General features: G+C 64.3%; 57 protein-coding genes and 5 pseudogenes (1 of these 62 only partly in view). 17 read left to right on the top strand and 45 right to left on the bottom strand.

Annotated elements, in window-relative coordinates; all coding sequences use genetic code 11:
- Positions 1-464, bottom strand: partial view of a GNAT family N-acetyltransferase gene (locus AC0IX7_RS00565; protein ID WP_471810035.1) — the 5' portion only. It extends 121 nt beyond the left edge of the window; 464 of the gene's 585 nt are visible here — the first part of the coding sequence; its start codon is at positions 462-464; its stop codon lies beyond the left edge, outside the window.
- A gap of 530 nt (positions 465-994) precedes the next feature.
- Between AC0IX7_RS00565 and AC0IX7_RS00570 the strand changes: the two genes are divergently transcribed.
- A complete protein-coding gene (locus tag AC0IX7_RS00570; RefSeq protein ID WP_471810036.1) occupies positions 995-1492 on the top strand; it encodes an AI-2E family transporter in 498 nt (165 codons plus the stop codon).
- 111 nt (positions 1493-1603) lie between these two features.
- A complete protein-coding gene (locus tag AC0IX7_RS00575; protein ID WP_471810037.1) occupies positions 1604-1945 on the top strand; it encodes an AI-2E family transporter in 342 nt (113 codons plus the stop codon).
- A gap of 351 nt (positions 1946-2296) precedes the next feature.
- Here the strand turns inward: AC0IX7_RS00575 and AC0IX7_RS00580 are convergent, their stop codons facing one another.
- Both AC0IX7_RS00580 and AC0IX7_RS00585 read right to left on the bottom strand, forming a co-directional pair.
- Positions 2297-2947 (bottom strand): recombinase family protein, encoded by a 651-nt coding sequence (locus tag AC0IX7_RS00580; protein ID WP_056484377.1) that lies wholly within the window; start codon positions 2945-2947, stop codon positions 2297-2299.
- Between the two features lie 239 nt (positions 2948-3186).
- Positions 3187-3630 (bottom strand): hypothetical protein, encoded by a 444-nt coding sequence (locus tag AC0IX7_RS00585; RefSeq protein ID WP_452656996.1) that lies wholly within the window; start codon positions 3628-3630, stop codon positions 3187-3189.
- 91 nt (positions 3631-3721) lie between these two features.
- Between AC0IX7_RS00585 and AC0IX7_RS00590 the strand changes: the two genes are divergently transcribed.
- Positions 3722-4039 (top strand): hypothetical protein, encoded by a 318-nt coding sequence (locus AC0IX7_RS00590; RefSeq protein WP_452656997.1) that lies wholly within the window; start codon positions 3722-3724, stop codon positions 4037-4039.
- Positions 4040-4046: 7 nt separating this feature from the next.
- On the opposite strand, the gene AC0IX7_RS00595 is transcribed toward AC0IX7_RS00590, so the two are convergent.
- Entirely contained in the window at positions 4047-4244 is a 198-nt protein-coding gene (locus tag AC0IX7_RS00595; protein WP_452656998.1) for a hypothetical protein, read from the bottom strand.
- Between the two features lie 506 nt (positions 4245-4750).
- Between AC0IX7_RS00595 and AC0IX7_RS00600 the strand changes: the two genes are divergently transcribed.
- Positions 4751-4984, top strand: a complete 234-nt coding sequence (locus tag AC0IX7_RS00600; RefSeq protein ID WP_471810038.1) for a hypothetical protein — start codon at positions 4751-4753, stop codon at positions 4982-4984.
- A 19-nt stretch (positions 4985-5003) separates the two neighbouring features.
- Here the strand turns inward: AC0IX7_RS00600 and AC0IX7_RS00605 are convergent, their stop codons facing one another.
- Positions 5004-5513 (bottom strand): DUF4411 family protein, encoded by a 510-nt coding sequence (locus AC0IX7_RS00605; RefSeq protein WP_353445245.1) that lies wholly within the window; start codon positions 5511-5513, stop codon positions 5004-5006.
- Between the two features lie 263 nt (positions 5514-5776).
- On the opposite strand from AC0IX7_RS00605, the gene AC0IX7_RS00610 reads away from it, so the two are divergent.
- On the top strand, positions 5777-5920 hold the full coding sequence (locus AC0IX7_RS00610; RefSeq protein WP_471810039.1) for a hypothetical protein: 144 nt from the start codon (positions 5777-5779) through the stop codon (positions 5918-5920).
- Here AC0IX7_RS00610 and AC0IX7_RS00615 read toward each other — a convergent pair.
- From AC0IX7_RS00615 to AC0IX7_RS00675, 13 genes and pseudogenes are all read right to left on the bottom strand, one after another.
- Positions 5917-6081, bottom strand: coding sequence for an ImmA/IrrE family metallo-endopeptidase (locus tag AC0IX7_RS00615; protein WP_471810040.1), 165 nt, complete (start codon positions 6079-6081; stop codon positions 5917-5919). The two genes, AC0IX7_RS00610 and AC0IX7_RS00615, sit on opposite strands and share 4 nt — an antisense overlap.
- Positions 6060-6698, bottom strand: coding sequence for a helix-turn-helix domain-containing protein (locus AC0IX7_RS00620; protein WP_471810041.1), 639 nt, complete (start codon positions 6696-6698; stop codon positions 6060-6062). The genes AC0IX7_RS00615 and AC0IX7_RS00620 overlap by 22 nt, the downstream gene beginning before the upstream one ends.
- A 128-nt stretch (positions 6699-6826) precedes the next feature.
- Positions 6827-7772, bottom strand: a protein-coding gene (locus AC0IX7_RS00625) for an IS630 family transposase (protein WP_471810042.1) whose coding sequence is annotated in 2 segments (ribosomal slippage) — positions 6827-7436 and positions 7435-7772 — 948 coding nt in all. Because the reading frame shifts where the segments join, the coding sequence is not laid out codon by codon here.
- 368 nt (positions 7773-8140) lie between these two features.
- Positions 8141-8836, bottom strand: coding sequence for a YoaK family protein (locus tag AC0IX7_RS00630; protein WP_132898228.1), 696 nt, complete (start codon positions 8834-8836; stop codon positions 8141-8143).
- 45 nt (positions 8837-8881) lie between these two features.
- A pseudogene (locus AC0IX7_RS00635) lies at positions 8882-10227 on the bottom strand (alginate export family protein).
- Positions 10220-10648 (bottom strand): DoxX family protein, encoded by a 429-nt coding sequence (locus AC0IX7_RS00640; protein ID WP_132898230.1) that lies wholly within the window; start codon positions 10646-10648, stop codon positions 10220-10222. The pseudogene AC0IX7_RS00635 and the gene AC0IX7_RS00640 overlap by 8 nt, the downstream one beginning before the upstream one ends.
- A pseudogene (locus AC0IX7_RS00645) lies at positions 10645-11543 on the bottom strand (VOC family protein). Before AC0IX7_RS00645 ends, AC0IX7_RS00640 begins: the two are co-directional and overlap by 4 nt.
- 327 nt (positions 11544-11870) lie before the next feature.
- A pseudogene (locus AC0IX7_RS00650) lies at positions 11871-13403 on the bottom strand (amidohydrolase); the annotation flags it as partial.
- A 77-nt stretch (positions 13404-13480) separates the two neighbouring features.
- The gene (locus AC0IX7_RS00655) at positions 13481-13732 is read right to left on the bottom strand and encodes a XapX domain-containing protein (RefSeq protein WP_132898232.1); all 252 of its coding nucleotides are present in this window, start codon (positions 13730-13732) and stop codon (positions 13481-13483) included.
- A gap of 4 nt (positions 13733-13736) precedes the next feature.
- A complete protein-coding gene (locus AC0IX7_RS00660) occupies positions 13737-14408 on the bottom strand; it encodes a hydrolase (RefSeq protein WP_132898233.1) in 672 nt (223 codons plus the stop codon).
- 26 nt (positions 14409-14434) lie between these two features.
- A complete protein-coding gene (locus tag AC0IX7_RS00665; protein ID WP_471810043.1) occupies positions 14435-15019 on the bottom strand; it encodes a helix-turn-helix domain-containing protein in 585 nt (194 codons plus the stop codon).
- Positions 15020-15135: 116 nt separating this feature from the next.
- Positions 15136-15738, bottom strand: a complete 603-nt coding sequence (locus AC0IX7_RS00670) for a response regulator transcription factor (protein ID WP_132898234.1) — start codon at positions 15736-15738, stop codon at positions 15136-15138.
- 103 nt (positions 15739-15841) lie between these two features.
- Positions 15842-16444 (bottom strand): M17 family peptidase N-terminal domain-containing protein, encoded by a 603-nt coding sequence (locus AC0IX7_RS00675; RefSeq protein WP_471810044.1) that lies wholly within the window; start codon positions 16442-16444, stop codon positions 15842-15844.
- Between the two features lie 217 nt (positions 16445-16661).
- Here AC0IX7_RS00675 and AC0IX7_RS00680 point away from each other — a divergent pair, with 217 nt between their 5' ends.
- Genes AC0IX7_RS00680 through AC0IX7_RS00690 form a run of 3 tightly spaced genes read left to right on the top strand, consistent with a single transcriptional unit; the run spans position 16662 to position 19669 of the window.
- The gene (locus tag AC0IX7_RS00680) at positions 16662-17624 is read left to right on the top strand and encodes a ligand-binding sensor domain-containing protein (protein ID WP_471810045.1); all 963 of its coding nucleotides are present in this window, start codon (positions 16662-16664) and stop codon (positions 17622-17624) included.
- Positions 17625-17638: 14 nt separating this feature from the next.
- On the top strand, positions 17639-18586 hold the full coding sequence (locus AC0IX7_RS00685) for a hypothetical protein (RefSeq protein ID WP_471810046.1): 948 nt from the start codon (positions 17639-17641) through the stop codon (positions 18584-18586).
- Between the two features lie 60 nt (positions 18587-18646).
- Complete coding sequence (locus tag AC0IX7_RS00690; RefSeq protein WP_471810047.1) at positions 18647-19669, top strand: ATP-binding protein; 1023 nt, start codon at positions 18647-18649, stop codon at positions 19667-19669.
- A gap of 46 nt (positions 19670-19715) precedes the next feature.
- Here the strand turns inward: AC0IX7_RS00690 and AC0IX7_RS00695 are convergent, their stop codons facing one another.
- Together AC0IX7_RS00695 and AC0IX7_RS00700 are read right to left on the bottom strand one after the other, a co-directional pair.
- Positions 19716-20558, bottom strand: a complete 843-nt coding sequence (locus AC0IX7_RS00695) for an alpha/beta fold hydrolase (RefSeq protein ID WP_165911506.1) — start codon at positions 20556-20558, stop codon at positions 19716-19718.
- A 226-nt stretch (positions 20559-20784) separates the two neighbouring features.
- Positions 20785-21507 carry an alpha/beta hydrolase gene (locus AC0IX7_RS00700; RefSeq protein ID WP_471810048.1) on the bottom strand — a complete coding sequence of 241 codons (723 nt, stop codon included), beginning with the start codon at positions 21505-21507 and terminating at the stop codon, positions 20785-20787.
- Positions 21508-21692: 185 nt separating this feature from the next.
- On the opposite strand from AC0IX7_RS00700, the gene AC0IX7_RS00705 reads away from it, so the two are divergent.
- The gene (locus AC0IX7_RS00705) at positions 21693-22289 is read left to right on the top strand and encodes a TMEM175 family protein (RefSeq protein ID WP_277984179.1); all 597 of its coding nucleotides are present in this window, start codon (positions 21693-21695) and stop codon (positions 22287-22289) included.
- 9 nt (positions 22290-22298) lie between these two features.
- On the opposite strand, the gene AC0IX7_RS00710 is transcribed toward AC0IX7_RS00705, so the two are convergent.
- Positions 22299-23210 carry a LysR family transcriptional regulator gene (locus AC0IX7_RS00710; protein ID WP_277984178.1) on the bottom strand — a complete coding sequence of 304 codons (912 nt, stop codon included), beginning with the start codon at positions 23208-23210 and terminating at the stop codon, positions 22299-22301.
- Positions 23211-23323: 113 nt separating this feature from the next.
- On the opposite strand from AC0IX7_RS00710, the gene AC0IX7_RS00715 reads away from it, so the two are divergent.
- Positions 23324-24100: an SDR family NAD(P)-dependent oxidoreductase gene (locus AC0IX7_RS00715; RefSeq protein ID WP_132898237.1), complete on the top strand. Its 777-nt coding sequence runs from the start codon at positions 23324-23326 to the stop codon at positions 24098-24100.
- Positions 24101-24240: 140 nt separating this feature from the next.
- Here the strand turns inward: AC0IX7_RS00715 and AC0IX7_RS00720 are convergent, their stop codons facing one another.
- The 12 genes from AC0IX7_RS00720 to hmuQ all read right to left on the bottom strand — a co-directional run bounded on the left by AC0IX7_RS00720 (position 24241) and on the right by hmuQ (position 36635).
- Positions 24241-25788 carry a GMC family oxidoreductase gene (locus AC0IX7_RS00720; RefSeq protein ID WP_333922100.1) on the bottom strand — a complete coding sequence of 516 codons (1548 nt, stop codon included), beginning with the start codon at positions 25786-25788 and terminating at the stop codon, positions 24241-24243.
- On the bottom strand, positions 25785-26759 hold the full coding sequence (locus AC0IX7_RS00725) for an alpha/beta hydrolase (RefSeq protein WP_333922101.1): 975 nt from the start codon (positions 26757-26759) through the stop codon (positions 25785-25787). Before AC0IX7_RS00725 ends, AC0IX7_RS00720 begins: the two co-directional genes overlap by 4 nt.
- A gap of 58 nt (positions 26760-26817) precedes the next feature.
- Positions 26818-27126, bottom strand: coding sequence for an alpha/beta fold hydrolase (locus AC0IX7_RS00730; RefSeq protein WP_471810049.1), 309 nt, complete (start codon positions 27124-27126; stop codon positions 26818-26820).
- Complete coding sequence (locus AC0IX7_RS00735) at positions 27111-28622, bottom strand: FAD-dependent oxidoreductase (RefSeq protein ID WP_132898238.1); 1512 nt, start codon at positions 28620-28622, stop codon at positions 27111-27113. Before AC0IX7_RS00735 ends, AC0IX7_RS00730 begins: the two co-directional genes overlap by 16 nt.
- A 347-nt stretch (positions 28623-28969) precedes the next feature.
- Positions 28970-29845, bottom strand: coding sequence for an SDR family oxidoreductase (locus AC0IX7_RS00740; protein ID WP_056476130.1), 876 nt, complete (start codon positions 29843-29845; stop codon positions 28970-28972).
- Positions 29846-29935: 90 nt separating this feature from the next.
- Entirely contained in the window at positions 29936-30817 is an 882-nt protein-coding gene (locus AC0IX7_RS00745; protein WP_277984196.1) for an MBL fold metallo-hydrolase, read from the bottom strand.
- A gap of 137 nt (positions 30818-30954) precedes the next feature.
- Positions 30955-31305: a response regulator gene (locus AC0IX7_RS00750; RefSeq protein ID WP_093401120.1), complete on the bottom strand. Its 351-nt coding sequence runs from the start codon at positions 31303-31305 to the stop codon at positions 30955-30957.
- Between the two features lie 91 nt (positions 31306-31396).
- Positions 31397-32887, bottom strand: a complete 1491-nt coding sequence (locus AC0IX7_RS00755; RefSeq protein WP_471810050.1) for an HWE histidine kinase domain-containing protein — start codon at positions 32885-32887, stop codon at positions 31397-31399.
- 118 nt (positions 32888-33005) lie between these two features.
- Entirely contained in the window at positions 33006-33440 is a 435-nt protein-coding gene (locus AC0IX7_RS00760) for a response regulator (protein WP_471810051.1), read from the bottom strand.
- Between the two features lie 29 nt (positions 33441-33469).
- Positions 33470-34471, bottom strand: coding sequence for a histidine kinase dimerization/phosphoacceptor domain -containing protein (locus AC0IX7_RS00765; protein WP_471810052.1), 1002 nt, complete (start codon positions 34469-34471; stop codon positions 33470-33472).
- A gap of 383 nt (positions 34472-34854) precedes the next feature.
- A complete protein-coding gene (locus tag AC0IX7_RS00770; protein ID WP_243693489.1) occupies positions 34855-36321 on the bottom strand; it encodes an 8'-apo-carotenoid 13,14-cleaving dioxygenase in 1467 nt (488 codons plus the stop codon).
- Positions 36318-36635, bottom strand: a complete 318-nt coding sequence (hmuQ, locus tag AC0IX7_RS00775; RefSeq protein WP_132898242.1) for a heme-degrading protein HmuQ — start codon at positions 36633-36635, stop codon at positions 36318-36320. The genes AC0IX7_RS00770 and hmuQ overlap by 4 nt, the downstream gene beginning before the upstream one ends.
- A gap of 330 nt (positions 36636-36965) precedes the next feature.
- Here hmuQ and AC0IX7_RS00780 point away from each other — a divergent pair, with 330 nt between their 5' ends.
- Positions 36966-37502 carry a J domain-containing protein gene (locus AC0IX7_RS00780; protein WP_132898243.1) on the top strand — a complete coding sequence of 179 codons (537 nt, stop codon included), beginning with the start codon at positions 36966-36968 and terminating at the stop codon, positions 37500-37502.
- Positions 37503-37846: 344 nt separating this feature from the next.
- Here the strand turns inward: AC0IX7_RS00780 and AC0IX7_RS00785 are convergent, their stop codons facing one another.
- Both AC0IX7_RS00785 and AC0IX7_RS00790 read right to left on the bottom strand, forming a co-directional pair.
- Positions 37847-38635 (bottom strand): LysR family transcriptional regulator, encoded by a 789-nt coding sequence (locus AC0IX7_RS00785; RefSeq protein WP_471810053.1) that lies wholly within the window; start codon positions 38633-38635, stop codon positions 37847-37849.
- An 84-nt stretch (positions 38636-38719) separates the two neighbouring features.
- Positions 38720-39055 carry a cyclophilin-like fold protein gene (locus tag AC0IX7_RS00790; protein ID WP_471810054.1) on the bottom strand — a complete coding sequence of 112 codons (336 nt, stop codon included), beginning with the start codon at positions 39053-39055 and terminating at the stop codon, positions 38720-38722.
- A 193-nt stretch (positions 39056-39248) separates the two neighbouring features.
- Between AC0IX7_RS00790 and AC0IX7_RS00795 the strand changes: the two genes are divergently transcribed.
- A complete protein-coding gene (locus AC0IX7_RS00795; RefSeq protein ID WP_261362621.1) occupies positions 39249-39383 on the top strand; it encodes a hypothetical protein in 135 nt (44 codons plus the stop codon).
- Positions 39384-39601: 218 nt separating this feature from the next.
- Positions 39602-40798, top strand: a complete 1197-nt coding sequence (locus AC0IX7_RS00800) for an MFS transporter (protein ID WP_471810055.1) — start codon at positions 39602-39604, stop codon at positions 40796-40798.
- An 86-nt stretch (positions 40799-40884) separates the two neighbouring features.
- Here AC0IX7_RS00800 and paoC (AC0IX7_RS00805) read toward each other — a convergent pair.
- The 8 genes and pseudogenes from paoC (AC0IX7_RS00805) to AC0IX7_RS00840 all read right to left on the bottom strand — a co-directional run bounded on the left by paoC (AC0IX7_RS00805) (position 40885) and on the right by AC0IX7_RS00840 (position 50778).
- A pseudogene (gene paoC, locus AC0IX7_RS00805) lies at positions 40885-43090 on the bottom strand (aldehyde oxidoreductase molybdenum-binding subunit PaoC).
- Positions 43087-43695, bottom strand: coding sequence for a cysteine hydrolase family protein (locus AC0IX7_RS00810; RefSeq protein ID WP_132898274.1), 609 nt, complete (start codon positions 43693-43695; stop codon positions 43087-43089). The pseudogene paoC (AC0IX7_RS00805) and the gene AC0IX7_RS00810 overlap by 4 nt, the downstream one beginning before the upstream one ends.
- A 50-nt stretch (positions 43696-43745) precedes the next feature.
- Complete coding sequence (paoC, locus tag AC0IX7_RS00815; RefSeq protein WP_132898246.1) at positions 43746-45953, bottom strand: aldehyde oxidoreductase molybdenum-binding subunit PaoC; 2208 nt, start codon at positions 45951-45953, stop codon at positions 43746-43748.
- Positions 45954-45957: 4 nt separating this feature from the next.
- Positions 45958-46907, bottom strand: a pseudogene (locus tag AC0IX7_RS00820) (FAD binding domain-containing protein).
- Positions 46904-47542 (bottom strand): aldehyde dehydrogenase iron-sulfur subunit PaoA, encoded by a 639-nt coding sequence (gene paoA / locus AC0IX7_RS00825; RefSeq protein WP_132898248.1) that lies wholly within the window; start codon positions 47540-47542, stop codon positions 46904-46906. Before paoA ends, AC0IX7_RS00820 begins: the two are co-directional and overlap by 4 nt.
- Positions 47526-48644 carry an XdhC family protein gene (locus AC0IX7_RS00830; protein WP_056024456.1) on the bottom strand — a complete coding sequence of 373 codons (1119 nt, stop codon included), beginning with the start codon at positions 48642-48644 and terminating at the stop codon, positions 47526-47528. The genes paoA and AC0IX7_RS00830 overlap by 17 nt, the downstream gene beginning before the upstream one ends.
- The gene (locus AC0IX7_RS00835; protein WP_252574838.1) at positions 48641-49873 is read right to left on the bottom strand and encodes an MFS transporter; all 1233 of its coding nucleotides are present in this window, start codon (positions 49871-49873) and stop codon (positions 48641-48643) included. Before AC0IX7_RS00835 ends, AC0IX7_RS00830 begins: the two co-directional genes overlap by 4 nt.
- Positions 49874-50082: 209 nt before the next feature.
- Complete coding sequence (locus AC0IX7_RS00840) at positions 50083-50778, bottom strand: RibD family protein (RefSeq protein ID WP_056024461.1); 696 nt, start codon at positions 50776-50778, stop codon at positions 50083-50085.
- Between the two features lie 179 nt (positions 50779-50957).
- Here AC0IX7_RS00840 and AC0IX7_RS00845 point away from each other — a divergent pair, with 179 nt between their 5' ends.
- Together AC0IX7_RS00845 and AC0IX7_RS00850 are read left to right on the top strand one after the other, a co-directional pair.
- The gene (locus AC0IX7_RS00845) at positions 50958-51740 is read left to right on the top strand and encodes a glucose 1-dehydrogenase (protein ID WP_132898250.1); all 783 of its coding nucleotides are present in this window, start codon (positions 50958-50960) and stop codon (positions 51738-51740) included.
- 124 nt (positions 51741-51864) lie between these two features.
- The gene (locus tag AC0IX7_RS00850) at positions 51865-52350 is read left to right on the top strand and encodes a PaaI family thioesterase (protein ID WP_056024468.1); all 486 of its coding nucleotides are present in this window, start codon (positions 51865-51867) and stop codon (positions 52348-52350) included.
- Here AC0IX7_RS00850 and AC0IX7_RS00855 read toward each other — a convergent pair.
- Entirely contained in the window at positions 52347-52721 is a 375-nt protein-coding gene (locus AC0IX7_RS00855) for a family 43 glycosylhydrolase (protein ID WP_471810056.1), read from the bottom strand. The genes AC0IX7_RS00850 and AC0IX7_RS00855 overlap by 4 nt on opposite strands.
- A complete protein-coding gene (locus AC0IX7_RS00860; RefSeq protein ID WP_471810057.1) occupies positions 52715-53407 on the bottom strand; it encodes a family 43 glycosylhydrolase in 693 nt (230 codons plus the stop codon). Before AC0IX7_RS00860 ends, AC0IX7_RS00855 begins: the two co-directional genes overlap by 7 nt.
- A 308-nt stretch (positions 53408-53715) precedes the next feature.
- On the opposite strand from AC0IX7_RS00860, the gene AC0IX7_RS00865 reads away from it, so the two are divergent.
- Together AC0IX7_RS00865 and AC0IX7_RS00870 are read left to right on the top strand one after the other, a co-directional pair.
- The gene (locus AC0IX7_RS00865; protein ID WP_056504455.1) at positions 53716-54462 is read left to right on the top strand and encodes an SDR family oxidoreductase; all 747 of its coding nucleotides are present in this window, start codon (positions 53716-53718) and stop codon (positions 54460-54462) included.
- A 137-nt stretch (positions 54463-54599) separates the two neighbouring features.
- A complete protein-coding gene (locus AC0IX7_RS00870) occupies positions 54600-54911 on the top strand; it encodes a cupin domain-containing protein (protein WP_333922115.1) in 312 nt (103 codons plus the stop codon).
- Positions 54912-55317: the final 406 nt, after the last annotated feature.

Raw genomic sequence — 55317 nt, forward strand, 5'->3', positions numbered from 1 at the left:
TCGACCGATTCCAGCGTTTTGATGCCCTTGGACCGGGCGAACCGCACGACATGCTCGACAAGCGTCCAGCTGATCCCGCCGCGCTTGAAGTCCGACCGGATCGCGACCGCGACCTCGGCATTGGTCAACGTCTCGTCAGCAGCGAGCATGGCGGTTGCGATGACCAGACCGGTGCCGCTCTCGATGGCCAGGAAGTTTTCGGTGCGCGTATGATCGACCGTTACCAACGCCTTCAGCTGATCGTGCCCGACCTTCTGGACCGCGCTCAGAAAGCGGAACCGCAGATCCTCCTTATCAACATGGGTGAAGAACTCGGCGAGGGCCGCTTCGTCCGCCGGCGCCGCAGGGCGCACGTGGAAATGGTAGCCGGCGCGCGAGATCAGGTCAGCGCTCCAATCCGCGTCGTGCAGCGGTAGCGCCGGTGCCCCGGGGCTGTCCGGGCGAGTGGTGACGAGTTCGATCACGGTGGATCCCTTGCGATGAGTGCGGGTGGGCGATCGGCATTACGACCAGCCCCTGTCGACTCTTCTAGACCGTCGCAGACGGCCGTCGCAGGCTCGGGAAACACGTAAGCGCCCCCGCATTATCCGAGTGCCAACACTCCTCACGGTGCGCGATCCCATCGGCCGCGCACGTATTTCCCGATCCTAGGCCGTCAGCCGCCCGGCGCTACATCAAGCCTGAAGGTGAAGCCGGTTCAACAGTTTCGCCCATCCTTACAAGAGACCATGATGCCCCACGATCGCGCGCTTCAGGAGGCTGTTCTTGCCGAGCTGGCATGGGAGCCAAGCATCGATGCCGCACATATCGGCGTTACCGCCGATGCCGACGTGGTCGCATGACGGTGGGCGCCGTGCAGGACACGCGTCACACGCATCGCCGCCAGCGGCCCAACCTGACGCTGGCGCATTTGGCGCTCGGCGTTGTCGCCGTTGCCGTGACCGTTGTGTTCCTATGGTCGGTGTGGGCGTTCCTCGGTGCGATCCTCTGGAGCGTGGTCGCCGCGATCATGTTCTGGCCTTTGAACAACCGTATTCTCTCGCGTTTTCCCAAACGCCGAAATCTCGCCGCCATCCTCACGCTGCTCGTGGTCGTCGCAATGGGCGTAGTGCCGGGTGTCGCGCTGTCGATGTTCCTGCTCGACCAGGCAGGCACGATCTATACGCAGATCCAGTCTGGTCAGCTCGACATTGCCGCGACCTTCGAACGTATCCAAGCGACCCTGCCGGGCTGGATGGCAGGGTTGATGCGGCGGACCGGTATCACCGACCTCGATTCCCTTCGTGAACAACTGTCGATCGGTATCACGGCGCGGTTGCAAATCTTGGCGTCGCACGCGCTGACCATCGGCCAAAGTGCGGCGAGCTTCCTCCTGGTCGCTTGCCGCGATGCTCTACCTGACCTTCTTCCTGCTCCGCGACGGGCGGTCGATGACGACCAGCATTGGCAACGTCGTGCCGCTCAAACCGGACGATCGTCGATTGCTCGCTGATCGTTTCGTGACCGTAGTACGCGCCACGGTTAAAGGTGGCGTCCTAGTCGGGGCGGCACAGGGCTCGGTCGGCGGTGCCATCATGGCCCTACTCGGCGTACCTAACGCTCTTTGTGGGCGGTCGTCATGGCGCTCTCGTCCCTGCTGCCTGCCGTGGGGACAGGTATTGTCTGGGTACCGGTGGCGATCTATCTCTTTGCGACTGCTGACATGTGGCACGGGCTGATTATGACCGCGTCTGGCCTTCTCGTGATCGGGTCGGTGGACAATGTGCTGCGTCCGATCTTGATCGGCCGGGAGACAAACATCCCGGACTTCGTAGTTCTGGTCACAACCCTTGGTGGGTTGGCGGCGTTCGGGTTTAACGGCCTGCTGATCGGACCCGTTGCCGCAGCGATCTTCATCACTGTGTGGAGTCTAATCGGGTCTGCGAATAGCCCCTCCTATCAATGAGCACAGTACCATCGCGTCGCCTGAGATTGTCGGCGCCAGTGGGCTACTGACGGACGCGTAGTTACCTGTCGGAAAACACATGATTGTCGGCAGGCGGCAGGTCAGGTGACCGGGGCTTCCCCAACCTACGAGTGGCACATGCGACAAACCCTGTCGCTTTGTCCGATTGTGCGGAAACCAAAATCTAGAGGTTTTCCGTCACCTACCAAAAGACAGGACGTAACGCCCCGGCGTCAATCCGGGTATACCCTGAGTGGGCATAGGCTTTGGTACACAAAACCCGTTCAAACAGGGTCGGTAGCAGAGAAATCGGACACCTCATTATGAGGGTCTAGAGTCTGCCTGAACACATTAGGGGTGCGCGTCTGACATTGCTGCGTTGGCCTCCGCCTGTCGACGGCGATCACGAGCAATCTTGGCGAGCAGCGTTCGACTGCACCCAGTCGCATCCATTATATCGCGCCAGCTTCGGCCATCGCGAAGAAGGCTCGAGATCGCAGCGTTGCGGGTCTTGTTCTCGGGACGCCCCTTATAAAGGCCCGCTGCCTTGGCTTTTGCGGTGCCTTCGGCTTGTCGACGACGGCGATCCTCATAGTCCTTACGGGCAACCGCGGCGAGTACGTCCAACATCATGGCGTTGACCGCTGCGAACATTCGGCCGGTGAACTCATCCGTCGGTGCCGTCAGGATCCACGACGTCGGCAGGTCGAGTGCAACAACCCGGACCTGCTTGGCGTCGATTAGATTTCGCAGTTTGATCCAGTCTGGGGAGGTGAGGCGGGAAAGCCGATCAACCTGCTCGACTAGGAGCACGTCTCCCGGCTCGCAGTCCGAAAGCAGGCGGAACAGCTCTGGTCGGTGAAGCTTGGCTCCACTTTCGTTTTCGACATAGCGGGCTGCAATCCGAAGCCCGTGCTCGGTCGCAAACACGTCGAGGGCGCTCTTGGCGCGCGACGCATCCTGTTCGGAGGTAGAAGCGCGAAGATAGGCTCGGATAAACATCCCGTAGTCTGCTATATGTGGTACTTATTAGTCTAGTCCTTTTTACGCCATCAGGACGTGATTAAAGTACCAGCTATTGAGAGGTCTGCGAAAGGCATACCCTAAAAGCACTGTACTGCCGACGGACGTTTCGCACCGGCTTGGATCTCGGGCAGGGGGGCGCGGTATCCCGTTAAAGTTCGTGCTATCAATGACACCGTTTCTGCAAGGCTGGTCGTGCGACGGCGTCAGCTAGGTGATCATGCCGTCCGAGGCATGTCGGTTATCGACGCCGTCACTGCCCTGACGTCCTGGATGTCCGATGCCTTCATAACTGCCGCCATCAGATCGACGTCCGTCAGATCGCGGTGATCGATCCACCATTTGGCGTCAGTGACCCGAAGGCATGCGTTACAGTCGGCGTCGCTGTTTGAGTTGGTTAGCGCTGCGAGCCGCTTGGTCCTGATCGTCGACGCCCATCCGATTTGCCGATCGGTCCCCGCTAGCGGCGGAAGAACAAGGTGTGAGACAGCGGCGCTGCTCAACGCTGCCGCAGCGACCTCCTCAGCCCGCTTTTCCGCAACGAAGCAGTCTCGACAGGTAGTCGTCTTCAGCCACTTGGCCTTACGTTCCTGCTGGCTTTCAAAGCCGGTAAGATGATGAGCCTGCTCATGACCGCAGGCATGAATGATCCGCTGTTCCATGGCATGGATGATGCCCGTTCGTGGTTTGTGCGCAACGCCAATGAGTCAGGTTGAATCAGAATCGCGTCCAGTGGCTGACGACTGAACGGGAATGTCCAGCCAACTAAGCTGGCGCAACGCCGTCAGCGTTCACCAGATTCGGGCCAACCAGTGTGCCGATGAGCCGGACGCGCTTTTCTACCAGATCTACGGGGGTACGATGCAATTCCAGCTCGTAGCGGCCACCGACATCGCGGCGAAGATAGAAGGCTCCGCCATCGCGGACCAACGTGCCTATCTCGTTGATCCGCGTACCAATCGCTATCATCGCTATGTCGTCGCTCCGTTGATGATCATGCAAAATTGCGGGCGATCCTTGGGGCAGCCGATGCTCCTTGGTAGTCCCATGATCCTGCTAATTCATTCCTGACCGGTTTCTAAAAACTGATATTCCGCCGCGCCATTTCAACGAATGCCATATCCCCGATTGGTGAGCGGGGCTCGGCTTTAAAGATGTCAGCCAAATCGAGCAGATCCTCGTTGGAAAGGTCCGCGATCGAGGCTTCGATCTCGGCAAGGCGCCGCACGGCGTGATCGCCGCGATCGGCGACCCGCTTCATTCTTGTCTTGAGCATGCCGCCTTTTATCATAAACGTCGCGGGGGCGGCAGGGGCATTTACGGCCGGTTGGCTGAGGTAATTCGGTCAAAAATGCCTGGTATCTGCAGGCGGAAGAAGCTTCTTTGACGGAGAACCGCACCGCGTTCTGGCAGCAGATCCCAAAGCTGCAGGAACGCACAGCTTCAAAGAGCGAACGGCGCCATCGCGGTGCATGCGGACCGCCGGCATTTGCGGTAAAACTGGTGGATAGCGGCCAGTCCGCTTATGGACGAGGACCGAAAGAAATCGGACATTCGTTCAGGCGGCGGAGCATGGGGTACTGTGGTGCCGCTGCGGGGGCGGATGGGCGGATCGCCTCGTCCCCCTTTGCCGACGGCACCGTCGTCATTCGACCGGGATGCGCTCCAGCCTGGAGCCGGGAAGGTGTCCATTTCGCGCGATGGCGGTGGCAGGCCGCGGCGCATCTAGATGCCGGGGTGACCGCGGGTTGCCGTTCCACAGGGTTCGGGCATAGCCCCGGCATGACCGCCAAAGAACTGCAGAGCCTGCCCGCCGGCACGAGGATCACGTACGTCGAGGTCCTTGGCGCCACCGAGGACCGCCACCCTGCCAAGGTCGTCGATCACGCCGCCGGCTGGACTGGCGTCCTGATCTATTTCACGAGCAAGGATCAGCAGAAGATCCGGTGGAGCACGGCCACGAACCAGCCGATCGGCACGAAAGGTTACCTCGGGAAAGTGTGTCTCGATCGGTAATCAGTAGCCTAGTAGCGAATTACCCGAGCAGCTTGTCGATGGCGTCCCAGTCGGTCGAAAAATCGAGCGCTTCAATGAACTCCACGGGATGCATCCACGTCACTCCGCAGTCGTTGCATACATCGGGAATGTGCCGGCGAGCGCCCGTCCGCGACGACTTGGAAACCTCGGCGGTGACGACACAACGATCGGCGTGGCCAAGCGCTGCGGCGATCAAGAACGGATCCTGGCCGACGGTGATGAGATCTGCTTCGCTAAGAGGATATCCGTATCGCGCCAGCACGACCTGAACCTTCGCGGGATCGCTATCCTCGGCAAGCAGAAGCGCCCGCTTGTTAGCGGCGTCCTTCATCCAGGCTGCCAGCGCGTCGGTGCCAGTCTCAACCTCAGCGTAGATTTCCGCCGGGAGCTTCAAGGCGTTCGCCGTCCCGTGGTGTCGCAACCATTTCCAAAATTCGGGGACACGGTTGAGGCCGTACCACGTGTTGTGCGCGGTGATCAGTGCGTTGGCATCGAGCAGATACTGCATCAGGCGAGAGCCCGCCGCGGTTCAGCAAGGAGCGGGTATACGTTCATCGGTTTGACCCCCAGCATCCGGGCTGCCCGAGTAGGCGTAAGAGATCCATCCGCCATACCCTGCCTAGCGACAGCTAGCAGCGCTGCGCCCAGCCTGTGCCGTCGCACGATGTACCAGTTGGGCCCGCCATCGGAGCCGCGGTTGATTTCTTTTTGGCGGGCTTTGCTGGCGAGCCAGTCGGACCGGAACTGGTCGCGATAGAGGATCCACTCGTCATGCTCGATCCGCTCGGCACGAAACAGCTGGTACGCGATCATAGTCCTGCTGACTTTCGCACGATCGGCCAACGCTTCGATCTGCCGCCTGTCAGCCGGGCTTCCGCTAAGCGTCAGGGCGTTGATTTCGGCGCCAGTGACTAGCGTGGCGGCAGCCGTATCGTTGCACAGGCGTTCGACTGCCCCTGCGGTGCTCCCCCGCTGACGCCACCCTGTCCGAGGAGGACATGCGCCATCTCGTGCAGCAGCGTGAAGGACCATGCAGACTTAGCATCCTGGTCATTCACGACGATGAACGGTGCCATAGCATCCGCGATCGCGAATCCGCGGAACGTGTTGACGTCGATCGCCGTCGTGTGATTCCCACAGTCACCGGCCAGCAGTACAAACACCCCTTGGCCTCGATCAGGCCACGAAGGTATCCGAACGCTTCATCTACTGACCGGCGTGCCCGAAAAACCGCCCGATCAAAGCCGATCGCCTTGACCAGCGCAGCGGACAGGGTTGCTGCATCCTTCGTTTGCCATTCCGCCCCAACGAGCGCGACCGGTTCCGCGTAGTCGTCGTCCTCAAGTGCCTCGCGGACCAGAGCCTGGCGAGCCTTCACATCGCGAAGCAGGGTAGCGAGCAGCACGTTGGAAGGGTCGCCTTGATCTGGCAACGTACGGAAATCTTGCCCGAGCTCCGCGGCGACGGGCGGCTCGGCCATGTAGAACGTCAACAGCGGTCGGTGATACTGCTGAGCCATCTTTCGCAGGGTTGCAGGACTTGGGGACCCATCACCTGCTTCGAAAGCTGCCAGCCGATCGGCGCCAGTCACGCCCCGTGCCGCGTTCAGGGAAATCTTGCGCGCAGCCGTCTCCACATCGAGACCGGCGGTCTCTCGTGCCCATATCAGGATCGCTGGGTTCAGCTGTGCCACATCGTCACCATGCACCGAGACCGGTTAATGTGTCATCGCGAAAATCGCCCCGCCCCGGAAAGCGACCCCGATTAAACCTTCATGACAAACCTTTCGCAAACCTCAGGCGAACCTAGAGCGGTTTTCGATCAGTCTGCATCATATCCGCATGCAGCGAAGTAGTTGGCGCATTCCTGTGGCGAGTATAGGTCCAAGATGCGGCCGATAGCGTTCCATTGGCCATGGATGGTGCGCTCGGCAGCCTTACGCAGGTGCGCCTTGAGCTTGGAGAAGGCCTGTTCGATCGGGTTGAAGTCGGGGCTGTACGGCGGGAGGAACAGGAGCGTCGCGCCGACACTCTCGATGGCCGCGCGCACGGCCGGCGTCTTGTGGCTCGACAGGTTGTCCATGATGACGACGTCACCGCGATCAAGTTCGTGCTCGAGGACACGGGTCACATGGGTGAGGAACGCATCGGCGTTCATCGGCCTGTCGAGCACCCATGGCGCGACCATGCCGGTGCGGCGCAGGCCGGCTGTTAAGGTGGTGGTCTTCCAGTGGCCGAAGGGAATGCCAGCCTGCAATCGCTGGCCTCGTCGACATCGTCCATGGCGGCGGGCCATGTTGGTCGAGGCCCAGGTTTCGTCGATGAAGACTAGCGTGTCGGGATCGAGGTCGAGCTGTCCGTCGAACCATTCCTCGCGACGCTTCAGGACGTCGGGCCGGTCCTGCTCGCTCGCATGGCCGGTCTTTTTTGCGCGTGATCCCGTGCCGGGCGAAAAAGCGCCAGAGCGTGGCGATGCTGGTCGTCACGCCACGCTCGGCCAACATCTCCCGCAACTCCGCCAGCGTCGGATCGGGCTGCTGTTCGATCGCCTCCAGGATGAACGCGGCATGGTCTTCGATCTTCGCCGTACGACGGTCGCCGCCCCTGATCTTGCCCGCTGGCGTGCCATGGGCGAGCACCAGTTGCCGCCAGCGGATCGCGCTGGCCGCGCTGACGCCGAACCGCTCCGCCGCCTGTCGACACGATAGCCCACCTTCCACAGCCGCAACGACGCGGTCTCGCAGATCACGCGATAAAGCTCGACCCATTCGCGCCAGCCTCCTTCGCCGGCGCGGATCGTGAATCAGAAAACGGCCGCCCGGTGAATCCCCAACGATTCAATCCGGCTGAAAACCGCTCTAACGAGGGCATCGGAGAGTGCCCTGTAATGACGGCAGTCGAAACGTTTTATCGCGAGTTTGCATATATGAACGAACGGCCGAAGTTGGGGGCGGAAATCGTCGTTCGAATGTCGTTTGTTGGGTCATCAAGACCAATGTGATCTGGGGGCGTGATGATTAAACCTCGTCGTCATTTGCATTCGTGATGCGCGTGCGGGATTGGCACTGCTCGAAAGCGTCCAGCAGCGAAGCGCCTATCACACCATTTGCAAAACGCTGCTTCGACATAACGTTTATCAGGTCGAAGATACTGCTTCCAGACGATAGGCGAAGGCCAGCGTTCCGAACAACACGACGGTTCCGGCGAGGGCGAGCGGCGCGTAGAGACCGACATGCACTAGCAGTCCCGCGCCCAGCGCCGCGCCGGCAAAGATCGCGATGACGGCGCCCACGCGTCGCCTCCAGTTCGTGCTCGTTCCACCGGCGGCTCGTGAGTCTGCGCTAAGCCCCGTCAGCGTCAAGGTGAGGACCGTCGTCGTGAGATCCGCCACCTTGAGTTGTCGGATGGTGGCGTTGCGATATCCCATCGCGATCCCCGTCAGGCCGATGATAAGGTAGAGCCGTGCCTCAGGCGATTGTGCAGCTACGTCGAACCCCAGCGCCAATATCGCGGCGGCCCAGAGCAGCGCGGTTTCCACGATGGCGGATGTCAAGAGCCAGCGTCGTTCCGATCCCCCTGCATGGGCCTTTCCGGTCCGTCCGCCGACGAGTGCGCCGATCATGAAGCTAGCCAGCGCGGCCACGAAGGGCAGCATCTTGAACCCCGGCGCGCCCGATGCCGCGAAGCCCAGGAACACGACGTTCCCGGTCATGTTGGCCGTGAAGACCTTGCCGAGACCAAGCACGCTGGCCGCGTCGACGAGGCCCGTCGTGACGGAAAGCAGGAGTAGCAACGGCACGCGGGGGTCGGTGGGTGTAGCGGTGGTGGCCATGTCGATCTCCAGGATCCGTGTTCGTGCGAGGAAGAGGCGGTGTGGTCAGAACCGGAAATTGCTCTCGAGGCCGAGCATGACGATCGTCCGGCCGGAGCCCGTGTCGTAGATGAACCGCCCAGCGTCGAAGGCGGATAGCGATGTCGAGAGTTCGAGTTCGGGCGTCGCCTGCCAGGCCAAGGTCGCCTCGATCTCCTTGCCGATGAAGCGTGCCTTGGACGTGCCCGGCGCGCGCAGGAGATTGCCGGGAACGTCGTAGACACCGTCGGCACGCGCGTATCGCCAATAGGCCATGCCGCTGATGCTGGCGGAAACGCCTGGCGTTGCGGTCATCGCCACACGCGGGTTCACGCTGACGATGTTCGACGGCCCCACCGGCGACAGCTCGCCGAAATATTTGCCTTTTGGAAACAGGGCATTGAACGTGCCGAGCGTGCGGTCGCCGCGGCGGCGGTCACCGCTGACGATGTTGAACCGCATGACGGCATCCGGTGCAAATGGGGCGTTGGGGAAGGATCTTCCGACTTCTGTACCGAGCGTCCATGCACCGATCCTGTTGCCGCCAAAGCGGCCGAACTGCGCGACGCCCTCGATATTCCATTGCCAGTCGCCGGCGGTTCCGAACGATCGCGCGCCGACGCTGTGACGCAGTTCGCGCCCGGTGCGTCCGCCGAACGCGGCGCGGGCATTGCGGTAACCGAGATAATAGATGTCGAGACCGGGAAGCGTGGCATAGGCGCCCCAGAGCGACTTGCTGCGCGAGCGCGTGTCGTCGAACGATTTCGGACCCAGCTGTACCGGACGCACCGCCAGCACGCTGACGGTTGCCGCCCCGATCTGGACGATGCCGCGCGCGCCGTCGAAAGCCAGCGGTACGTTCGGGCCGTAGCGTGTGCCGACGAGGCGTTCGGTGCCGAGCGAGAGCATCTGCCGGCCGGCGCGCAACGTCACCGCGCCAATGTCGACATCCGCAAACCCTTGGAGCACGTCCACACGCGTCTGATCGACGGGGCTGGCGGAGGGCGCGACGCCTGCCGCATAGGCGATGATCGGCTGGACGAACGCGCGCGCTTTTCCGACATGCAGGTCGGCGTACGGGACGACGCGGGCCCAGAGGTAACTGTCGTCGGGCGCATCCGCATCGCCCCACAAATTATCGTGGTACGTCTCGTTGCGCAGACGGAATTCGACTCCGGTGACGAGATAGGCGTCCGCCGTGATCGGGATGTATTTGAACGGGCCCGTCCAATGGTCCTTCCGCTCTGCCGGATCGCGAAGGCTCGTCCAATCCTCGTCGTAGCGCGTGACGGTCAGCGTCGGGGCTGCCACGCCTCGGTCTGCGCGGCCGCCGGGTTCGTCGACGCCAATCCCAGCAGCAGGAGCCTACGCACGTCTCGCTTCCATCTCCGCGACCATGGCCGCGAGGACGAATCCGCCGATCAGGCCGAGATGTTCGAAGAAGGCGTTCGTGGCCATGAAACGCTCCTGGCCGGCGGGCATCGCCCAGAATGCATTGGCCGTGATGGCGGCGAACAGCGTGAAGACGCCGAGCATGCCTGCGCCGAGCCAGACGAACCGACCGGACAGGATCAGCAGCGGGCCGACGATCTCGATCGCGACGGTCAGCGCCGCCCACAGGGCGGGCGGGGACATGCCGAAGTGCGCCTGCTCGGCGACCGCGGCAGTCCAGTCGCTCGCCTTGACGATTCCGCCGAGCAAATACGCCCCGACGAGCGCAAGGCGGGCAAGGAAGCCCGTCCAGCTCCAGTCGAGAATGGCTCCGACGAAGCGCGGTGCACGAGCGGCGGTCATCGGACCATCGGCGAATGGATTTCGGCGATATAGCCGCCGGGGAAGCGAACGATCGCGGACTGCCGGTCGCTCTCGGCATGCGGCTCGACCAGCGTTTCGACGCCGACCGCTTTCGCCTTGGCCAGCGTGGCTTGCAGGTTGCCCACCTCATAGCCGGTCACGTCGCGGCCATAGGGCCAGGGAGCTGGTTGTCGGATACCATCACGGTCGTCTTGCCGTAGCCGGATGCGACGCGGATACGCCGATAGTGCGTGCCCGGCCGGCCGATCTCACTGCCATCCGCCGCCTTGTCGTCGGCAACGACCTTGCCGTGCGCGAAACCGGTCCAGCTCTTCACGAAGGCGTCCGCGGCGTCGGGCGTGAGGTAGACGCGGTTCTCGGGGATGGTCGCCAGCGCGGGATAGTTCGGCTTGGCGGTGTGCCAGTAGATCTGCATGCCGACTCCGCCCGGCCATTGGACGACGGCATCGCGGCCGATCGGATCGGGGAACGTCGTTATGGTGCGGGTCGCGCCGTGCTTGACTGCCGACGCGACGGCCGCGTCGATGTCGGTAACGAGATAGCCGTTGCGCTCGCTGCCGAACAGGAACGGGATCGGCGTGGTGAAGCCGAATACCGAAATCGATCCGGCGGGCATAAGCACGAGTTGCGAGAAGGTCTTGCTGGTCGTCGGCGTGACCTGGAACGCGCCCTTCTTCGTGGCTGTCCCGCCGAACGTGGCGGTCAGGCTGGCGACGAAGCGGTCGAAATCCTCCGGCGCGACGTAGACATGGGTCGTGTCGTATTGTGGCCCCACCGCATAGTCGGCGGTCGCCGGAGCGTCGCGGGCAAAGCCGGGCGCGGAGGGCGACAGGCCGAGCAAGGCTATTGCGATAAGCAGGTTTGTACGGTTCATTCTCAGTCTCCCCATCATGTCAGACCGCCCAGCAGCCGCAGCCGAACGAACCCCAGAAGCTCTGGACGTCGGCCACGGGGACCTCGCGGCCGAGAGCGGCGGCATGGTCGTGTCCGTGAACCGAACAGCCGCTTGCGCAGCCGCACGCGGCGGCGAGTTTCGCCAAGGCTTCGGGCGTGCGGTGGTAGCCGCCGAACGTCGCGACCGGCGACCAGTCGGGCATCGGTTTGGGTAGCGACGGCGCGAGCGGGCGTAGTCGCCTTCGCCGAACACCACCTTGCCGCCGAGCAGCGTCAGGACGGACCGCAGGTGCGGGACGTCGGTCTCGGGAACGGTCAGGTAATCGCCCGACAGCACGGCGAGATCGGCGAGTTGCCCGACCTTGATCCGGCCCTTCTTGCCGACCTCGTTCGAGAACCAGGTGTTCTCGTGCGTCCACATCGCCAGCGCCTTCACGGCTGACGCGGTTGGCACCGGGGTAGAGACCCAGCCCCCGACGGTCCTGCCGGTCACGAGCCAGTTGAGCGACACCCACGGATTGTAGCTGGCCACCCGCGTCGCGTCGGTACCGGCGCCGACATGGATCCCGGCGGCGAGCATCTTGGCGATCGGCGGCGTCCGCTCGGCGGCCTTGGTGCCGTAACGTTCGACGAAATACTCGCCCTGATACGCCATGCGGTGCTGGATCGCGATGCCACCGCCGAGCGCTGCGATCCGATCGATGTTGCGGTCGGTGATCGTCTCTGCATGGTCGAAGAACCAGTTGATCCCGTCGAACGGAATGTCTTTCGCGACCTTCTCGTACACGTCGAGCGCGCGGCCGATCGTCTGGTCGTAGGTCGCGTGCAGGCGCCACGGCCATTTATATTCGGCGAGCAGCCGGATGACGGGTTCGAGATCGCCTTCCATGCTCGGCGGCATGTCGGGGCGCTCGACGCGGAAGTCCTCGAAGTCGGCAGCTGAATAGACGAGCATCTCGCCGGCGCCGTTGTGGCGGTATGTGTCGTCGCCCTGGCCCGGCTTGACCTGCTTCACCCAGCCCTGGAAGTCGGCGAGTTCCTCCTTCGGCTTCTGCGTGAAGAGATTGTAGCTGATGCGCAGCGTCAGCTGGTCGTCGGCATGTAGCTTTTCGATGATCTCATAGTCGTCGGGATAGTTTTGAAAGCCGCCGCCGGCATCGATCACGCCGGTGACGCCGAGCGAATTCATCTCGCGCATGAAGTGTCGGGTGGAATTGAGCTGATATTCAGGCGGCAACTTCGGTCCCTTGGCGAGCGTCGAATAGAGGATCGTCGCATTGGGATGCGCAAGCAGCAGCCCGGTCGGGTTGCCCGCCGCATCGCGGACGATCTCACCGCCGGGCGGGTTGGGCGTGTCCTTGCCGTAACCGACGACGCGCAAGGCTGCGGCGTTCAGCAGTGCGCGATCGTAAAGATGGAGGATGAACACCGGCGTGTCGGGTGCCACCGCGTTGAGTTCGGCGATCGTCGGCAGGCGCTTCTCAGCGAACTGGTGTTCGGTAAAGCCGCCGACGACGCGCACCCATTGCGGCGCAGGGGTGTTGTCGACCTGTCTCTTGAGCATCGCCATCGCGTCGGCGAGGCTCGGCACGCCGTCCCATCGCAGTTCGAGGTTATAGTTCAGCCCGCCGCGGATGATGTGCATGTGGCTGTCGATCAACCCGGGAATGACGCGTCGCCCACCCGCGTCGATCACGGTCGCGTCCGGAGCCGCCGCGCGCACGTCCTGCTCGGAGCCGACCACGAGGAACTTGCCGTCGCGGATCGCGATCGCCCGCGCCTCGGGGTTCTCGCGGTCGAGCGTCGTCACCTTCGCATTTACGAGGATCAGGTCGGACATGGTCGGTCTCCGGTTGCCGGCTAGCAGCGGGGCAAGCGTCGCCGCTGCCCCGCCGAGGATGGTCGTGCGGCGGTCAATCACGCCGCATCGTCGTGGTGATGGCCGGGCAGCATCCCGAACACGTGATCGGTGCAGGCCGCCCGGATCGCGGCGGCCTTGTCACGGCTCGCCCACAGGCTCTTCGCGAGCGGCACTGCCTGCTCGCCGAGCAATATGCCGGCGAGCCCGATCAGCGCGATCGTCGGCGGGGCCGGCGACCGGACCTTCAGCAGCGCATAGATCACGCCGACGAACAGGCCGGCGGCGAGCGAGATCAGGTACGGCCGCACCGGATCAGTGCCCGCCTTCGGACGCGCCGAACATCGTCTTGGCGTAGGTGATGCCGAGCCCGTAGGCGCCGGCGAATTTCCGCGCGACGCCGGTGACCGCGTCGTAGGTTTCGGTCCGCGCCCAGTCGCGCTGTAACTCGAGCAGATACTGGACCGATGTCATCGGCACCGCGCCCAGCTGGATCATCCGCTGGACCGCGCGCTCATGCGCCTCGACCGAAACGTCGCCGCATGCGTCGCTGATGAAATACGCCTCGAAGCCCTGGTCGATCGCCGACGCAACCGGGCCGACGATGCACACGCCGGTCCACAGCCCTGCGAACACGATCCGCGTCTTTCCGATCCGGTTGATCTCGTCGATCACCGCGGCGTCTTCCCAGGTGTTCATTGAGGTGCGGTCGAGCAGCGGCTCGCCGGGGAACGCGTCGGTGATCTCGCTGAACATCGGCCCGGAGAAGCTGTCGACCGCGACAGTCGTCAGGATCGTCGGCACGTCGAACACCGCCGCGGCATGGCTGATGAGGGCGGCATTGTTGCGCAGCAATTCGGTCGCGATCGACTTGGTCGCGAACGCCATCTGCGACTGGAAGTCGATCAGCACGAGCGTGTGATCGGTCGGCGAGATCAGCGATGCGCCGGGCGTGGCGGTTGCAGTGATGGCGGCGGTGATGGTCATGATAGTCTCCCGTTGGAAAAGGTCGGTCAGCGCGCCTGCCAGGTGCGGCGCCAGATCAGCGGCGTCGCACCGACCACACGGCGGAACAGCCGGGTCAGGTGCGCCTGGTCGGTGAGCCCGCAGGCGTAGGCGATGTGGCTGAGCGTATCGTCGGTCTGCAGCATCAGCGTCTGCGCGCGGCGGACGCGCTGGCGGATCAGGAAGGCGTGCGGCGTCTCGCCCGTCGTCACCTTGAAGGCGCGGCAGAAATGCCCGGTGCTGAGCCGCGCGACCTCGGCGAGTGCGTCGACCCCGATCGTCGCGCCCAGATACGTATCGATATATTGGACGACGTTGCGCACTTGCCACGCGGCGAGCCCGCCCTTGACCGGCTTGGCCTTCGCGGTCGGGCCGCCAGCGGGTGCGCCATCGTCGGCGAACCCATTCCCGACATCGTCGGCGAACCCATTCCCGACATCGTCGGCGAACATCGCCGCGAGCCGCTCCAGATAATGCCGTGCGACCTGCGGATCGTGATCGAGCGTGCTGACCGCATTCGCGACCAGGCTGGCGGCCACCGTCGGCACGAACCCGCGCGGCAGTGCGGTCGCGGGAGGAAGGGTATGCAGCATCGCCAGGGTCTCCGTCGCAGTCTGTACGAAGGAGCATAGGGGATGCGGATCAATCGCCTGCGCCCCGGCCGGGGTGGCGCTCGCCCCCTCTTTAGAGGCGGGGATGTCGTCCCGGATCAGAGCGTGATGATCCCGCGCTTGGCGGCGATCGTCACCGCGTGCGTGCGGTCCGACGCGCCGAGTTTCGCGAAGATCAGCTTCATATGGCCCTTCACCGTCTCTTCCGAGACGGCGAGCTTGGCGGCGATCTGCTTGTTCGAATTGCCCGACGCGGCCAGCGAAAGCACGCCGATCTCGCGCTCGGTCAGCGCATCCTCGATGACGTGGAAGGCGATGCTCGATGCCACCTGCGCGTTCAGATGCTTGCCTCCCGCGTGCACCGAGCGGATCGTGTCGAGCAGTTCCTTGCGCAGCGTGTTCTTCAGCAGGTATCCGGACGCCCCCGCGCGCAACGCCCGCAACGCCTGCGCATCGCCCGAATAGGTGGTCAGCACGACGATCCGCGCGTGCGGCCAGTTGCTCCGCATCGCCGCAATCGTGTCGACGCCGCCGATCCCCGGCATCTGCAGATCCATGAGAACGATATCGGGGAGACGCGTCGGGTAGAGCGCGAGCGCCTGTTCGCCGGACTCGGCCTCCGCGACCACCGCCAGGTCCTCCTGCGTTTCGATTACGGCCTTCACGCCTTCGCGAAGGAAGGGATGATCGTCGACGATCATGATCCGGATCCGGGGGAGGGCGGCAATTCGGGCTCTCGGGCTGGCTGAAAGGAGAGTGGCAACCCTGCGCCGTGACTGGCGGATATGGCAAGCGGCCGCTGCGTCACTGCACGGCGAGCCGGTCGAAGCTGGCGCGAAAGACCTCGACCACCGTCTCGAACCGCCCCGCGCCGACGCAGAACACCCAGCGCGATAGCGTCGGGGTTGGAACGTCGGACAGTGCGTCTAACAGCCCGGCGAGCATCGCGTCGGGCGTACCGGCCAGCCCGCCCGGATCGAGGCCGCTGTCGAGCAGGCTCGGCGCGAACGCCGCCGAGGTCGCCTCGATCCGGATCGTTTCGCACGCCGCGGTCGCCACCGCCTGTCGCATCGTCGCGGGCGTCCATACCGCAGGATCGCCGAGCCCGATCGCGAGCACGGTGTTCGCCTGGATCGGTGGCGCCGGTGCCGACAAGGTCAGCACGTCGCCCATGTCGGCGCGAAAAATGCCGTCGGCGCGCAACCGCGTGATCGCGCCGCCGAGGGCCGCATCGAGATTGCCCAGTCCGCCGCCGGGCCGCGCCCGACCGGTCTCGTGCGTGAAGACGCCCGCGCTCGCGACCATCACCTCGACGCTCACTGCGTCGCGCGGCGCGACATCAATGCGGACACCCCGCCACACGCCGATCGTCGCCGCGTCGTCGGTCCGACCGTCCATCGGCGGCATCCTGTTCTCCCGTCGATCCGGTGCGGACCTATGTCATTGATATCACTAGCTTGGCACAGGATCGTGGACAGGACTGACCCAATTTGGACAATCGTGACATTTGCGCCCACGCGTCCCGGCCAGTAGCACGGCCAAATATCGTATGACCTGACGCAAGGCGATCCGGCCTTGCATTTGTTCGTTCCGCGAGCGCAACGTCGATCATCATCAGCTCTGCTTGGGTATCGTCCGCTTGATCGCGCAAAACAGCTTTCTACGCTTCGAGCGCGGCAGAGCGCTTGTCCGCGACCTGTCGCGCGTCCTGTTCGGTATCCTGTGCTGCTTCCTGAGTGTCAGCAGCGCGTCCGCACGCGATCCGGCACGGAGTATCGCTCAGATGCGCCATTCGCGCTGGACGCTAGGCGATGGTGCCCCGGGCAACATCCGCGCGATCGTTCAGGGACGCGATGGCTATCTGTGGCTCGGGACCGCAACGGGGCTCTATCGGTTCGACGGCGTGGTCTTCGAACGCTTCGTGCCCGTCGATCAGGATCGCTATCGCTCGCCGCAGGTCACCGCACTGCTTGCCGCGCGCAACGGCGACATCTGGGTAGGGTACGACTTTGGCGGCATCTCCGTCGTTCGCGGCGGCGTGTTGAAGGATGCGAACCCCTGGGCACCGAACGGCGGCGTGAACAGCATCGTCGAGGGGCAGGACGGCGCAATCTGGGTTGCGGGCGATTCGATGGGGAAGCTGGTTCTCAGTCGGCTGTTGGCGGGCAAATGGACGGCGTTCGGCGCCGGGCGCGGTGTCCCCGACAGCGAGACGGGCGATATCCTGAGTACGCCGGGAGGCATCTACCTGTCGCTCATGCCGCGGATGCTTCGCCTCAAACCGGGGAGCAATCGCTTCGAGGAGACCGGCATTGCGATCAAGGGGCCGACTTCGCTCGCGCAGGACCGGAACGGGGTGGTTTGGCGGCGCACCGGGACGCAGATCATGCCGATCGATCGCACCGCGCGCGCGTATCGGACCGGCACGGCCACCACGCCCTATGTCGTCGAGCGCATGATATTCGACCATGACGGCAATCTTTGGATCGCAGGTCAGGATTCGGGGTTGGGCCGACTGTCCGCGGCGGCGTTTCAACCCCTTCGGCATCCGACCGGATCGAGTTGTTCACCGAGAAACAGGGCCTGACCGCCGCCTTGACGATGGCGCTTCTGGACGATCGCGAGGGCAATATCTGGGTCGGGACGGAATCGGGGCTCGACCGGTTCTCGCCTAGCAACATCGCTCAGCCTGCGCAGACCGAGGCGATCGTATCCGGCTTCGTTGGCAGCGTGTCCTCGCGCAATCTGTTCGTCGCCGGCCTCTCGGGCGTTTACCGCATCGGCCGATCCGGGGTCCCCGCACTCGTCTTTGCGCAACCCGACATCGGCGTGTTGTGTGGCGACGATCGCCGACTGCTTGTCATCGGCATGTCAGGCAAATACCTGCTCGATCTCAATCCCGCGGGTAGTGTCGCCAAGGTGACGCCGGTTCTCGGGCCGCTGTCGATCACCTGCACGATGGATGACGCGGGCGCCTTCTGGGCCGGCTTCGAACAGCTGTACCGCCTGGTCGGACGCCGGTTGCAGCCGGTCGCCAAGCCAGGCGGTACTCCCGCCGGATCGATCCACCGCGTACGGTCGGATGGGGCGGGGGGCGTCCTGTTCGGACGGATCGGGCAAGGGGTGTCCCGCCTGCACGACGGTATCGAAACGCTGCTGTGGCGCAGCAAGGATCAGGTGACCGGCAGGACCGCGACCTGGGTGCCGACCGATCGCGGACTGGTCATCGTCGGTGATCAGGGGCTCGCACGGTATGACGGAAAGCGTCTCCAGTCGCTACGCGACCGGAGCTATCCGTTTCTCGCCGGACTGACCGGACTGCTCCAGACGGCGGACGGATCGACCTGGACGATCGGCGCGGACGGTATCGTCCGGATGCCAACGTCGGCTGTGGAGGCCGCGTTCGCGGACCCGGGATTCCGATCCCGTACGAGCGGTTCGGGTATCAGGAAGATTTCCGCGCGCGCTCGAACATGGTCGAGGCGAACGATGTCGCGCAGGATGCCGCGGGGCGGTTGTGGTTCGCGACCAACAAGGGGCTGGCGATGATCGACCCACGGCATCTGTCGCGAAACCGGTTGCCGCCGACCGTGCAGATCCGTTCGCTCGATGCCGGTGGCGCGGCGCAACCCCGGCGATCAGGCGATCGCATTTCCCGCCGGTACCGATCATGTCCGGATCGCCTACACCGCGCTCAGCCTCACCAACGCGACCGCCAACCGCTTCCGCTACCGGATCGAGGGGATCGATCGCGACTGGATCGACGCCGGCACCACGCGCGACGCGCTGTATACCAACCTCGGTCCCGGCACATACCGGTTCCAGGTCATCGCCGCCAACAACGACGGCGTCTGGAACCGCGAGGGCGCCACGCTGGCGTTCACGATCGCGCCGCGGTTCTACCAGACATATGCGTTCATGGCGGTGTGCATCGTGGGTGCGCTGATCCTGATCTGGCTGCTCTATCGCCGCCGCGTCCGCGGGATCGCCGACCGTACGCGTGGCCGCTTCGAGGTCCAGCTGGCGGAGCGCGAACGGATCGCCCGCGAACTCCACGATACGTTGCTGCAAGGCTTCCAGGGGCTGATGCTGCGCTTTCAGTCGGTGGTCGAACTGCTGCCACCCGGCGACCGTGCGCGCACCAGCCTCGAAACCGCGCTGGAGAGCGCCGATGACGTGCTGCTCGACGGCCGCGACCGGGTTCGGTCGCTACGCGAGACGATGGAGCCGGTCGCTTTGCCCGCGTTGCTCGCCGCGATCGCCGAGGATGTCGTGCCGTTGCCGCTTACCTGGAACTTAGCGGTGGAGGGCACCCAGTACCCGGTCTGCGCGCCCGTCGCGGACGAGATCGCGCAGATCGTCCGCGAAGCGCTCGCCAACGCGGTGCGGCATGCGGGTGCGAACCGGCTGGTCGTCGTGATCCGCTCAACCTCCGACAAGCTCGTCGTCAGCGTGTCGGACGACGGTATCGGCCTTCCGCCCGACGTCCGTGAGGCGGGGCATCGACCCGGCCATTATGGCCTGATCGGCATGCGCGAACGCGCCGTCGCGCTAGGCGGGACCCTGGCGATGCACGCCGAAACCGGCACCGAGATCAAAGTGACGATCCCGGCGCGCGTCGCCTATCGCTGAGCGAGAGAGCGACGACCGCCACCCTCTCGCCAGAGTCATCCTGCGATCACCCTTTCACAAATGCGAGCAGGTCCGGATTGATGACGTCGGCATGCGTCGTCAGCATACCGTGCGGATACCCCTTGTAGATCTTTAGCGTGGCGCTCTTCAGCAGCTTGGCCTGCAGCGCCGCCGCGTTTTCATACGGCACGATCTGGTCGTCGTCGCCCTGCAGGACGAGCGTCGGCACGGTGATCGCCTTCAGGTCCGCAGTCTGATCGGTCTCGGAGAACGCCTTGATCCCGTCGTAATGCGCGAGCGCGCCGCCCATCATGCCCTGGCGCCACCAATTGTCGACGACCCCCTGCGAGAGCATTTCGGTCGGGCGGTTGAAGCCGTAGAACGGCCCCGAGGCGAGATCGAGGTAGAATTGCGCGCGGTTGTCGGCGAGCGCCTTGCGCAGGCCATCGAACACCGACATCGGCAGGCCGCCCGGATTGCTCGCGGTCTTGAGCATCATTGGCGGCACCGCGCTGACCAGTACCATTTTGGCGACGCGACCCTGTGGCTGGCCGAACTTGGCGACATAGCGTGCGACTTCCCCGCCGCCGGTCGAGTGGCCGATATGGACCGCATTCCTGAGGTCGAGATGCTCGGCGACCGCAGAGGCATCGGCGGCGTAGTGATCCATGTCGTTGCCGGTATCGGCCTGCGACGAGCGGCCATGCCCGCGGCGATCATGCGCGACAACGCGGTAGCCCTCGGCGAGGAAGTACAGCATCTGCGTGTCCCAGTCGTCCGACGACAGCGGCCAGCCATGATGGAACACGATCGGCTGGGCGGCCTTTGGACCCCAGTCCTTGTAGAAGATGTCGACGCCGTCCTTGGTCTTGATGAATCCGCTGCTCATTCTCGGTACTCCGTCTGGGTGGGGAAGGGGAGGCGAATGCCGTCGCTGGCAGCAAGCTGGCCGCCGCCGCGGTGGTTGCGGCGCCGATGACGACGGCTCGCCGGGAGATTTCGCGCATCATGTCTGGCATCGGAATGTCCTGATTGTTTGCGGGTGTGACACTGACGCTATTGCGCGGCGGCGGCCTCTTCGATGAGCGCGGCGACCGCCTGCGGATTGGACGTCATCACGACATGCGAGGCGCCGGCGACGACGACCGTCTTTCTCGACCCCGCGCGCTTCGCCATGAACGCCTGTACGGGGGCGGAATGTTCAGGTCGGCGCTGCCGTAGATGAACCAGGACGGGATCGTTTTCCACGACGGCGTCACCGCCTTCTCGTTGAGCGCGGCCTCGGCAACCGGGCGCTGCGTCGCGGCCATCAGTGCGGCCTGCGCGGCCGGCACGTCGGCGGCGAACTGGTGCGCGAACTTGTCGCGCTGGATGTAGAGATCCCTGGTCCCGTCGGGCAGCACGACCGGTGGCGCCAGCGCGGCGCCCAGCGTGGCACCGGGAAACTTGCCGGTCAGCGCGATCGCGCTCTCGCCGGTATCCGGCGCGAACGCCGCGACATAGACCAGCGCCTTGACGTTGCCCGCGTGTGCCGCCGCTTCGGTGATGACGGGCCCACCATAGGAATGCCCGACCAGCACCACCGGCGTCGTCACCGCAGTGACCACGCCCGCGACCGACGCGGCATCGCTCGCCACGCCGCGCAACGGGTTCGACGCGGCGATCACGGTATAGCCGTCCGCGCGCAGCCGCTCGATCACCCCGTTCCACGACCCGGACTCCGCGAACGCGCCGTGGACGAGCACGATCGTCGGCCGCGGCGTCTGCTGGGCGTCCGCGCTGGCCAGAGGGGCGAGCATCGTCGTGACCGTCGCAAGGCAAGCGATCCAGATTTTCATGTGCTTAGCTCCCAAAAGGCAGGCGTCCGCTCGTCAATGCGCGCCGATCCCGCACCATTATTGTCGAACCGAAACGAAATTTGCGGATAACCGACATATTCCGTCGCGGGCGACCACCGCCGCCGGGACTTCCGGAAATTGCGCGGCTACGCTTCCCCGACAATCACCAGCGGCACGGAGCGAGTATGAGCGGACGTCGAATGGGGCCGGGGCGGCTGGAGGCGTTCACCGACGGCGTCGTCGCGATCATCATCACGATCATGGTGCTGGAACTGAAGGTCCCCGAAACCGGCGATCTCTACGGTCTGGTGGGTGCCGCGCCGGTTCTGCTCGCCTATCTGCTGAGCTTCGTGAACGTCGGGCTCTACTGGAACAATCACCACCACATGTTCCACGCGGTCGATCGGATCGACGGGCGGGTGTTGTGGGCGAACCTTTTCCTGCTGTTCTGGCTCAGCCTGGTGCCGTTCGTGATCCGCTGGCTCGACGAAAGCCAGTTCGCGGCGGGTGCGACTGCCGCCTACGGGATCGTCCTCGGGCTTGCCGCGATCGGCTATACGCTGACCGAGCGCGCGATCATCGCCTGCAACGGAAAGACCTCCGCGGTCGCCCGCGCGATCGGCTCGGACTGGAAGGGCTGGGGCAGCATTGCGCTCTATACGCTGGCGGTGCCGCTGGCGTTCGTCAGCCGCTGGATCGCGATCGGGCTGTACGTATCCGTTATCGCGCTGTGGCTGATTCCGGACCGCCGTATCATCCGCGTGCTCGACGCCGCCGACTGACGCGCACGCTCAGCCGCCTGAGCCCTGTACGAACGCGCGCAGGCGCGGAACCGCGAAATCGAGGAAGGCGCGCACCCGGCGTGGCAGTTCGCGCGCGCCGACCGACAGCGCGTGGACGCTTTCGGTGTCGCCGGCGGAGGGACCGGGGAGCACTTCGACTAGGCGACCCTCAGCCAGTTCGTCGCGGACATGGAAATCGGCGAGCCGCGCCAAACCGACGCCGGCAACCGCCATGCGCCGGACCGTCTCGCCGTTGTTGGCGATCAGCGATCCCCTGACGGCGCGCTCGACGATCCGTCCCCCGTCCGCGATCGGCCACGACGTGATCGTCCGGCGGAAGTTGAAGCCCAAACAGTCGTGGTCGGCAAGATCCGCGAAATCGACCGGAACGCCGCGGCGTGCGAGATAGTCCGGCGATGCGACGATGACGCGGCGTGCGGTCCCGAGCTTGTGCGCGGTCAATGACGAGTCAGGCAGGATGCCGATCCGAAACGCGATGTCGGTCCGGTCGAGATAGAGGTCGACGATATCGTCCGACAGCGAGAGATCGACGACGATATTGGGATAGAGCTGCCAGAATGAGGGCAGCAACGGCTCGATCGCGAGCGTACCGAACCCGACCGATGCCGTGATCCGTACCGTGCCACCGGGGCTAGCGGCGCCTTGCATCAACTGGCTGTCGAGGTCGTCCAGGTCCGCCAGCAGCATCTGGGCGCGCTCGTAATAGAGCTGCCCCTCGGCGGTCAAAGACAGTTGCCGCGTCGATCGCTCGATCAACCGCACCCCGATCCGGGCTTCGATCCGCGCGATCAGCTTGCTCACCGTCGACGGTGTCATCAGCAACGCCCGCGCAGCCTCGGAAAAGCTGCCGGTGTCCACCACTCGCAGGAAGACCTGCATCTCGCCCGCGCGGTTATCCATCGGCCACCTGTGAAATTGCTTCACGGGTAAAGCGCCAAGCTGCGCGATTATCAAGCGCGGGGAGCAGTCCTACCTGGGGTTTAACGGACACTGAACTAATCAAGGACATTCGCATGGACCTGAAACTTCGCGGCAAGAGCGCCCTCGTCACCGGATCGACCGCCGGCATCGGACTTGAGATCGCCCGCCAGCTCGCCACCGAGGGTGCAGACGTCATCATCTGCGGTCGCGACCAGGGCAAGCTAGATGCTGCCGCCGCCGACATCGGTGCAGCGCGTGCCATCCTCGCCGATGCAGCGACAGCCGAGGGCGCAGCGGCGCTCGTCGCGGCAGTGCCGGCGGTCGACATCCTTGTGAACAACCTTGGCATCTACGAATCCAAACCGTTCGCCGAGATCACCGACGACGACTGGCGTCGCTTCTTCGAGGTCAACGTGCTGTCCGGCGCGCGGCTTGCGCGTGCCTATTTTCCCGGCATGCTGGCGCGCGACTGGGGGCGGATCATCTTCATCTCGAGCGAATCCGCCGTGCTGATCCCGCCCGACATGATTCACTACGGCATGACCAAGACCGCGCAGCTCGCCATCTCGCGCGGTCTCGCGGCGCTGACGAAAGGCACCAACGTCACGGTCAATACAGTGATGCCGGGCACCACGCGCTCCGAGGGTATCGTGAGCTTCCTCAAGAGCGTGGCAAGCGATGCCTCGCAATCGGATGCCGAGATCGAACGCGAATTCTTCAGCCGGGACCGACCGACCTCGCTGATCCAGCGGATGATCGAGCCGGAAGAGGTCGCCAGCATGGTCGCCTATGTTGCAAGCCCGCTGGCTGCGGCGACCAACGGTGCCGCGTTGCGCGTTGATGGCGGGATCACGCCAACGATTGTGTAGCGAAGACCTGACCCATCGAACTTGATTCAGCGCGCATCGGAGCGGTTTCTTGTTTGCAGAATATGAACGAATGGCACAAGTTGGGCGCTGGCTAAGTAGGTGCGAACGTCCGTTTGTGGGTCCTGCCGTACTCGCCATCCTCAACCGCTCCCGAGTATCCGATCCGCGGTACGCAGGCTCAGCGCCATGATGGTCAGCGCGGGGTTGGCGGCGAGCGAGCTCGGGAAGACCGAATTGTCGCAGATCCACAGATTGTCGACCTCGAAGCTGCGACCCCACGGATCGACGACCGCGGTGTCGCCGTTCTCGCCCATCCGGCAGGTGCCGATGGTATGCGCGGCGCGGGGCAGGGTGACGATATCGTGCGCGCCCGCCGCCTGCCAGATCGCGGTCATCGTCGCGACCGCGTGATTGTCGATCGCCTGCTCGTTGGCGCCATAGCCGAACGTCACGCGCGCCTTGGGCACGCCGAACGCATCGGTCTCGTCGGCGAGCACCAGCCGGTTGTCGTCGCTCGGTAGGCATTCGCCGTTGATGCCGATGCCCGCGAGATGGAGGTATCTGTCCATCACGTCGACCAGCCCCTGGCCCCAGCGCCCGCCGCCGCGCGCGAACGATGTCGCCAACGTGACCGGCTGCACGCCGAGGCTCTGCATGAGATAGCCGCCCGCGAAGTCCGCGCCGTCGGGGCGCAGCATATCCTCGCTGATCAGCGATGAGGGATAGCCGCGGTTGCAGCGCATCTCGGCGTCGAAGCGGCCCCAGACCTGCGTCGCGACATGCGCCATGAAGTTGCGGCCGACCTGACCGCTCGCATTGCCGATACCCATATGGAGCAGCAGGCGCGGGGTCTCGACGCCGCCGGCGCTGAGCACGACCGCGGCGCACCGCTGACGGTGCTCCTGCCGGCCGTTGCGGTAGACTACCGCGACGATCCGGCCGGCGGCGTCGCGCTCGACCCCGGTCATCCGGCAGCCGGGGCGGATCTCGGCGCCGGCGGCGACCGCGAGCGGGAGATAGGTGGTATCCATCGACGCCTTCGCGCCGTTGCGGCACCCCTGATGGCAAGCGCCGCAATTGACGCAGGCCTGACGCAACCCGCCGCCTTCCTGCCGCCAGTCGCGCGAGACCAGCGCAGCGGGGGCGTCGGTCGCGGTGATGCCTACCGCGGCGCACCCCGCCGCCATCGCATCGGCGGGCGCATTGCGCTTGACCGCGGGCAGTTGATAGCGGCGGGCCGCGTCCCAGGGGTAATCGGCGGGGCCCGAAACGCCAATGAACGCCTCGACCTGTTCGATGTAGCGGATCAGCTCGGCGTGCTCGATCGGCCAGTCTTCTCCTTGGCCGGTCAGCGTCTTTAGGCGCAGATCGCGCGGATCGGGACGAGGGCAGAACGCGCCCCAGTGCAGCGTCGACCCGCCAACGCCGGTGCCGCTGTTGTTGCCGCCGAACGCCTGCGGCGTTGCGCCGTCGCTCAGCCGCTCGTCGATCCAGTAGATGTCGCTCGCCGCGAGTTCATCCGGCGTGTGCCGTTGGGGTTCGCCGTTGGGGCCGGCTTCGAGCGCGACCACCTTCAGCCCGGCCTTGGCGAGGCGGGCCAGCAACGGTGCGCCGCCGGCACCGGTGCCGATCACCACGACATCGACGACATCGGTCTCGGCATAGGCGCGCATCTGGTCAAGGTTCATCGTGCGGGCTCCCAGCCTTCGCGTTCGTCGGCGGCGGTCAGCGCATAGCCCTGCTTGCGGACGCCATCGCCACCAATGGCAAAGCCGTCATAGCCGACCCGCGCCATCGTTGCCGGATGCGCGAGCCACAACCGCACGGCGTCGGCGCGAACGTCCTCGAACCACAAGGTCATTTGCTCGGGGGTAAGCGGGGTCTTGGCGGACCAGTCGGCGGCTTCGATCGTGTGGAGCAGGGCGTCGCGGTCTTCACCAGCGAGTTTGGCGAAAGCCCCGTTCGCAAGTGTGTCGAGCGTGTCGAGCCCTGCGCGATAGGCGTCGGCGTCGACGGGAAGCGCGGCGAACCGCCAGCCATCGCCTTCGCCGCCCGCGAGTTGCGTGTCGATCCGCGCGGCGAGGTCGATCCCGTGCTGCGGGATCACGCGGTCGACGAGCGCGCGCAGGGTTTCGAGTTGCTTCGCCGACACGATCTTGGGTTGATAGTCGGGGTCGTCTGCGATCGCGCGTTCGGCCAGCGTCGCGCGGGTGCGCGCGCTCACGCGGTCGGAGGCGATCAGGCGTTCATAGTCGGCGGGGATGCTCGCTGCACCGACGGCGTGCGCGTGATCGCGGATCAGGTGGGCGACGCTGTCCGGCTGTTCGAACGGGAGAAGATGCGCGGCGCCGGCGATGCTCTGGAACCGGGCGTGGGTATAATGCGGCACGTTGAGCTTGCGCTGGTTCGCCTCGCCCAAATCGCCGTCTTCGGCGCCGGCGATGATCACGGCAGGGGTGTTGAGCGTGCCGACCTGATCCGACCAGTCCTCGCGATAGCCCTGTTCGAGCCATGCTCGCCATGCCTGGGGATTGGCGCGCTGAACGTCGGCGACGGCGGCGTCATAGACAGCAGGCGGCAGCGGGGCGGCGATGTTCTGGTCGACGAAGTCGCGGGCGTCTTCGATACCGACTGGGCCCTGCTTCACCCAGTCGATCATCGTCGTGCGGCGTTCGTCGTCGATCGGCTCGGGCGAGGGGGCGACGCGGCCATCAGCACTACGCCGGCCAGCCCGGAGAGGCGTCCCGCCTCCGATCGCTGCGCGAGATCGTCGCGATCTTGCCGCCCATGCTGTGGCCGACGAGCATCCATCGGTCCGCGTTTTCCGCGCGGATCTGTTCGGCGATGGTGTCGGCCATCTCCTCCACCGTGAACCCGGTCGCGTCGGACGCATCGCCGAAGCCGTTCAGGTCGAGCGGTCGGCAGTCGAACGCGCCGAGTCGCGCGATCACCGCGTCCCACGACCGGGCGCTGCCGCCCAGCGCATGCAGGAAGAACAGCGTCGGGCGCATCACGCCGCGTCCCATGCGGCCTCCTTTTTGAGCGCGATCTCGTCGTGGTTGCCGCAGGTCATCACGGCCTGCTCCTTGCCGTCCTCCTTCAGGAAGACTGCGAAGTCGCCAGCGGCCACATCGCCTTCGATGCGGCGGTCGTCGGGTTTGGCTACGTGACCAACATAATGGAGGCTGGTGTCATACTGCCCGGTCCAGAAGAACGGTGTGTCGCCATAGCCGCCGGTGACTGCGCCGAGCAGCGAGCGCGCCAGCCATTGGCCCTGCCGTTGCGCATGGACCCAGTGCTCGACGCGGATCGGGTGGCCGAGCCTTGGGTCGGCATAGCTCGCGATATCGCCGATCGCGTAGATACCGTCGGCCGAGGTCCGTAACTGCGCATCGACCGAGACGCCGCCGCCAGCGTCCTTTTCTGCGATCTTCAGCCCTGCCGCCTTGGCGAGGTCGATCCGTGGTTCGACACCGACGCCGACCACGAGCAAGTCGCCTTCGATAGCCGTGCCATCGTCGAGCATCGCGGTGTGGCCGTCGTACTGCGCGAGTTCGCAGTCGAGGTGGAAGGTCACGCCCTTCTCCTCGTGGAGCGCCTGCACGAACTTACCCACTTCCGGCCCTGCGACCTTGGCGAGCGGTACGCTGTCCCTGGCGATCACCGTCACCGAAAGCCCGGCTTGGGTAAGCGATGCGGCGGCCTCGAGCCCGATGAAGCTCGCGCCCAGCACGATCGCGCGCTTCGCGTCCTTTGCCGCGGCTTTGACTGCGTCAGCGTCGGCAAGCGTGCGCAGCACGAACACGTTATCCGCGGCCTTCACGGTGTCCGGCGTGACCGGCGTCGCGCCGGTGGCGAGGATGAGAACGTCGTAGGGTACGCGGTCTTGGTCGGCGGTGACGACAGCGTGACCTTCTACGTCGATCAACGCGACAGCAACGCCGGTCCGGACGTTCGGCGCAGGACCGCGACCCAGGCCGGGTTCGGGGAGTGCGGTATCGTCGCGCTCGGCATCGCCTGCGAGATAGTCCTTCGAAACCGCGGTCCGGTCATAGGGCGCATCGGCGTCGTCGGACAGGATCGTGACGTCGCCGCCGAGACCCGAGCGTGCGAGCATGTCGGCGCAGGCGTGCCCCGCCGCACCGCCGCCGACGATGACGACCTTGCCGATCGACCGGGTCGACGGGGTGGCCCGCGTCTGCTCCTCCTTGCCGGTAATGGTGACGACGCCGTCCTTCTCGACCACGGTGAACGTGTCGAGCGGCGCGAACGCAGGGGCGGCGACAGCCTCGCCGTCACTGAGCGAAAAGCGCGCGTGGTGCCACGGGCAGCGCACTGTCCCGTCGATCACGAGGCCGGTTTCCAGCGGTGCGCCCTGATGGGTGCATTTGCCAGCGAACGCGCAGACCTTGCCGCGATGCCGGACCAGAATAACGTCCTCGCTGCCGAATGATCCCGCGACCGGTTTGTCGTCGTGCAGGTCCGCTGCGGGCATGCCCTTGCCGAGATCGATCGTTGCCATGTTCCAAATCTCCCAAATTCCGGAGTGAACGATGCAAATCGACATCCGGTGCCGTGGAAATTCGTTCTCGGTCAGTAGCTTCGACTGCAAAAGTGCTTTGCATCAACGATTACCAAGCTCGCCAAGTAAGATGATTCGCGCTCGGAAACCGTCTGCTACAACAATCGTGCTTAGAACCGCTTCTGGGCCTGCTAGCTGGGGCAAGCGGATCACCGACCCCTCTGCTCTGGTAATAGCGGCTGACGCTGGCCCAATCGTGGCGTCCTGAAAGCCTTGGTGCACCATAGATCCTATGGCCACCTCAGCTGACTGCGGACGTGCAGCCGGCTGAGGTTTAGCCATCAGAATCAGGAAATTGGAACCCCGCCGGTCACGGCCACGACATTACCGGACATGTAGCTCCCCTCCGCCGACGCGAGCATCACATAGGCGGAAGCGAGTTCGCCTGGCTGTCCAGCGCGGCCGAGCGGCGTGTTCTGGCCGAGCGTTTCCAGTTCCTCCGGTGACTTGGCGATCGGCTGGATTGGCGTCCAGATCGGGCCTGGCGCCACCGCGTTCACGCGAATGCCTTCGCCGGATAGAAGGTTGGACAGGCCCACCGTCAGGCTAGAGATAGCGCCCTTGGTTGCTGCGTAGACAATCATGTTCTTGCCAGCGACCTTTGCCTGTTCGCTGGTCGTGTTGATGATCGCCGAACCCGGCTTCATGTGCGGCGCTGCTGCCTTGGCCAAACGGATCATGGCAAAGACGTTAGCGGCGAACGCGGCCTGCATCTCGTCGTCGTCGATGCTATCAAGGCCCTCGTTCATTGTCTGAGCGGCAGCGTTGTTGACGAGCACATCGATGCCACCGAGTTCCGCGATCGTACGCTCAACCAGGGTTATGCAGTGATCCCGGTCGCGAAGATCGCCCGGAAGCAAAACACAACGTTGCCCCGCCTTTTCTACCCACGTCAGTGTCTCTTCGGCGTCGGCTTGCTCGTCGGCAAGGTAGGAGATCGCAACGTCGGCTCCCTCACGGGCATAAGCAATCGCCACTGCCCGGCCGATACCGGAGTCCCCTCCGGTTATCAGCGCCACCTTGCCCTTCAGCAGGCCCTTGCCGACGTAGCTCTCCTCGCCGTGATCGGGTTTGGTTCGCATCCTCGCCGTCAAACCGGGTCTTGGCTGCCGCGGCTCATCAGGAAAACTTGTCGGCTGGCTGGTACGCGGATCGTCGGTCATAGCGGTTCCTGCTGGTGGATATCAGCAGCAAACGGCTCAGGAGGAATAACGTGCCGGGCGGCCGCACGTGACGACGGCATCCCGTCGGTGTCAGCGTTTCACCGGTTGCCAGCGATAAGCAGTGCCGGCCTTGACGATCTGGCCGAGCCCTGGGAACGGAAAATGCGGGCTGAACACATGTTCGCCGCTCGCTGCCAACTTGGCCAGCTCGGCCGTCCGCCGCTGGCGCCCCTGCTCGCCGTCGGTGTCGTAGCCGATGATCCATTCGGGCCTGGCGAGAGACACGATAGCGCTATGAGCAGCGTCGCCCATGTCGAGTAGCTTCTGGCTGTCTGACGTGATTTCGTAGCCGCTATGGCCGGGCGTGTGCCCCGCCAGCGGGACCGCGCGGATACCCGGGATCACGGCCGCGCCAGGATCAAACGGCATGACCTTCGGCGTGATCGTCGCGACTAGCGCGGCATTGTCGGGCTGGCTCTGCATGAACGCCCATTCGGCGCGCGTCATACGGATCGTCGCGTTGGGAAACGCCAGTTTGCCGTCCGCGCTCGACAGGCCGCCGACATGATCGCCGTGCGAATGCGTGATGAGGACGTCAGTAATGTCCGCCGGCGATACTTTGGCGAGCGCCAGGCTCTGCATCAGGACGCCACCAACCTTGGGGCCCAGGCCAGTGTCGATAAGGACCATACGGCCCGGCATGCGGACAAGCAGCGCATCGACACCGAGCGATAGCGCGTCGGTTGGCGCGCCTGCTTTCCGCAATATATCCGCGACAGCTGCCGGGCCTTCCTTCTTGCCGAACACGCTGCCGTCGTTCGGAACGCGGTTGATCATGTCCCGCAAGGCCACAGTACGCATCGAGCCGATGCTGAACGGCACCGCCGCAGGCCCGATCGGCACCGGCTTTGCCAGCACCGTCGCCCCCAAGAATACGGCAACTCCGAGCGCGGCTATCGAACGAAGGGTCATCTACATTCCCATGATGATTGTTGGATATCGTAAGGAACGTGGCGGGTTCAGTGACCTGAGACAACTTGATGAGGTACCAGGTCTTACAGGTAAGGCCGATGGGGCGACTGCTTCACTGACCGTCGGCGATCGCTGGCTCAGGCGGGCGCCAGACTTTGGAACGCCGCGATAAGAGCCTGTTCGTTGATCGGTTTGTCGAGAACGATCATCGATGGCCGACTTACATGGCATGCTTCGCGCGTGCCGGTAACGAAGATCACGGGCGTCGGCCCATGCTCCAAGATGATGGCTTCCACCGCGGCAGGACCGGTACCGGCTGAGAGATTGACGTCGGACATGATGATGGAGGGAGGCCGCAATCTCGCGGCATCGATTGCCTCATCTTGCGAGGCGGCCTGATCAAAGGATGTGCCGCCAGCCCGCTCGATCAGCTGAATGATGTGATCGGCGATGAGGAAATCATCCTCGATGACGAGCACATGGCACATATGACAGATCCCGATAAGCTGAGCTCTTAACCAATGTGGTCACGCAATGGGCCCGCCACGGCGTTAATAAATGTCAGACATGGTCGAGAGCTTAGATCGGCGCTTCGATTGCGAAGCGAACACCTTCCGGCAAATATTGGATTTCCGCCCTGCCGCGGATGTGGCGTGACAGGACACGCTCAATCATTCGCGTACCAAATCCAATACGCGTAGGCACGGCAACGACAGGACCATCCTGCTCTGCCCAGGAGAAGGTAAGTCGACGTTCCGTCCCATTGCCGTTCAGGTCCCAGCGTATGCTCACCTGACCCTCCGGTACCGAGAGCGCACCATATTTGATCGCATTGGTCGCCAGCTCGTGCAGCGCCATCGACAACGCAAGTGTCACTTCCGGGGTCAGCCGTATCGTCGGGCCGACAGCGGAAAACCGTCGACCGTTGCTGTCCATGAACGGCGCGAGCACCCGCTCGACGATCTCACCGATCGCCGCGCCTTCGATCTCGTCCTTGAGCAGCAGTTCGTGGGCAGACGCTAGGCTGGCGATGCGGCCCGATACCGCATCCCGAGCCTCAGCGAGGGACGCAGCATCGCGTAGCGTCTGACTGACAACGGCACTGACTGTCGCAAGCGTGTTTTTCACGCGGTGTGTCAGTTCATGGGCCAGAACCGAACGTTGCTCCTCGGCGAATTTGCGCGCTGAAACATTGCTCGAAAAGCCCGAAACCGCCAACGGCGTGCCATCCGCACGGCGCTGCAGCGAGCCTTGGGAATGGATCCAGCGTTGCTCGCCTTCAGGCGTCAATATGCGGTATTCGACGTTATACCGCGTGCCATGCTCGATAGCGTTGTTCAGCGAGGTCGTGAGGAGGTCTCGATCCTCTGGATGAACGCATGCCAGCATACCTTTCATCGACAACTTTTCGCCGACAGGCCGGCCAAAGTTCGTCAGGCAACTTGGCGAGTAGCTGAGCCGCCATTCCGGCAGGTCGATGGTCCAAGTGCCCAGTCCGCCAGCATCGAGCGCAAGTGCCAGGCGGGCCTCTCGTTCGGCTAGCGCAACTTCGCGCTTCGCAAGCTCGGCACTCAGCGTGTCGCGGTCGCGTTCCAACTGCAACAGCCCGTGCCGCTCGAGTGTGACATCGAGCTGGGATGCCACGAAGTAGCGTAGGCTGCCGGTCGCGTCATGCACGGGCGCGACCATGAGGCGGTTCCAGAACGGCGTGCCGTCACGACGGTGATTCAGAAGGTCGATATCGATCGGCTTACGAAGAGCAATTGCGTCCTTCATGCGTCGGACGTCGGCCTGATCGGTCAACGGTCCCTGCATAAAACGGCAGTTCCGGCCAACGACCTCGACTGCCGAGAACCCCGTCAAAGCCTCGAACGCACGATTGACGTAAACCAGCGGGTTATCCGGTAGCGTTGGATCGCTGACGACCATCGGCGTAATGCAGTGATCGAACGCCGCAACGAAGGGGTCATGCTCGTTGAGGCGGGACGCAAAGGCGTCGACAGCCTCGCGTGCGACACCTGAGGCATCGTGCGGTCGAATAGGCGAAGGTGGGAGTGGCTGACGGTCCAAAGCGGGAACGTCCTAGCGGTAAGACGTTGATGGATCAACGTAATCGAATTTATGTAGAACTTCTGTCATCTGTCGTCCCACTTCGTGAGGCCGTGGATTGTCGCTTATCACCCGGAAATCAGGGACTGGTCTGGGACCACTCTGCGGCAAACGCGGGCGCCGCAATGAAGCTCGCTGGCTGCGGGGATACGGGCGGTGGATCGCAGACACCTTCTTCGATGTAGCGCATTGCGGACATCAGACCATTCCGGGAGAAGGGCTTGGGTATGACGCCATGGCCACCGGCAAAGTCGGCTGGAATCTTGAGTGGGTTTGCAGTGACGAAGACGACTATCGCGTCCGTCCATCGCTTCCGGATCAACGCACAGACATCCAGGCCGCTGGTGCCTTTCGCAAGCTGTATGTCGACAAAAGCCAGGTCCGGGTGGAGATCGCCTGCCAGGTCTTCAACTTCGTAGAGAGACACGGCCTCGCCGACGACACGGTGACCGGCGTCTTCGATCATCGCTTCAATATCCATCGCCAAAAGAGCTTCGTCCTCGACGATCAGCACATTCAACGGCGGTTTGGCACGTCCACTCATTAATCGTCCACCGGGAATGAGAGAGATACACGAACACCGGGGGCGGCGTCGGACCATACGACGTCGGCCCTGACTTGCTTGGCGAGGCGGGAAATAAGCATTTTGCCAATGCCGTCCGGCTGAACGTCATTGCTGGCAAGCCCATGCCCATCATCGGTGATTTCGATCAGGGCATTATTGCCTTCTAGGGCGGTGCGGACGGAAATCGTACCCGCTCGCCCGTCGGCAAATGCATGCTTGATGGCGTTGGTCGCTATTTCGTTGAGGATCAACCCAAGCGATGCCGCCTTACTGGACGGCACCTCTATTTGCGAAATGTTCGAAACCAGCTTGATGTCGTCGCGTCGGCTCGCACCAACGACGTCGCTTATTAGATTTTCGGTAAACGCCCCGACGTCGAACCGGGTGACGTCGTCCGACTGATAAAGACGGCGATGCACTGTCGCCAGCGCATCAACCCGTTCGAGCATGGTTTCAAGTTTTGATGAAACGGCCGGGTCTGATATGCTACGCGCCTGCAAACGCAGGAGCGAACTGATCATCGTAAGGTTGTTCTTTACCCGGTGGTCGACTTCGTGAAGCAGCAGAGTTTTTGCATCTAACGCGGCCTCCAGGTCTGACGTGCGCGCCTCGACCTCCTGTTCGACCAATAATTTCTGCTTTGAAATAATAGTCTGCGCTTTGACGCGGTCAGTAACATCAAGCTGGGAGGCGAAGAAGAATACAACCTTACCGGCGTCGTTGCGTACAGGACTCAGATACAATGCGTTCCAGAACGCAGATCCATCCTTCCGATAGTTTAGAAGGTCCACGGCAATGTCGGTCTGGGCGTCGATTGCCTGACGCACTTTAGCCACCTGCTCTCGGTCGGTGTCGGGACCTTGCAGGAAGCGGCAGTTACGGCCGATGATTTCACTTCGGTCATAGCCCGACAGCGTTTGAAAGGCTTCGTTGCAGAAGACGATCGGGTTATCGGTCTGCGCGGGGTCCGTAATGACCATAGGCATTCGGGTAGCCCGAACAGCCGCGGCAAAGGGTCCGCTCGTCCGTGCTCGTAATCGAGCGCTTCCGTCAGATGCCAATCGTCTCGCTGCTTCATCACGCCTCCGTGGAGCGTGCCGACCAGCCGAACTCCATGCCGGGACTAAATCGTTTTGATCGGCTTCCGTTCCGCTGAGGGATCGAGTTCGTCTCCCTGAGGCAATACCATTGGGCGGCATGGCTTGCGCGTACAAAGCCTCTTTGAGATCGAAAATCGGCGACCCGTCTGCAGGCTGGGAGCTCAACGAACGGCAGACATGGGGAAAGAGGAAATGGCTCGTGAGTGTCCGCTTGTGGGTCGAGTGTCAGGCTGAACGAATGCGCGGCGGCTGCGTGGATCAGGTTACTTCAGCCATGCGCCATGGATGCCTGGCGGCACACAATGCGGAATACGGACGGATGCCACGGGCGGTGCCTCGAAGTTCCGCGCATCCAGTATCTCCAGCGCGGTGGTGTGCCCACCGGCGTCGATCACGAGCCCGACGAGCCAGCCATCATCCTCGCCAGAGTCCGGCGAGCGCGGCACGAACACGAACTCGCCCGCGATGCGTCCCGGTCCGAACTCGTGCAGTCGTCGCGTGTCATCTTCTAAATCATGCTTGATGAGCGGCGCCTCGCCAACCAGCGTTTCCGTCATCTGTTCGGGCAGCCCGAGCGCATAGATATGGCGGTAAGGGCGGCCATTGCGACGCTCGTCTATCGTCGGCAGTTCCTGCGGCGAGGGGTCGATCGCGCGCTGGTCCACCGATCCAGTCAAAGGGTCGATCGTCCATCGCTCGAGGCCGCGCGGCTGCTCGTCCGGTGCCAGATTGTCGCTAGCGAACATGCGGTCGTACGCGACCACGTCGAGCGCCACGCTCCCGTTCGGCAGATCATGCGCGTTGGCAGTGTGGAACACGAAGCACGGATCGAGCGGGAACCACCGGATTTCCTCCGCCTCACCGTCGCGCGGCAGCAGCCCGATCCGGGCCGGATGCTTCTCGTTCCACCGATAGGGAAACCCATGCCCCGCCAGCACAGTGCGCATCGACAGGGTAAGCGGCAGGTCCATGACGACGACGTAGCGCTGCGTGATCGCGCAGTCGTGGATCAGCGGCCCGTGCGACACCGGGATCGTCACCGATCGTCGTACCCGGCCGGCGACATCGACGACGTTGTAGCGAATGCGCTTGGGATCGGTCGCCTCGTAACACAGCGCGTGCAACTCGCCGGTCGCCGGGTCGCGGCGCGGATGGGCGGTGAACGAGCCGGGCAGGGTGCCGCCGAAATCGTCGTAGCGCTGCGTCTCCAAATGCTCGTCGAAGCGGACCGGCGTACTGCCGGCTTCTACCAGCGCCCATCCACTGCCGGCATGGTCCAGTACGCTAGTGTTGACGGTGTCGAAGATGTGCCGTGGCCCTGGAGCCGCCGGCACATGCCTGGCCGCCGCGACATCGGTCGAGCGGATCCAGCGATTCCGGTACCACCGGGCTTGCCCGTCCTCGAGCCGGATGCCGTGCAGCATCCCATCGCCCGTGAAGAAGTGGTAAGAGCGTGGGTCGGCGTCGGCGGGGTTTGGTCCGATACGAACGTAGCGGCCGTCAAGCTCAAGCGGGATGATACCCTCGACGGCAAGGTCGGTGAGGGTCAGTTCCTCAGTCATCGGCTCGTGGATGCCCGTAAGCAACGGGTGCGGCGCATCGCGGGGCGGCAGGCGGCGCTTGTTGAACGCGGCGATGCCGGTGACGATCGGCGAGGCAATTGCGCCGACGACGTTGTCGATCGCCTGCTCGAAGCGGCTGGCGAACGTCGGACGTCGGGTGACCGTCACGATGTCGTGACGGTTTGGATGACGTCGAAGCCTTCGAAGCGAGGCGGCGCCAGGTACAACGGCTTGTGGTCGCCTGCGCCGCGATGGGCCGCGCGAAACGCCTCGGACCGAGTCCAGTTTTCGAAGTCCCCGCGCGACAGCCAAACGGTATGCGACGAATAGAGGACGTGATCGTCGGCCGCGGGCCCGCGCAGCATGTGGAACTCGACGAAACCCGGGACGCCGGCAAGGTACGAGTCGCGCGACAGCCAGACCCGCTCGAACGCCCCCTCCTCACCGGGGATCACCTGAAATCGGTTCATGGCGATGAACACGGGGGCAAGCTCCTGTGTCGACTGGCAGGCCTAAGGTGGGGTTTAGCGGGACGGGATGCGAGGGCGATGATGCGCGATATGAGTTGAAAGCCTCATCTGAGCGAATGTCCGAGAGGGGAAGGCGATCAAGATGAGCTAAACGGCGGATGTGGGTCAGCGCCGGTGGGGAGGCGGCGTGGTGTCGTCAAAAGCACGAAGTTGCGGATGGGAATGGTAGCCATCTGACCGTTGGCGCCTAAAGCCGCCCTTTGCATCACTGAGAACGTCCGGTTAAGATCACGCGCCAGGCGGCCTTTCCTTTTTCGCGTTTTCGCCGCAAGTAACGGCTAAATGGCTGTCTCACCCGACTATTATTCTGTTTTAGGTGTTCCCTCGACGGCAAGTCGCGTCACTATCCACGCCGCGTGGAAAGCGCTGCTCCGTCAATATCACCCCGATGCCAATCATGGTGTGGATGTTTCTGCTCGTGCGAAAGCGATCAACGAGGCGTATTCCGTTTTGGGAAAGAAGGAAGCACGCGCCGCCTATGATCGGTCGCAGATCAGGCCGTCTGCCCACCGAGCGACCGCGGACCGACCGTTTCACCCCAGGAAAGCCGGCAGGCGCGCGATGCGACCTAGCCCCTCGATGCAGCCCGGCGGTAGCCTCTCAAAGCCGCTAGAGACCAACGAATGGCTGATGGGCCTTTTCCTGCTGATCCTCACCGCCGCACCGATCGCTACAGTCCTGGTTTTGTGGAATGAGGAATCCGGATTGGCACCTACGGTTCGACATAGCGTCGCCGCTCATCCCGTGCCTGAGCCTTTTCCAAAAGCCGTCCGCAGCTCATCGGGCACAAAACTCGGACTTGGACAGCCTGCTTCCTAAACTATCGCCCAATCGCGACATTCGAAATCGCAGGGTCAGGTGCCAAAAGCAGTCGTAACGCGGAGATGAACGAGCGGCCGAAGTTGGGAAGCTGGGAAGGGGGCGGGGACGTCTGCTTCTGGGTCTTCGATGCCAAGGAGCGTATGGCGCATGTCTACGACAACCGATGGTACGAGCAGTTCGCGATGAGCGCCGACGTTGCATGCGCATTTCCAATTCGCGTGTCTAAAGGCCTAGCGGACGCAACTCGCGAATGAGTTCGATCAAAAGTTTCAGGCCAGTCGGCACTTGGCGACGGCTGGAATAATAGATGTGGTATGCCGGGCCCATCGTTGACCAGTCCTCTAGCACCGGGCGTAGTTCTCCGCGCGCGATATAGGGGGCGAAGGTTGCCTCCATGCCGTACATAAGTCCGGTCCCCGCGAGCGCCATGGCCAGCATCGCGCGCCCCCGTTGACGAGGACCTTGCTCGCGACGGGGACCGAGAATTCGCCCTCGGGGCCTTCGAATTCCCAGCGGTAGATATGCGCATTTCCGAGGCGGACGCCGAGACAATGGTGGTGTTCCAAATCCGACGGGTGCTGCGGAACGCCGAACTTCTCGAGATAGGCGGGGGATGCGACGACTATCCAGCGAAGCTCGCCCGAAAGACGTTGCGCCACCATGTCCTCGGGCACCGTTCCGGCGTAACGGATCCCGGCGTCGAAGCCATCTTCGATGACGTCGGTCATCTGGTCCCGCGCGGCGATGTCGATCTCGATATCGGGATACCGATCGATGAAGATCGGCATGACCGGCGCGAGCAATAAGGGCGCCGCTTCGGCGGCGACGTTCAGACGAACCCGCCCGGTTGGCGCGTCGCGATAGCGGTTGAGGCTCTCGACAGCCTGATCGATCGTGCCGAACGGCTCAGCCACCTTGTCTCGCAACTCCTCGCCAGCGGCAGTCAGGGTGACGCTCCGGTTCGTGCGGTGGAGGAGGCGGACGCCGAGCCGTGCCTCGAGCCCCTTCAAGGCATGGCTGAGCGCCGATGCGCTGACCCCGAGTTCGAGCCCGGCGAGCCTGAAACTTCGATGTCGGGAGATTGCCAGGAAGTAGGTCAGGTCGGCGAGATCGGATCGGCTGGTCGGCATAGTGTATCCTGGGCTCTATGGTTTAGCCTCGCAAGCGATCGACGGGCGACTGCGGGATCGGCAGGGGCGTCCTCCCTCGAAGGATCAGCGTTCGGTCGGAGGAGCGACGCGCTGTCGAATTGTAACCTTCACGGCACCGGGGCTCGCGAGATCGGCGTAAGGGCCGTCGATCCGACCGAGGATCACGAGGCCGGGAGAGTGCGGGCCGTCCTTGTGGTAAAGCGCGATGTTCCCCCACGGCGCGTAATAGCCGATCTCTCCGGCGCGCGGCGTGACCGCGGCCGGGGCGCCGTCGCGGGTCAGCGGTCGGGGCAAAGTGGCGACCTTTTCCGTCGCTGCATAATCGGTCAGCGTCAGGTCGAGCGGCAGCTGCGCGAGGAAATCGCGTGCCGAGGGGAGTCCGCAATCTGCGCAGTCCACTGACGCGTCCCGGCATCGATTTCGATAGTCGTCATTGTTCGTGTCTCTCGCGCGCTGTTTGCATAGGATATCAAGGCGTTGCTTGCCTTCGCGGTCGCTGCTGGTTGGCCGCATGCCGTCAGCAGAGCCAACAGACAGAGAAGGGGGCGTCCTGCCTCGATAGCGCGCATCGTCACCTTCCCCTTACGCCCGCATGGCACGCGACCGCCGGATCATCGCCAAGCTGAAGCAGCAAGCCGTGGCGTCGCGGTTTGGTCGCCAGCGTATCGGCAAGGGCGGCTTCAAGCGCGGCGATCCTCGGCCGGCACGTGTGTCTATCTTGATCTAACCGCCGCCCCCGACCCGAACAACACGGTCTTGCGTTGATGCCATGATGAGCGTCGCTCAGCGTGCGACGGTGTCCGCGCCACGTAACGGCCGTCATGACGCCTGCTCATCCGGGCGTTGAGCAGCCGCCATGCCGCGATTGCGCGGGCGGATCGTAGGACAGTCTTCTCCCATCGATCGGGCACGTCGCTCGTCCGGCGATCGCACAAAGGTGAAGTCTTGGATATCGAACCACAGGCGCGCGCCGAGCGCGATACGCTCCCCGTTGGCGCGCTCATCCTGCTCGCGCTGACCGGGTTCACCGCGATCGTGACCGAGACGCTCCCCGCAGGTCTGTTGCCCCAGGTCGCCGATGATCTGAACATTTCGCGCGCGCTCGCCGGCCAGATGGTGACGGTCTATGCCGTCGGATCGGTGATGGCGGCCATTCCGCTCGTCAGTGTCACGCAGAGCTATGCGCGCAAGCCACTCCTGCTCGCGGCAATCTTCGGCCTGCTGGTGTTCGATGTCGTGACCGCGCTCTCCCACAGCTATGCGGTAACGCTCGTCGCGCGGTTTGCGGCGGGCGTTTCCGCCGGGCTCGGCTGGGGCATCCTCGGAGGCTATGCGCGCCGGTTGGTAGTGGATCGGTTGAAGGGCCGCTCGCTCGCACTGGCGATGATCGGCACCCCGCTGGCGCTGTCGGTCGGCGTGCCGCTGGGCACGTTCGCGGGCGGGGCGATCGGCTGGCGGATCGCGTTCCTGGTGCTAGCCGCGCTCGCGCTATGCCTGGCCGGGGCGGTCGCGTGGAAGATGCCGGACAGCGCCGGCCAGCCGCCCGAGCGCAAGCTTTCGAACCTGGCCGTGCTGCGGATGCCGGGCGTGGCGCCGATCCTTGCCACCGCGTTCGCTTGGGTGACGGCGCATTACATCCTCTACACCTATGTCGCGCCGTACGCGGAATGGGCCGGCGACGGTAGCCGGGTGAGCTTGCTCCTGCTGGTGTTCGGATGCGCCGCGCTCGCAGGGATCTGGATCGCGGGTGCCGCTGTGGACCGCCACCTGCGCCTCCACGTCCTCGCCAGCCTCGCGGTGTTCGCCGCTGCGACTGCGGTGCTCGGCTTTCTGCCGCACAGCAACAGCGTCATCCTTGTCGGCGTCGTCCTGTGGGGCCTGACGTTCGGCGGGGCTGCGACCTCGATCCAGACGGCGGCCTCCGACGCGGCGGGCGAGGGCGTCGATATCGTCGGCGCCATGCTGACGACGGTCTGGAACGTGAGCATCGCGTGCGGCGGCGCGGTCGGCGCGCTGATCTATCGCAGCGCAGGTGTCGTTGCGTTTTTCCCCGCGATGCTGGCCTTGCTGGGCGTCGCCTTCGCCATTGCCTACGCCGCTTCAGCCAACGGCTTCACGCCGGGTGCTCGAACCGAACATTGACGCGATGGCGGCTGCGTGCACGCTATAGCGTACCGGCGTGGACGACCGCAGCCGCGCCCTCGCAACGCAGCTGCAGATCTGTCGCGTCACGCGATTTCCGGCAGGCCTGCGAAGTGCTTGTCGAGCGTCACCGGATATTCGCGCACCCGAACGCCGGTCGCGTTGTACACCGCGTTGGCGATCGCCGGCGCGACGCCGACCAAACCCAGCTCGCCGACCCCTTTGCCTTCAACGGCGACATCGTCGCATCGACCTCGTCGATGAAATGCGCCTCGAGATGCGGGACGTCGGCGTGGACGGGCACCTCGTAGCCGGCAAGGTCGTGATTGACGAAGAAGCCGAAGCGGGTGTCGACGGCCATTTCCTCCATCAGTGCGGCGCCGATCCCCATCGTCATCCCCCGATCACCTGGCTGCGCGCCGTGATCGGGTTGAGTATACGCCCGGCGGCGCAGACCGCCAGCATCCGTCGGACGCGGACCGCGCCGGTATAGGCATCCACTCCAACCTCGGCAAAATGCGCGCCGACGGTCTGCTGCGCATACTCCTTGTTCAGGTCGCCAAATTCCATGACATCCTCGGCGACGATCTCGCCGTCCCTGGCGGCATCGGCCAGCGGGACCGAACGGCCCGCCGAACTGACGCGCCCGTCCGCGAACGTCACGTCGGTCGTGTTGAAGCCCATCCGCTGCGCCACCAATTCGCGCAGCTTCGCGCACGCGGCATATACGCCAGCCGCAGCCGACGCGGCACCCGCCTGGCCGCCCGAGCCGGGTGTTTCGGGGAAGGTGGAATCGCCGAGCTTGGCGGTCACCCGTTCGAGCGGAACGCCCATCATCTCGGCGGCGGTCTGCGCGACAATCGTGTAGCTGCCCTGGCCGATGTCGGTCATGTCGGTCTCGACCGTGACGTGTCCGTCCTTGCCCAGTCGCACGCGGGCGCCGGCCTTCATGATCGGTGCTCCACGGATCGCGCTGGCGACGCCCATGCCGATCAGCCACTTGCCTTCGCGACGGCTGCCGGGTTTGGCGACCCGCGCATTCCAGCCGAACCGGTCCGCGCCCTCTTTCAGGCACTGCACGAACGGCCGGGTGGAGAATTTGCGCTCGGGCTTCGAAGGGTCGACCTGCGTGTCGTTAGCGATCCGCAGAGCGACCGGATCCATTTCGAGCTTTTCCGCAAGCTCGTCCATCGCGACTTCCAGCGCCATCATCCCCGGGGCCTCGCCCGGCGCGCGCATGGCGTTGCCCTCGGCGAGATCGAGAGGGCTGAGATAGCGCCGCAACTGGCGGTTCTCGCCGGCATACATCAACTGCGTCGGCAGGTTGGTGGGCTCGGTGCGGCCACCCGCCAGGTTGCCCGACCAGCTATCGTGACCGATGGCAACGAGACGGCCGTCCTTGCCGGCGCCCAGTCGAACGCGCTGGATCGTCTTGGGGCGGTGAATGGTATTGTTGAACATCAGCGGGCGTTGCAGCACGACCTTGACCGGACGGCCCGATACCCGCGCGGCGATCGCCGCGAGTGCCAGATCGCTCTGCGTCGTGCCCTTGCCGCCAAAGCCGCCGCCGATGAAGGGGGAATGCAGGCGGATATTTTCTTTGGCGTGCCGATGATGAGGCCCAGGTCGCGACAGCCCCAGTTCATCGCCTGAATCGACGTCCAGCAGGTGAGCTTGTCACCATCCCACCGCGCAATACTCGCATGGGGTTCCATCATCGCATGCGCCTGATCGGGGACCGTATAAGATTCGTCGACCTTGACCGGCGCGCTGGCAAACGCGCTTGCGAAGTTGCCGACCGACGCGTTCGTCGAGCCACCGAACGGTTCCTCCGGCGCGATCGGGGCCGATGATTTTTGCGCGGCCAGATCGAAGCGCCCCTTCCCGCGCGCATACGTGACGCGGATCAGCGACGCCGCCGCGCGCGCCTGTTCGAAGGTGTCGGCGACGACGACCGCGACCGCCTGATGATAATGATCGACCATCGGGCCGGCCAGAATGCGCTGGGTGTAGAACTCGCCCTTGCCGATCGGGCCCGAATTTTCATAGGTGACGATCGCACGGACGCCGGGCGCGGCATGTGCCGCCGCGGTATCGATGCGGTCGATGCGTCCCTTGCCGATCGCTGCACCCAGGATGTAGCCATGGGCCGCATCTGGCGCGAAATCGTGATGCTCGGCGGCGTAGCGTGCCGTGCCGGTCGTCTTCAGGGGACCTTCGACGCGCGTGTGCGCGTCCGACCACGGTCAGGCGGTCGATTGGAGTCGTGCCCGCAGGCGTGTCGAACTTCATGCACTCGTCTCCAGATCGGCCAGGAACTGGTCGTGCGTCATCGGCTTGGAGAACATCGGGAAGTTCTTCGTGACCGCAGCGTGCTCCTCTTCGGGGCTCAGCGTCGCCGTGCAGTCGGTCAGCGTGACAACGCGGAAGCCGCGTTCGTACGCCGAGCGCATGGTCGATTCGACGCAGCAATTTGTCAGGAACCCGGCGATCGCCAGATCGGTGATGCCACGCTGACGCAGGATGAAGTCGATATTGGTGCTCGCGAAGCAATCGAGGCCCCGCTTGCCCTCGATCACGATGTCGCCGTCGACCGGTGCCATCGCATCGGCAATCGCCGCGCCCCAGCTGTCTTTCCGGAACGCGTTAGCCTGCTTGATGCCGGCGAGGATACCGTAAGGATCGGACGGGATCTCCGGATAACCCTCCGCGAAGGTGATTGGCGCGTGCATCACGGTCACGCCCTGCGCGCGCGCTCGTTCGACGACCGCCCGGCTATGCGCCAGCATGTCGGTGTCGGCCATCACCGCCTTCACCGCATCATGCTGGGCGCCGCCTTCGCTGACGAAGTCGTTCTGGTACTCGATCAGCAACAGGGCGGTCTTTTCGGGTATCATCATCTTGTCTCCCATTCGCCCTAGAGCACATTCGACCAGTGCGGCGTGGCTCACGCCACCGCCGGCAGCCGATCGAAATGCTTGTCGAGGGTCAGTGGATAATCGCGAAGGCGGACGCCCGTCGCGTTGTACATGGCGTTCGCTACCGCCGCGCCGACGCCGCACAGGCCGAGCTCGCCGATGCCCTTAGCCTTCATCGGATTGGCCTTGTCGTCGGCCTCGTCGAGCAAGATCACGTCCTGGTGCGGGATGTCGGCGTGGACCGGCACCTCGTAGCTGGCCAGGTCGTGGTTGACGAAGAAGCCGAAGCGCTTGTCGACCGCCAGTTCCTCCATCAACGCTGAGCCGACACCCATCGTCATCGCGCCGATCACCTGGCTACGCGCCGAGGTCGGATTGATGATCCGCCCGGATGCGCAGACCGCCAGCATGCGACGCAGGCGGGTCGCGCCCGTATAGCTATCGACGCCGACCTCGACGAAGTGTGCGCCGAAGGTTGACAGCTGCCAGCTCTTGTCGAGATCGCCATATTCGATCTTGTCCTCGGCAACCAACTCGCCTGAGGAGGCGGCTTGGCGAAGGTCGGCCGAGCGATTGCCGCTCGTGACCTTGCCGCCGTCGAACACCGCATCGGCCGAATTATAGCCGAGACGCTGGGCGACGGCCTCGCGCAGCTTGACGCACGCCGCATACACCCCCGCCGTCGCGTTGGCGGCGCCGAACTGGCCGCCCGACCCGGCGGAGACCGGGAATGCCGAGCTGCCGAGCTTGACGACGACCGCGTCGAGGGGGACGCCCATCATCTCCGCCGCGGTCTGCGCGATGATCGTGTAGCTGCCGGTGCCGATGTCGGTCATGTCGGTCTCGACGGTGACGATGCCGTCATTGCCGAGCCGGACGCGAGCACCCGACGTCATGTTCATGTGATTACGGAACGCGGATGCCACGCCCATCCCGACCAGCCAGCGCCCGTCGCGAACCTGGCCGGGCTGCGCGTTGCGACGCGACCAGCCGAACTGCTGTGCACCCTCGGTCAGGCAGCGGACCAGCTCACGCTGCGAGAAGCGTCGCTTGGGATCCTTCGGATCGACCTGCGTGTCGTTCTTCACGCGGAAGGCGATCGGATCCATGCGGAGCTTTTCCGCCATCTCGTCCATCGCGATCTCAAGCGCCATCAGGCCCGGCGCTTCGCCCGGCGCGCGCATCGCGTTGCCCTCGGGCAGGTCGAGCACCGCGAGGCGCATCGACGTCAGGCGGTTCGCGCCAGCATAGAGCAGGTTCGTCTGCAGGACTGCCGCTTCCGGACTGCCGTTCGGCTGGTCGCCCGAGCCGCTCTCATGCGCGATCGCGGTGATCGTGCCGTCCTTCGCTGCGCCGATGCGGATGCGCTGGCGCGTCGCCGGCCGATGCGTCGTGTTGTTGGCCATGAACGGCCGGCTCATCGCCAGCTTGACCGGACGCCCTGCCGCCTTCGCGCCGAGCGCCGCGAGGACCGCATCGCTGCGCAGGAACAGCTTCCCGCCAAAACCGCCGCCGACATAGGGCGAAAGGAAGGTGACCTTCTCCTTCGGCATGTTCAGCGTGGTGGCGAGATCGGTGCGACCCCAGTCGATCATCTGGTTCGACGTCCACACCGTCAGCGCGTCGCCGTTCCAGGCGGCGATCGAGGCGAACGGCTCCATCATCGCATGGCTGTGATCCGGCGTGGTATAGTGCGCATCGAGCTTGACCGGCGCGGATGCGAAGGCGGTTTCGAACGTGCCGACCCGGTCTTCGCCCTTGCCGGGCTTGTCCGCGTCGGTCAGCGGCGCCGTCTTCAACGCCGCATCCAGATCGAACCTGCCCTTGCCGCGCGCATAATCGACGCGGACCAAGCCGGCCGCGGCGCGGGCCTGCTCGAACGTCTCGGCGACGACGACCGCCACTGCCTGGTGATAATGATCGACGTCCGGCCCGGCGAGTAGCTTGACGGTGTTGAACTTACCCTTGCCAAGCTTGCCCACATCCGCGGCGGTGACGATCGCGATTACGCCCGGTGCAGCCTTCGCCGCGACCGTGTCGATCGCGTTGATGCGGCCCTTGGCGACGGCTGTGCCTACGGCATAGCCATAAGCGGCGTTCTCGATCTCGCGATGATGCTCATAGGCATAGGGCGCCAGCCCGGTCGTCTTGAGCGGGCCGTCGATGCGGGTATGCGCGCGCCCGACAACCTTCATCCGGTCGATCGGGTTGGCGACGGCGGGTGTATCGAACTTCATGCGATTATGCCTTCGCTTCGGCGATGACCGAGGCCAGTGCGCGGGTGGCAAGCGGGAGCTTGAACGCGTTGTCCTTGGTCGGCGTCGCGCCCTGGAACGCACGCGCGGTCACCGCGGCGGCACCGCGTGGCAGCAGCGCGTCCGCTGCCTCGACACGCCAGGGGCGGGGGCCACGCCGCCGAACGCGACGCGCCCGGTACCGTCTGGCTGGATCACCGCCGCCACTGACACCAGCGCGTAGGCGTAGGACGCACGATCGCGCACCTTCTCGTAGAAATGCTTGCCACCTAGCGGCTTGGGCAACGTCACCGCGGTGATCAGTTCGCCCTGCTTCAGCACGGTATCCTGCTGGGGCGTGTCACCCCATAGCCGGTGGAAGTCGGCGATCGCGATCGACCGGCGCTGGCCGGTCGCATCGACCGTCTCGACCACCGCATCCAGCACGCGCATCGCCACGGCCATGTCACCCGGGAACGTCGCGATGCAGCTGTCGCTGACGCCGATGACGCCCAACTGGCGCGAGTATCCGCCGATCGCGGCGCAGCCCGAACCCGGCTTGCGCTTGTTGCACGCCATGTTGGTGTCGTAGAAATACGGGCAGCGCGTGCGCTGGAGCAGATTGCCGGCGGTCGACGCCTTGTTACGCAACTGGCCCGATGCCCCCGCGACGATCGCGCGCGTCAGCACGCCGTAATCGCGCATAACCCGCTCGTCGGCGGCGAGGTTAGTGTTGGTCACCAGTGCGCCGATGCGCAGCCCGCCTTCACGCGTCGCCTCGATCTTGTCGAAACCGAGATCCTGCACGTCGACGAGATGCGTCGGCGTCTCGACCTCGATCTTCATCAGGTCGAGCAGGTTGGTCCCGCCGGCGATGAACTTGGCCGCCGGGTTGCCGGCGACCGCGCGCGCCGCGGCGCTCGCATCCTTCGCGCGCTCATAGGTGAAAGCTCTCATGCTTTTGCTCCCGCGACTTCGGCCATGGCCTCGGCGATGTTGGAATAGGCACCGCAGCGGCAGATGTTGCCGCTCATGCGCTCGCGCATCTCGACGTTCGTCGCGGTCGGCTTGGTCATCAGGTCGCCCTGCGCATGGCTGGGCACGCCACGCTTGATCTCGTCGAGGACCGCGACGGCCGAGCAGATCTGACCCGGCGTGCAATAGCCGCATTGATAGCCGTCATGCTTGATGAAGGCCGCCTGCATCGGGTGCAGCTTGTCCGGCGTGCCGAGGCCCTCGATCGTCGTGATCTCGTCGCCTTCGTGCATCACCGCGAGGCTCAGGCAGGAATTGATGCGGACCCCATCGACCATCACGGTGCAGGCGCCGCACTGGCCATGATCGCAGCCCTTCTTGGTGCCCGTCAGGTGCAGGTGTTCGCGCAGCGCGTCGAGCAGGGTCGTCCGCGGATCGAGGCTGAGCTCGCGCTTCTCACCATTGACCTTGAACCGCGCCGGCATGGTCGGCGTGGCGCTAGCCTGGGGCGGCGTCGTCGCGACGGCGCCGGCCGGCGATGCGGCGATCACGGCTGTCGCCGCGCTGCCCGCGAGGAGCCCACGGCGCGAAAGCTCTACTTCAGATATGCTGGGCATGGGCTTCATCTCTCTTGCTGCCGTACCGCGCGTCCGCGGTAACTGTCTGATCTACATCAACGATTGTCTCGGACTGTAACGCGTCGCCGTGCCGTTTGGAGCGTGCATGATGTTCAATGAAACCATGAGGATGGCTCATGGCCCAACTCTCCGGGCGAGGCTTTTCGAGCGCCGTTGTCGCTTCATAGGCCTGGACCAATTGCGCCATGATCGAGAGCGCGAGCGTCTGGGGATCGCGTGTCGCCTTGATCAGACCGACGGGGCCGACAACCCGCGCGATATCATCGCGCTCCGCCCATGCTTCCAGAAGGCGCCGCTGACGCTCGATATGCGTTTTCATGCTGCCCATCGCGCCGATGAAGAACGGGCGTTGCTCCAGGACCTGGAGCAGGAGTGGCGTCTCCCAGTCGTGATCGTGGAACAGCGTCACGACCGCGGTCCAGGGATCGATCGCCAATCCGTCCACGCGGCCGACGAACCGGAGAAGATCCGCGGATCGTCCCTGCCGCCGTGTGTCCTCGACGAGCGAGGCCTGGGGGCTCAACAGCGTCGCGTCGGCGCCATAGGCGTGGGCGATGTCGAGCATCGCGGCGGGCTCTGCGCCATGTCCCATGACGACCAGCCGAAGGACCGGATCGTGACGTACGCTGAAAATCGTATCGAGCCACCGCGTGCGATCACCGTCGCGAGACCAAGCGGCAATGATAGTCCCGTCGAGCGAGAGGTGGAGCACGACCGGCTCGCGCCGTTCCAGAATGGCGATGGCGCGATCGATCTGCCGACGATCCGGTGTCGGCGTGAACAGCAGGTCGATGCCCCCGCCGCAGGGCAGCCGAATGTCGATGTAGCGCGAACCGTCGCCATAGCGCACGTGACGTGCGCGCCCTTCGGCAAGGGCCTCCTGCGCCTCTGCGATCACGGCGGCTTCCACGCACCCACCGGAAAACGAGCCCAGCGACCGTCCGCTTTCGGCCACCGCCATATGCTCGCCCGGCGCGCGGGCCGCGCTGCCGGTGACGTCGGTCAGCGTCACCAGCGCGGCCCGCTCTCCCCGTTCGTCACAGTCGCGCAGGAAGCGCAGGATCGCCAGCGCCTGCTTCATGCCGCTACGGCTTGGGCAGGGGCGGCGGGGCGACGATCGGCTCGGCCGATCGCGACCGCGGCGAGTGCTGCAATCGCAAGAAGGCCGGCGCTGGCGAGAAACTCGGCGCGCGGACCCGCTGCATCGAAGACGATGCCGCCCATCGTCGCGCCCAGCGTAATCGCGAGCTGCACGATCGCCACCATCAGCCCGCCGCCAGCCTCGGCCTCGTCGGGCACCGTGCGCGCCAGCCATGTCCACCACGCCACCGGCGCGGACGTGCCTGCGAAACCCCAAACCGCAAGCAATATTCCGACCGCCACGACGGACGTACCAAGCACCGTCAGTGCCGCCGCCGTTGCCGCCATCAACGCTGGCAGCACGGCAAGGGTGAGGAACAGGCCCCCGTTCAGCACCCGCCCGATCAGGACGGTGCCGATGAATCCGGATACGCCGAGAATGAGCAGCATGATCGACAGCATGGCCGGCGAGACATGCGTCACCTGCTCGAGGAACGGGCGGAGATAGGTGAACAGCGCGAACTGCCCGACGAACAGCATCGCGACGGTCAGCAGGCCGAATACCACGGGCGGCCGGCGCAGCAGGGCGAACATGCCGCGGGCGCTCTGTCGTTCTGCAACCGGAAGCGGTGGCAGCGTCAGCGCCTGCCAGATCACGGCCGCGACGGCGACCGGTACCACGCAGAAGAATGCGCCGCGCCACCCGATCAGGCTGCCGACGAAACTGCCCAGCGGCGCCGCGAGCACGGTGGCCAGTGCATTGCCGCCACTGATGACCGCGAGCGCTTTGGGGACCGCGTGGCTCGGCACCAGTCGCATGGCGATCGCAGCCGACATCGACCAGAACCCGCCGATGGCGATACCGAGCAGCGCGCGGCCGGCCATGAAGACCAGATAGGTCGGCGCAAACGCGACGATGGCACCGGAGACCACCAGCAGGCTGGTCAGGACGAGCAGCACGATCCGACGGTCCGTTTTCCCCAGTACGGAGGACAGCGACAGGCTAGTGATGACCGCGAACAGCCCGGATATGGAAATCGCCTGTCCGGCCTTGCCCTCGGTCAGATTCAGCGTGTGTGCGATCGGGCTCAGCAGGCTGACCGGCATGAACTCGGACGCGATCAGCACGAAGCTGCACAGCGCCATTGCATATACCGCGCCCCAGCGGGCGGGCCGATCGTCGATGCGCGCGGCATCCGTGTCCGCAACCGCGGCGATGGGACTTGCCATGATGGCTCTCCTGATTGTGCCAAATGCGCCCGGACCCGTCGTGGAGGGGATCGCGACGGATCCGGGCGCTCGTGCCGTGCCGGTTCGGGGACGAACGGTTGGCTGCGAAGAATGCTAATTTAGGGAAGGACGATCCGACCGACAGTTCAGCCAGACGTTGATGCCTTGGTGAGCGCTGCTCATGCACACGCCCGTAAAACCGCGAACCGTCAGGCTGGAGTGACCCGGTACCGAAGCCAGACGGTCCCGCCGTCCATGACGTCATGACTCATCAACGCCAGAGTATCGATCGGCAACCGTTCCGAAGCCGCCGTGCCGGAGCCTTCGAAAACGGCCGGAGCGCCCGATGCCCCGTCGATCGCAGGCACGAGCATCAGGCTGATCTCGTCGATGAGGCCGGCACGGAGAAAGCCGCCGTTGAGGTGACCGCCGCCTTCGAGGAGCAGGCGGTCGATCCCCAGTTCGGTATTCAGAATTTCTACGACCTCGTGCGGGTCGAGGTCGGTCTCGCCGGCAAAGACATAGCCGACGCCGTCCTCGCGCAGTCCCGCGAGATGCGCGTCCGATACCGCTTTGGTTAGCACGACCACGATAGGATCGCCGCTTACATCGCTACGCCCCCACGCGATCTTGCCATGAGCGTCCAACACGATGCCATACGCTTCCGCCGCGTGGTTCGGGAGCCAGGCGGTACGGAGAAAGCTCGCCTCCGGCTGGTCCGGATACGCGTCGCGCTTGGCGAACTCTTGGCCGGTGACACGGCCGACGAGCCATGACCCGCCTCCGAGCCTGTCATGCAGGTCCTCGTAAATATCATGCGAATGCGCGCCGCTTGGCGTCCAGCGTTCAGGCAGGATCCTGCCGTCGATGCTGCTGGCCATGTGACAGATGATATGCGGCTTCATGTACGGGCATCCCGGGCTTGTCTTTAAATCTAGTCACGAGGAACGACCGCAGCGGCCTGTCGGCCCAATGAGGCTACTGCACCGGATCGGTGAGGGGATTTCATGGAAGCGGCATCGACCGACTTCGTTCTGAACCATATCCGCGGCGATCGAGCCGCTTCAGCGCGAAGGAAATCGAGATGGCCGACCAGAACCAGAATTACGCAGGCAAGATCGCCTTCGTCACCGGCGCCGCCAATGGAATCGGGCGCACCACTGCCATCGCCTTCGCCGAGGCTGGTGCACATGTCGCCGTCGTTGATCTGAACGGAGACGGCGTTGCCGAGGTCGTCGCGGCGATCGAGGCAGCGGGGGGCAGCGCGGTCGGGATCACCTGCGACGTCTCGAAGAGCGAGGACGTTCGTACCGCGCTCGACAAGACGGTCGAGGCCTTTGGCGGCATCGACATCGCGTTCAACAACGCCGGTATCGAGCAGCAGCAGATCCTGCTGGCGGACCTCAGTGAGGAGGATTTCGACCGCATGACCGCGATCGATCTGCGCGGCGTGTTCCTCTGCATGAAATACCAGATTCCGCTGATGCAGAAGCGGGGCGGCGGCGCGATCGTCAACACCTCGTCGGGCGCAGGCGTCGTCGGAATTGCAGGGCAGGCCGGGTACGTTGCCGTCAAGCACGGCGTGATCGGAATGAGCAAGTCGGCTGCGCTCGAATATATCGGCGACAATGTCCGCGTGAACGTCATCTGCCCCGGCATCATCGAAACGCCGATGATCACCGACCGGGTGTCTGGCGGTACCGAGGAAGGCCAGAAGAAGATGATCGCGCAGGAGCCGATCGGCCGCATGGGCAAGCCCGAGGAGATCGCCGCCGCGGTGCTCTACATTTGCTCCGACTCGGCTGCGTTCATGGTCGGTCATGCGATGGTCGTGGATGGTGGACAGACGGTCGGTCTTGGCGGTTGATCAGGTACTGGCAGCGCGCGCAGCGGCCAGTCGTGGCGCCGCTGCCTCGTTCCGAGCGCCTGGAAATCGTTGAGATCCAGTCGTTGCCTCTGCTTTACCAAGAACCGCTATGTGAGATCGACCCATGACGACTGACCTTCCGATCACTCCTGACGGGCTTGCCCAGGTTCGCGCGATGCTGGCGACCGGGCGGCAGCCTCCGCTCGGGGAAAAGCTCGGCATCTCGCTGGTCGAGGTCGAATACGGGCATGCCGTCTTCGAAGCCACGCCGGACGGCACGTCCTACAATCCGATGGGAACGGTGCACGGCGGGTATATCTCGGCAATCCTCGACAGTGCCTGCGGCATCGCTGCGCACACCGGGTTGAAACCGGGCTTCGGCTATACGACGCTGGAGTTGAAGGTGTCGTTTCTACGCCCGCTGAACGATTCCAGCGGGAAGATCCGGGCGGTCGGACGCCTTGTGTCGATGGGCGGTCGCGCCGCATTTTCGGAGGCGACCCTGGTCAACGAGAAGGGGCAGCTCTGCGCGACGGCGACGTCGACGCTGCTCGTCTTCGAACTTCGACCACGAAAAGCGGTAGCAAATCCGGCTGATGGCGCCTCCTAAGAGCCTGGCCTCGCTTTAGTCGCCACCGGCAGGCGTCGGGCCGTCACGCCGCCCTGGGTCAGAACGACCGGCGCTATGCTGCCGTCTTTACGGAAATGCATCCGCTCGATCGCGACCTGACGATGATTGCCGTTCGTCTCACCCAGGGGACGTCGGTGATAGACGATATACCAATCATCCGTTCCAGGGATGCAGACAGCGGAATGATGCCCCGCGCCGCGAGCGACGCGCGCGTCCTGCTCGAGAATCTTGCCGCGCGGTGTGAACGGTCCGAGAGGGTTGGAAGCCGTAGCGTAGGCGACGCTGTACAGCGGTCCCGTCCACTCGCCTTCCGACCACATCAGGTAATAGATTCCGCGCCGCTTCAGCATGAACGGTCCCTCGACATAGTCGGCGGAGGGGTGATCGCCTTGTACGTCTCGCCGTCCGCGAACGGGGTGAGGCTGGTGAGGTCTCGCGACAGCTTCACAACGTTGCAGTGTTTCCAGCCGCCATAATACAGGTAGCAGGTTCCATCGTCGTCGCGGAACACCATCTGGTCGATCGGCTGCGCGCCGTTGACGATGCTGCCGATCAGGGGTTTGCCGATCGCGTCGCGGAACGGGCCTTCCGGGCGGTCGCTGACCGCCACGCCGATTCCGCCGCGCTGTCGGTCGGTCTTGATGTCGTTCGCGCCGAAGAACAGGAAATAGCGGCCATCCTGCTCGATCGCCGAAGGGGCCCACACCGCATAGGCCGCCCAGTCGACGTCCTTGACGTCGAGGACGCGCGGATGGCGGGTCCAGGATACCAGGTCTGGCGAGGAGAACGCGTCGAGAAACGTCTGTCGCAGAAACGGGCTCCATATCGTCGGCGAGGCGCGTTCATGGGTTTGCCAACGGGTGAACCGGCTGGGCGGGGCGGGGACGGGCCCGTCGGCGGAATAGGTCGGATAGATCCAGTATCGATCGCCGAAAATGCGGATCTCCGGATCGGCGTACCAGCCCGGCAGAACGGGATTGGCTGCCCACGCAGTCCTCGAAGTGGCAGCGCCAACGGCGAGTCCCGCCAACAGCATTCGTCGATCGATCAAAGGCATTACTGGGTCCGTTGCAGTTTGGACGGGTGTGCTTTGAAACGGTATTCGCCGTATTTAACGCGAATGACCAGCGTGTCATCCAGACAATCTCCCGGATTTGTCGACCAATCGATCGCGGAGTCGCGTTGGATGCTGATGGTTCGGATTGATGAAATCTGTTCATCGAAGCATCAACCAGATAGCGGGTAATCTAGCCTGCCGCGTGTCCCATATTCCGTCTGCAACGTAAGCACATCGAGGTCGGCGTATCGCCGCCCCGATCAATTGCTGAAATGGAGGGCAGTGAAATGACTGACCGTATCAAAGATAAGGTCGTCGTGATTACCGGCGCCTCGAGCGGCCTCGGCGAGGCGGCGGCACGGCATCTGGCGGCGTGCGGCGCGACGGTCGTGCTCGGCGCGCGCCGTACAGGTCGCCTCGAAACGCTCGTCGCAGAGATCGTGGCGGCGGGCGGACAGGCTCTGGCTGTGCAGACCGACGTTACCGACCGTGCAGCGGTCGCCAACCTCGTCGACACCGCCGTACAGCGCTTTGGCGGGATCGACGTCCTCATCAACAATGCCGGGATTATGCCCCTGTCGGCTTTGGAAAGCCTCAAGGTGGATGAATGGGACCGCATGGTCGACGTCAACATCAAGGGCGTGCTGTACGGAATCGCGGCCGCGCTGCCGCATATGAAGGCGCAGAAATCGGGCCAGGTGATCACGACCTCTTCCGTTGCCGGCCACGTCGTCTTCCCAGCATCGGCGGTCTATTCCGGCACGAAGTTCGCGGTCCGCGCTATCTGCGAAGGCTTCCGTCAGGAAGTGAAGGACTACAACATCCGGACCACTATCCTGTGCCCCGGCGCGGTGAAGACCGAGTTGCTCGAGCAGATCTCGGACGAGGGCGTCCGCTCCGCAAACAGCGATTATGTCGGCAAGGTCGGTATCTCAGCCGACAGCTTTGCCAGGATGGCGGCGTTTGCGATCAGTCAGCCCGATGATGTCGACGTCAACGAGATCATCTTCCGCCCGACCGCGCAGCAATTATGATTTTTGGCTTCACAGCAGAGGGCCACCGCAGCGTTGCGCACTGTTTATCGAGGACGATGATGATCAGAGTTCTGACAATTTCGGCAATTCTCCTGGCGTCCAATGGCGTCGCACACGCACAGCAAGGAAAGAGCAAGATGGATATATCCCGCAAGGCAGACCTGAAGACGGTCCCCGGCCCCGACGCGTATTTCACCGGCAAGGTCACGATCACCGGACAATTCCAGCGGCCCGAGCCGTCGCGCGTCGGCGGTGCCGTGGTCCATTTCGAGCCGGGCGCACGCACCGCCTGGCATACCCACCCGGCCGGGCAGACGCTCATCGTCACCGAAGGTGTCGGCTGGACGCAGGTCGAGGGCGGACCGAAGCTCGAATTCCATGCGGGCGACCAGCTCTGGTGCCCCCTGAACACAAGCACTGGCATGGCGCGACCGCGCATGACGCCATGACTCACATCGCCATCCAGGAATCTGTGAATGGCACACCCGTAACCTGGATGGAAAAGGTGAGCGACGAGCAATATCTCGCGCCGTTGGCGAAGGGCTGAGTGGTACCGCACGTCATCGTCAAGCTATGGCCGGGCAAGTCGGACGATCAGAAGCCGGCTTGCTGACGCGATCACGGAGAGGGTGACCGGCATCCTCCGCTATGGCGATGACGCAGTATCGATCGCGTTTGACGAGGTCGTGCGAACGACTGGAGCGAACCGGTCTACAAGGTCGATATTTTGGGTCGATGGAACGATCTCGCCAAGCGACCGGGATACGGCGATCGCCCTCAGGACATAGGCGCGACGCCTGATCCGGACGAAGCCTTCAATCGGGCGAACAGCGGCGCCATCCTAAACTGAGGCTT

The organism is Sphingomonas sp. AC411 (assembly GCF_979253035.1).

Coding starts and splice junctions, on each gene's coding strand:
- AC0IX7_RS00740 (WP_056476130.1), bottom strand. CDS start 29,845: ATGACCGACGATCCGCGTACCAGCCAGCCGACAAGTTTTCCTGATGAG.
- AC0IX7_RS00665 (WP_471810043.1), bottom strand. CDS start 15,019: ATGCTGCATACCCTTCCTCCCGCGACCGCACTGCCGCGCGGGTTCGTG.
- AC0IX7_RS00765 (WP_471810052.1), bottom strand. CDS start 34,471: ATGGTCATTACGGACCCCGCGCAGACCGATAACCCGATCGTCTTCTGC.
- AC0IX7_RS00795 (WP_261362621.1), top strand. CDS start 39,249: ATGGCACGCGACCGCCGGATCATCGCCAAGCTGAAGCAGCAAGCCGTG.
- paoA (WP_132898248.1), bottom strand. CDS start 47,542: ATGCCCAGCATATCTGAAGTAGAGCTTTCGCGCCGTGGGCTCCTCGCG.
- AC0IX7_RS00690 (WP_471810047.1), top strand. CDS start 18,647: ATGCCGGTGGCGCGGCGCAACCCCGGCGATCAGGCGATCGCATTTCCC.
- AC0IX7_RS00600 (WP_471810038.1), top strand. CDS start 4,751: ATGACCGCCAAAGAACTGCAGAGCCTGCCCGCCGGCACGAGGATCACG.
- AC0IX7_RS00660 (WP_132898233.1), bottom strand. CDS start 14,408: ATGACCATCACCGCCGCCATCACTGCAACCGCCACGCCCGGCGCATCG.
- AC0IX7_RS00730 (WP_471810049.1), bottom strand. CDS start 27,126: ATGGGACGCGGCGTGATGCGCCCGACGCTGTTCTTCCTGCATGCGCTG.
- AC0IX7_RS00590 (WP_452656997.1), top strand. CDS start 3,722: ATGTCCAGCCAACTAAGCTGGCGCAACGCCGTCAGCGTTCACCAGATT.
- AC0IX7_RS00715 (WP_132898237.1), top strand. CDS start 23,324: ATGGACCTGAAACTTCGCGGCAAGAGCGCCCTCGTCACCGGATCGACC.
- AC0IX7_RS00750 (WP_093401120.1), bottom strand. CDS start 31,305: ATGTGCCATGTGCTCGTCATCGAGGATGATTTCCTCATCGCCGATCAC.
- AC0IX7_RS00855 (WP_471810056.1), bottom strand. CDS start 52,721: ATGCTGAAGCGGCGCGGAATCTATTACCTGATGTGGTCGGAAGGCGAG.
- AC0IX7_RS00630 (WP_132898228.1), bottom strand. CDS start 8,836: ATGGCCACCACCGCTACACCCACCGACCCCCGCGTGCCGTTGCTACTC.
- AC0IX7_RS00745 (WP_277984196.1), bottom strand. CDS start 30,817: ATGACCCTTCGTTCGATAGCCGCGCTCGGAGTTGCCGTATTCTTGGGG.
- AC0IX7_RS00615 (WP_471810040.1), bottom strand. CDS start 6,081: ATGGCACCGTTCATCGTCGTGAATGACCAGGATGCTAAGTCTGCATGG.
- AC0IX7_RS00605 (WP_353445245.1), bottom strand. CDS start 5,513: ATGCAGTATCTGCTCGATGCCAACGCACTGATCACCGCGCACAACACG.
- AC0IX7_RS00725 (WP_333922101.1), bottom strand. CDS start 26,759: ATGATCGACTGGGTGAAGCAGGGCCCAGTCGGTATCGAAGACGCCCGC.
- AC0IX7_RS00780 (WP_132898243.1), top strand. CDS start 36,966: ATGGCTGTCTCACCCGACTATTATTCTGTTTTAGGTGTTCCCTCGACG.
- AC0IX7_RS00585 (WP_452656996.1), bottom strand. CDS start 3,630: ATGGAACAGCGGATCATTCATGCCTGCGGTCATGAGCAGGCTCATCAT.
- AC0IX7_RS00835 (WP_252574838.1), bottom strand. CDS start 49,873: ATGGCAAGTCCCATCGCCGCGGTTGCGGACACGGATGCCGCGCGCATC.
- AC0IX7_RS00695 (WP_165911506.1), bottom strand. CDS start 20,558: ATGAGCAGCGGATTCATCAAGACCAAGGACGGCGTCGACATCTTCTAC.
- AC0IX7_RS00705 (WP_277984179.1), top strand. CDS start 21,693: ATGAGCGGACGTCGAATGGGGCCGGGGCGGCTGGAGGCGTTCACCGAC.
- AC0IX7_RS00735 (WP_132898238.1), bottom strand. CDS start 28,622: ATGGCAACGATCGATCTCGGCAAGGGCATGCCCGCAGCGGACCTGCAC.
- AC0IX7_RS00710 (WP_277984178.1), bottom strand. CDS start 23,210: ATGGATAACCGCGCGGGCGAGATGCAGGTCTTCCTGCGAGTGGTGGAC.
- AC0IX7_RS00610 (WP_471810039.1), top strand. CDS start 5,777: ATGCTCGATCCGCTCGGCACGAAACAGCTGGTACGCGATCATAGTCCT.
- AC0IX7_RS00830 (WP_056024456.1), bottom strand. CDS start 48,644: ATGAAGCAGGCGCTGGCGATCCTGCGCTTCCTGCGCGACTGTGACGAA.
- AC0IX7_RS00860 (WP_471810057.1), bottom strand. CDS start 53,407: ATGCTGTTGGCGGGACTCGCCGTTGGCGCTGCCACTTCGAGGACTGCG.
- AC0IX7_RS00675 (WP_471810044.1), bottom strand. CDS start 16,444: ATGCCGCCGATGGACGGTCGGACCGACGACGCGGCGACGATCGGCGTG.
- AC0IX7_RS00845 (WP_132898250.1), top strand. CDS start 50,958: ATGGCCGACCAGAACCAGAATTACGCAGGCAAGATCGCCTTCGTCACC.
- AC0IX7_RS00720 (WP_333922100.1), bottom strand. CDS start 25,788: ATGAACCTTGACCAGATGCGCGCCTATGCCGAGACCGATGTCGTCGAT.
- AC0IX7_RS00840 (WP_056024461.1), bottom strand. CDS start 50,778: ATGAAGCCGCATATCATCTGTCACATGGCCAGCAGCATCGACGGCAGG.
- paoC (WP_132898246.1), bottom strand. CDS start 45,953: ATGAAGTTCGATACACCCGCCGTCGCCAACCCGATCGACCGGATGAAG.
- AC0IX7_RS00685 (WP_471810046.1), top strand. CDS start 17,639: ATGGCGCTTCTGGACGATCGCGAGGGCAATATCTGGGTCGGGACGGAA.
- AC0IX7_RS00595 (WP_452656998.1), bottom strand. CDS start 4,244: ATGCTCAAGACAAGAATGAAGCGGGTCGCCGATCGCGGCGATCACGCC.
- AC0IX7_RS00865 (WP_056504455.1), top strand. CDS start 53,716: ATGACTGACCGTATCAAAGATAAGGTCGTCGTGATTACCGGCGCCTCG.
- AC0IX7_RS00580 (WP_056484377.1), bottom strand. CDS start 2,947: ATGTTTATCCGAGCCTATCTTCGCGCTTCTACCTCCGAACAGGATGCG.
- AC0IX7_RS00670 (WP_132898234.1), bottom strand. CDS start 15,738: ATGATCGTCGACGATCATCCCTTCCTTCGCGAAGGCGTGAAGGCCGTA.
- AC0IX7_RS00810 (WP_132898274.1), bottom strand. CDS start 43,695: ATGATACCCGAAAAGACCGCCCTGTTGCTGATCGAGTACCAGAACGAC.
- AC0IX7_RS00640 (WP_132898230.1), bottom strand. CDS start 10,648: ATGACCGCCGCTCGTGCACCGCGCTTCGTCGGAGCCATTCTCGACTGG.
- AC0IX7_RS00785 (WP_471810053.1), bottom strand. CDS start 38,635: ATGCCGACCAGCCGATCCGATCTCGCCGACCTGACCTACTTCCTGGCA.
- AC0IX7_RS00850 (WP_056024468.1), top strand. CDS start 51,865: ATGACGACTGACCTTCCGATCACTCCTGACGGGCTTGCCCAGGTTCGC.
- AC0IX7_RS00870 (WP_333922115.1), top strand. CDS start 54,600: ATGGATATATCCCGCAAGGCAGACCTGAAGACGGTCCCCGGCCCCGAC.
- AC0IX7_RS00700 (WP_471810048.1), bottom strand. CDS start 21,507: ATGAAAATCTGGATCGCTTGCCTTGCGACGGTCACGACGATGCTCGCC.